Origin of the sequence: Cupriavidus lacunae (genome assembly GCF_003353055.1) — a bacterium.
GTDB classification, from domain to species: Bacteria; Pseudomonadota; Gammaproteobacteria; order Burkholderiales; family Burkholderiaceae; genus Cupriavidus; species Cupriavidus lacunae.
Genome location: NZ_QKWJ01000054.1, coordinates 1 through 50,001, shown reverse-complemented (window position 1 = coordinate 50,001; position 50,001 = coordinate 1). Strand labels below are relative to the sequence as shown.

Genomic DNA, 50,001 nt, shown 5'->3' with positions numbered 1-50,001 from the left:
GATCCTCTACGAGGATCGCTTCACACAACCCCATCACTGAGATAGGATCAAAGGCCTGCCTGCCGGGCAGCCTGCCCGGCAGGCAGGCCTTTAGCCTTGCACACAAAAATCCTGACACCCCCCGCAGCATGGCATCCACGAATCCCTTCCCACGGCAGCTATTCTGAGGAAATTACGACAACCTTATTCCGTACTTCCACTTTCAGCGCTTGCCCGATCTTGAAGCCAGCCCGTTCCAACCATACCCCACCTAACCGAATCCATGGAACGCATCGCATCCCACTATAGCGGTTACCTTCAGTTGCCTTGACGCGGAAATGCCTGTAACTGGTCGTGAACGTGCGCACGTGCGCAGTGGAAGTTATCTTCCGCATAGCGAACTCCTGATTCGAAACTTGGATTCGCCCGTGCAAGCTGGGCGGCCGGGCACTTGAACACCGCCCGCAGATCGGCCCGCATGTTTCCCCTTTCGGGTCTTGTATCGATGCGCGCTGCCCGGCCTTAGCAGAAAGCTATGGAAGACGCGCCACGGCTGTCGGACGTGGCAACGCTGCGGGGGGTGTGTTCAGCACCATGGGCAAGCCTACGCGTCACGCGCATGTTGGAGAATGAGACGAGTCTAAGTTCAAGGGCCTTGATGAAGTCATAGCCCCCACTACCCGGCGGATTGACCGGTGGCGCGGCAGTGAATACGCTCTGCATTTCCTCACCGGAGCAAGGACGCATGCGCACAGCCCATTTGCAACGCCCAGCAGTATCCGGCTGGCGCATCGCCCCACTACTGCTCGCATTTGCTTTCTCAATCGCATATCCGCCCGCGATGGCTACCGAAGCCTACGACGCCGCGCTGACTCTCATCACCCAGCGCAACATTGGCAGCAACATGACGACCCTGGCCGAGGCCGTCTCGAGGAAGACAGTCACCTACAGCGCAATCGAAAATTCCCTCGGAACCGACCGCGCCAAAGCAGTAGTCAGCGCGGAGCTAAAACGCCTGCGGCCTAAGTACCAGCCGAAATGGGATCAAAACCTCGCACAGATCTACGCAGAGCGATTTACGGCAGACGAACTGCACTCCCTGTCCACCCTAGGTAAGGCATCTCCATCCGTCCCCAAGCTCGCAAGTATGCAGAATGAGATCGGCCGCGCCATGCAGGCCCGGTCCTCCGATTTGCTGAAACGATATGTATCCGAAGCGCTCAGTGCGGCGCTGGCGCAGATTCCGCCAAAGCCCTGATCGCCTGGGGAGAGGGGACGGATCTATTTCAAAATCTGATCAGAAATAGATCCGTCCCCTTTTGCCCGGCTAGAAGCTGATGATCCCTGCTTGTCATCCCGCGGCGTCCGCAACGCTCGGAGAAAGCTCTTGAACGCTGCCGTTCGCGACGCGATATACGCGATCTGACGCCTGGACCAGCGCATGGCGATGCGTAATCACAATTAGCGTTGATACCCGTTGCCGGACACGTGCGAAGATTCGCGCCTCGCGTTCTGGGTCGAGCGATGACGTGGGCTCATCCAGAATAATGACCGCTGGGCGGCGCGCGAGCGCACGGCCCAGCGCGACACGCTGGCGTTCCCCTCCTGATAGGGCCCTGCCTTGAATGCCCAGCGGGCGATCCAGGATATCGCCGATTCCTTCCGCGGCGATCTCGTGCAGTTCGAGCAAAGCAACGAGTTCGTGCAGTGCGTGGTCTGACGGCGAGTTGTCACAGCCGTAGGTCAGATTCGCCCTGAGTGAGCCGGTGAGGACCATCGGCGTTTGAGGTGCGACAGCGACTTCGCGTGCGATATCGCTGACGGACAGCTTGCTGACGTCCGCACCAAAAAGGCAAACAGTGCCAGCCGCGGGGCGGGCGAGTCCGAGCATCAAGTGGACCAGGCTCGATTTGCCCGCGCCAGATGGTCCGGTGAGCGCGACAAGCTCGCCCTGCCTGATGGTAATGTTCACGCCCTGCAAAAGCTGCTTCTCGCCTTGCGTGACAACTGCATGCTCGATGCGGCAGACCTCGTTCGCAGTTCGGTCGATGTGCACGCTAGATTCGCTGCGCTCGATTGGCAGCTCCAGAAGCTCGAAACTCTCGCGCAGCGCGAGATGATTGCGGCGCAAATCGGACAGCGATCCCGCGAGGATAGTGAAAGGCATCGCCAGTGTCACGATGTAGCTAACGATCATGACGAAATCGCCCGCGCGGAATGCCGAACGGGTGACGCCATAGGCTGTCGTCACCGTGAAGAGCGTGAGCAAAAGGCCGGTGCAGATGGCTTGCGCTGCAAGCAGAAGCGCGAGCCGGGTGTTTCCGCGGGTTACTTTGCCGATATACACATCAAGCGTGCGGTGCAATGCGGCGTCTTCTCTCGAGTACGCGTTGTTGAGTTTGATGTCGAGCATGAATCCGAGTTTTTCAACAAGATGGCTCGACAGCATGTCGGCACCGCTGAAAATCTCTTCGTGAGCGTTCTTGCTTTTGTCCGCGAGGAACCATGTTGCGGCAAAGAGAAGCAACATGGATATGGCAAATCCCAGAGCGAACGCGCCGTCGGTCAGTTGCCACAGAACGATGCTGGACAGTATCAACTGGAGAACAGTCGGGACTATCGCCCAGAACACCGCAAACGTGATTGCACTGAAAGCTGCGCGGCTTCGCGCGATGACTGAGACCAGCTTGCCCGGATCTACTGCAGTCAGGCGGGGGTAGTCAACCCGGATCAGTCTGGCAAAGATGGCGTTATGGAATGCGGCATCACACCTTGCGAGAACGGCTGCGGAAAGCATGGCTTTCAGCCAATCGAATGCACCAGCGGTAGTCCAGGCGAGTCCGTAGGCGGCTGCCAGAAGCACCGGTGAGCCTGTAGCGCTATGCGTGGCGTCTACAGATAGAGCATTGGTTGCCTCACGCAAGAGGTAGGGGACTAGCGTCGACAATGCCGCGGCCAGTGTTACAAATAAAGTTGCTCCGCCGAAGTGGATTGGCAAGGCTGGATATTTTCTGACCGTGATTCGGTAGGCGAAGATCCAATCCTTATACAAATCCATAAGAAACCTCATCGTCATCACCTCCAGGCATCAACGTCATGTGCGGCCTCCGACCTAGCTTTGGCATCGCCATGGTTTTGCCTTGCTGGCATGTCACTCAGCCCAAGCTTGGCCGCCGCCTGCGAATACGGCAACCCGAACTCACCAACTGGAAGAACTGAGTCGAACTTGACGTAGTGCAAAGGTCCGCACAGGTCGCTATGTGAAGAATCTTGCGTCCGATTGAGGCCATTTTCGGCTCCGATGAGCATGGCAAGGCGCCACCGGAGACATGGAACTAGGCCTTGGGTACGGAATCAATCGGGCGATTTCCGAGAGTGATCCGGGAAATTTCCCTATTGATTGACTATGACCTATGAATACGGGTAGCCAGATCGATTCCATCAACGACATAACGCTGCTGCGGCAAGCCATGACAGCCGTCTACGGCTTGAGCGAAATCGATATCCATGAAATCGTACGCGGCGTGAACCGTACCTTCCGCCTGACGGAGTCCGGCAACCGGACATCCTATCTTCGCTTGTACAGAACTCATGGGCGAAGCAAGGAGGACATTGACAACCGAGTTGCGTTTGCTCGAGGAAGTCGAGCAGGATGACGTGCTGGCAGTAGCTGTGGCACGCCCGACGCTGGAGCACACACGCAGCTTTCGCATAGCCTTGTCGGACGGCGTGGTACGTCGGGCAGCTTTGTTTGACGCGGCGTCGGGTCGTCCCCTGGAAATGACCCGTGAAGATGTGGTGCAAGCGGGGCAGGCGCTAAAGCGACTTCACGATCAGCCAGCGTTAAGGGACCTCGCGCCGCGCAGACAGGTCGCTGACCTCGCCGAGACATATCGGACGCTTGATCGCCTCGCGCAAGCGTTCACCTTCGCCGGACAGGCAGTCGCTGCGACGAGGGAACGCTGTCAACAACTCGTGGCCGCAGGCTGGCCGTCTGTTGAGATGCCGGTCGGGTTTTGCCATGGCGACTTTCGCATGGCGAACATGCGAATCGATGGACGCCAAATCACCTTGTTCGATTTCGACGATTGTGGGTCCGAGCCACAATCATGAGAAAGGGGACAGATCTATTTCAAAGGAGAAAGGGGACAGATCTATTTCAAGATCTAGATCAGAAATAGATCTGTCCCCTTTTCGCCGGTCGTCCCCTTTTCTCCGGTCCCCTTTTCGCCGTTCCCTTTCGCCCCTCTAGCCTGCGCAACTACATTGCATTCGCGTCTACCAAGTCCAAGGCTTCACACGTCATTGCCAATTGCTCGGCGAGCGCAGTTGAAGCCGACGTCATCGGCAAACGCAGTTCATCAGACAGCCACCCGTGCCTGGCCAGTAACGTCTTGACCGGACCAGGGTTAGGTTCTGCAAACATAAGCCGGATCATCGGCATCAGGACATGGAAAAGCTGGCGGGCGACGCTCAAGCGCTGTTCAGCCACTGCGCCCCACAACGCCGAGAAGAGATCAGGCCGAATGTGCGCCGACGCAACGATTGCGCCCTGACCGCCCATGCATAACGTGGCAAGCAGCTGGTGGTCCTCTCCCGCGAGGACAGCCAGGCGGCCATCGGCGATTAGCGCCTGTGTGGTTTCAGCATTACCGCCGCAGTCTTTGATACCTCGAATATTTCCGTGACTCGCCAACGAGAGCAGCGTTTCGGCGCTCAGCGTCACACCGGTTCGATAGGGGATGTCATACAGCACCAGTGGTGCCCGAGATCTGTCGGCCAGCTCGCGAAAGTATGCCTTCAATCCTTCCTGCGACGGTCTTATGTAGTACGGCGCAGGCGCCAGGATCCCCGCCAGCGGACGTTCGCCAATCCTGTCCAGACGGCTCAGCACATGCCGGAGATTGTTGCCAGCCAGGCCCATCATGACCGGCAACTCCCCGGCCTCGGCCAGCACGGTATCCAGAACGGCCAACTGTTCCGCCTCATCGAGCGCGGCGGCTTCGCCGGTGCTGCCGCACACCACCAACCCCGCCAAGCCGCTACAGCGGTAATGCGCCACTAGCCGCCGCAGCGCGACGTGATCCACTTCATAGTTGCGGAAAGGGGTGACCAGGGGTAGCCAGATACCACGATAGATATACTTCACTTCTTGCATTGCATGCTCCGGATCGACCGATTCGGAAACCGCACAGGCAAGCGACGGAGCAAGACGCGCTCAAGACGGTAAGGGAGGGATTGGCAGACCGTCTTCTACACTGATGCTGTTCCGTCGCTCAACTGACGGAACAGCACGCTCCGGTCAGATGAGCGACTGTTTTTTGGATTTGGCGCGCGCGCCCCACTGCGGTTGGTTCGCAGTGAGATCAAGAGAGAGGGGGGCAGGGCGGCGGCTCATAGTTTCGTCAATCTATCCGCTTCTGTGCAATCTCGTCAAGCCTGGCTTGGACGGGCTTCCTTCCTTCAGGAGAAAGGGGACAGATCTATTTCAAGATCTAGATCAGAAATAGATCTGTCCCCTTTCGTGCCGGTCCCCTTTGTGCCGATGTGGCCGCAATAGCGCAGATCGCCCCTCGTGGTCACGGACAAAGGTGCCCCCTGCTGCTTGTCAGCAAAGTTCTTGCGCGCGCTTGCTCGATTTCCCTGGCCCCGTCCCGCAGCCTTGACAGCTGCCTTGTCACTAGTGGGAAACGGGCATTCTGCGGAGTCCGAGCACAACCAATCCGGCGGAATATGGGCTCCAACCAGCGTGCATCTGTTTCGCTTCCACCCCCGCGGCCGGCAGGTCATGGGGCCTTGTAAGCCCTGGCGGCGGCAGCGATCTCGGCCTGGTTGAAATTGTTGATGTCTTCGATCAGGTCATTGGTGATGAGTTCGCCTGCCGGGACTTTTCCCTTGGTGATTCCCCATTTCTCCATGAAGCTCGCATAGGCGGCGTAGTGGGTCTCTGAACTCTCGCCCCATCTGGAGACACCGGCTTTCTCGAGTTTCCAGTTCTGGATGCGCGCTTCAAGCGTCTTGGTGCCTTCGCGCATGGCGGTGGCTTCGTCGATGCCGGTCGGCCTGGTTTCAGGAAACACCTCCCAAAGAATGCGAATGGCTGCCACCGGATTGGCAATCGTGAAGACGGTTCCCTTGGCATAGCCCTGCGCTAGCGCAACCGCCTGCTTGCGGTTGTTGCGCAGGGTATCTTCGAGCGCAAGAAAGCCGTTCGACGGAAACTGCTCGATTTCCTTGCCAGGCAACATCCGCAGCTTGATTCCCGCGTTCTCGACCATGGCATACTGCGTGTCGAACTGGCTCAGGGCGTCGACTTGCCCGGTGCGAACCAGGGCCGCCGTCTGCGCGCCTTCGCCGACCACGACGATGCGGATGTCGCTGTCGGGATTGAGTCCTGCATTGGCCGCCAAGGCGCGTGCAATGATGACGCCGCCCGATCCCATGGAGGTGACGCCGATGGTTTTTCCCTTGAGGTCTGAGATTCGGGTGATGGCACTGCCCTGGGGCACGGCGAGCCCGTAGATGTTCCCTTGATATGCCGTATAGAAAATCTTTGCCTTCACGCCTTGCTGCCGGATGATGGCAAGTGGCTCAGACGAGGGCAGGGAGTATGGAACCTCTCTCGTCGCCACAAGCTTTACGCAGTCTGTGGAGCCTGTGATGGGCACAAGCTCCACCTTGATGCCGTCACGGGCATACCAGCCCATCTTCATGGCAACGGCGAAGGGCGCCGCAGCGGTGCTGATCGTGCGTGCACACCAGCCTAGCCGCACGATCGTCTGGGCAGACGTATTGGCAGCGCAAATGCCAAGGGATAGGGCGGCAGTGGCAAGGAAATGGATGCGCTTCATTTGAGTTGTCCCTCCGGTGGTATATCGGCGTTCTTCTGCTGCGAGACTTCCCAGAAAAGCAGTCGCCTGCGGATACCGACGATCAGGGTATGAAGCAGCAATCCCAGCAACGACAGGATGAGGAGCACCGAGAACTGCCCGGCGACATCCATCGTGAACGTCATGCTCATGATCAGCATGCCGAGTCCCTTCTGCGCGCCGACGAACTCCGCAACGATCGCGCCGATCAGCGATAACATCATGGCGATCTCGAAGCCGGCGAAGATAAACGGCAACGCGCTCGGAATGCGCAGCATCCGGAAGATCTGCATTTCCGATGCGTCGATCGAGCGCATGAGCGCAACGCGATCTTCGTCCGCCGCGTTCAGGCCGGCGATCGTGTTGACCATCAGCGGAAAGAAGGCAGTCAGCGCGGCCTGCGCGACTTTCGAACCGATGCCCAGTCCAAACCAGACAATGATGAGCGGGGCCAGTGCCACTTTTGGCATGGCCTGGAACATGACAATGAACGGATAGAGGAAGTATTCCCCGTGGCGGCTCAGCGCGATCAGGGTGCCGAGCGCGAGCGCAAGCACCGAGCCTGTCAGGAAACCGATTAGCGTTTCGGCAAGGGTGATCCACAAGTGCCGGACATAGAGCGTCGATACGATACCCTGATACAGCGCCATGAATACCCTCGACGGCGCCGGGAGGATATAGGCGGGTATTGCCGAAAGACGCACGACGCCTTCCCAGATAGCGAGCACCACGAGAACGAGGAGCAGGCGCAGCACGAAGTCTGGTGGCCGGATCATGGCGCAGATACCCCCGAATTCATGAATCTGGCTCGGATGCGCTTCACATGGCGGCCAAACTCGGATGTGGTCATGACATCCAGGCTGCGCGGCCGTGCAAGATCCACGGCAAGGTCATCCACGATCCTGCCCGGGCGCTGCGTCATCACCAGCACCCGGTCCGCCAGGAAGACGGCCTCTGGGATTGAGTGGGTGATAAACAGCACAGTTTCCTCCCGGTCCAGCCAGATCTCCTGCAGCTGCAGATTCATCTGCTCCCGGGTCATCGCGTCCAGCGCGCCGAACGGCTCATCCATCAGCAGGATCGCGGGGTCATGGATCAGCGCCCTCACCATCGCCACGCGCTGCTGCATGCCGCCGGACAACTCGCGCGGGTAACGCCCTTCGAAACCCTGGAGGCCGACAAGGGATAGCAGGGTCATTGCACGCGACATCAGCCTGTCGCGGCCCAGGCGCTGCACATCCACGGGAAGCATGACGTTGCCGAGCACGGTACGCCAGGGAAACAGGACGGGGGACTGGAAGACAACCCCAACATCGCGCCGCGGCCCGGTTATCGGCGTGCCGCTGAGCCGCGCCTCGCCGTCCGAGGCGGGAATCAGCCCGGTCAGTATCTTGAGGAGTGTTGTTTTCCCACAGCCAGAGGGGCCGACGATGGCGACGAACTGACCCCTTTCGATCGCGAAGTGAATGTCCCGCAGCGCAACCACCGGACCCGTTCGTGTCCAGTAGGTCTTCCCGAGGCCATTCACCGCAATGAGTTCCACGACGACACCAGGCAGCGTGATCAGCCGTGCCGATCGCGGCTGACTGGGGCCCGACTGTCCTCGGGCCAGGGGCGCCCACAGACGGCATCAGGCAACTGGCTGCAAAGCCGGTGCTGGTGTGCCGCTGGAGGGGTTCGGCAGGCACATGAATTCTAGACAATTCATGCAGGTCCGAGACCGGACATTTGGCCGGGGGGAGGGGCGGAATGGTGCGGTGCGGAAAGTAAGAGAAAGGAGGCAGATCTGTTTCAAGATCTGATCAGAAATAGATCCGTCCCCTTTTGCCTTTGCGTTGCAAGACTGAAGCATTCTGAATTCCGTGCAGACCAGACTTCAATCGCAATGACTTGGCATTGCCCAGGCAGCGCCTACGATTTCCTTCAACGACAAGACGGCGGCGTGGACTAGGCTGCGGCTGATGGTAGCTACGTGCCGGGCGGGTCGGGAAGGTTGTCTAGAGTAGAGCGAGGTGTGCGATGCCGGGATCAGCGGAACGCCCCAACCGACTCAAGCCAGTGCAGTCCTTTGACATGATGCGCGAAGGCGCTCCGATCCTCGGCGACTTCGGCCTGCAATGTCTGGCCCAGGGGGACTCCTGGTTCTCCATTAATACGTTGAGGCCGTTTAGCGGCTCAAATTTGCTGATGAACATGTGGCTGTCGCGCAGCGCAATCGCCGTGGATTGCGCGGATCCTGGCGACACCCTGGCGCATATGCTCGACAGCCGCCAGGATCCCCTGTTCTACAGTTTCCTCGTTGGTCCGCACGACCAGGCCTGGAGCGTCATCCTGTTGTCGGGTGGCGGCAACGACCTGATCGACGCCATCCAGACCACGCCCACCGATGCCAACGGCCATCGCAGGCCGCCCAACGACAGGCTGCTGTTGACTGACGATGAATGGGATGGCCCCGACGCGATCAGTACATTCATTTCACGACCGGGCTGGATTGCGTTCACACGGTATATGCTGGACCAGTACCGAGCTCTGGATTTCCTGCGCCGGATCAGTGCGCAGAACCAGAACACGCCGATTGTCACGCACACCTACGACTACGCCACGCCGCGCGACAGTGGCGCAGGGCTGGGCCGGGGGCCATGGTTGTTTCCGGCGATGCAGGTTTATGGCATCCCCGAGGATCGTTGGATTGCTCTGGCCCATGACTTCACCGACCGACTTGCCGATGACGTCATCCTCCAGGCCGGCATCCCGAATTTTCATGTGGCCGATACGCGCCGCATGCTGGACCCGGCGGGGACCGAAGACCATGGTGCCACGGCAGACTGGGAGAACGAAATTCACCCGACTGCGGATGGCTACGGAAAGCTCGGGGTAAAGTTCGTCGACAAAATCGCGGAGGTTCTCAATATTCCCTGAGAGAAAGCTCGCAATTCCACCGTCGACGCGTCGTCTGGTCTGCCAGCCACGCCGGACATTCTCGCGAGGGTTGCGCGGGATATCCCCGCTTGCTGACGCCCCTCGATGAGTTGAGAATGGGATAGCGCGCCGTACTGCATTCCAAGGCGCTCGTAACGGTGTCCTTCTGCTTCAATCGGTAGCTCGCCCCTTGCAACGACGCCCCTTCAAGCGCCGACCATCGTGACGTCCTCACCCCCCTTGCGCGCCACCCGCCTGCACTTCGACCTCACCACCGTCCAGCTTTTCATCGCCGTGGCCGACGCCGGCAGCATTACCCGCGGCGCGGAGCGCCTCCATCTGGCCCCCGCTGCCGCGTCGCGGCGCGTGCTCGAACTGGAAGCCCAGCTTGGCGTCGCCCTGTTCGAACGGCTGCCCCACGGCATGGCCCTCACCGAAGCCGGCCGCGCACTGCTGGCCCACGCCCGCGGCATCACCCACACCGTCCAGCGCATGCAGGACGATGCCGCCTCCTTCGTCGGCGGCGACCTGGGCGTCGTGCGTGTGGCAGCGCCAAAGTCCGCAGTCATCCAGTTCCTCCCCTTCGACATCCAACGCTGCGCCACCGACTGCCCTGGCGTGCGCATCGACCTGCAAGAGATGAACAGCCTGGAAGTCCAACAGTCGCTGCGCCGCGGGACCGCGGACATCGGCATCTACGAAGGCAGCCTGGGTGTGATCGACCTGCCGACCGAGCCATACCGGAATGACCAGTTGGTGCTGGTGGTGGCGCGCGGCCATGCGCTGGCGCGGCGCCGCAAGGTCACGCCGGAAGACGTGCTGGACTGCGACCTGATCGTGCTCAGCGAGAGCTCGGCGATCTCGATCGTGCTTGAGCGGCTGGCGGAGGAGGCCGGCCGGGTGCTGCGCATGCGCATGCGCGTAGGCGGTTTCGACAGCATGGCCGCGCTGGTGGCGCAGAACCTGGGTGGCGGGGTCATGCCGGAGGCGATTGCGCGTGAGGTGGCGGGCGGCAACCGCTTCGTGCGGCTGCCCATTGCCGCGCCCTGGGCGCAGCGGCAGTTTGTGCTGTGCCATCGGCCCCAGGGGGCGCTTTCCTCGGCTGCGGCCAGCGTGCTGGCGGTGCTTGCGCAAAACGCGAAACCAGAATCCCCCAAATAGCGATAGCCCGCGGCGGATGCATTGCGGATGATGGCGCCATAACTACCAGGACGGAGACACGCAATGCAGCGCAGACAATTCATTCTGGCGGCAGCGGCCGGGCTGGCGATACCCAGCCTCGTGCGCGCCGCCGACATCGCCGGTCCGGTACGCATTGTGGTGGGCTTCGCTCCCGGCGGCGGCACGGATGTGCTGGCACGCGTGATCGGGCAGAAGCTGGGGGTCATGTGGAACACCAGCGTGCTGGTGGAAAACAAGCCCGGCGCCACCGGCGCCATTGCCTCCGCCTACGTGGCCAAGCAGCCGCCTGACGGCACTACCTTGCTGATGGCGCACGTCAACAGCCATGCGATTGCCCCGGCGCTGCTGGACGTCAAGTACGACCCCCGCACCGACTTCACGCCGATTTCGATGGTGGGCGTCACGCCCAATATGCTGACCTGCCGTCCGGAACAGAAGGTGCGCACCGTTCCGGACATCGTGGCGCTGTGCCGGCAGAAGCCGGGGAAGATCTCCTTCGGTTCGTCTGGCATCGGTTCGGCGCAGCACTTGGCGCTGGAGATGTTCCGGATGCAGGCCAGGATCGACGTGGTGCACGTACCTTACAAGGGCTCGGGCCCGCTGATCGCTGACCTGCTTGGCGGCCAGATCGACTATGCGTTCGACACCATGACCGCCGCCACGCCGTTTATCCAGCAGGGCAAGGTGATCGCGATCGCGCAGACCCGCCTGAAGCGCGCGGCCAGCCACCCCAATGTGCCGACGCTGGCGGAGTCCGGCTTCCCCGGCCTGGACGCGGCATCGTGGTACGGCCTGGTGGGCCCGAAGAATATGCCGCCGGCGCTGGTGCAGCGCATGAACGCTGACGTCAACCGCGTGCTGGCCATGCCCGACGTGGCAGAGCGGCTCAAGAGCTTCGGCGCCGAGGACTCCGGCGGATCGAACCAGCAGTTCGGCGCGTTCATTGCCTCTGAGTCCGCCAAGTGGGCCAAGGTCGTGAAAGACGCCGGCGTAAAGGCCGAGAGCTGATGGCCGGGAACCGACGCACCCGCGCACGCTGCCCCATCCATTCATCCAGGAAGAAGCACCCATGACAGATTTCCGCGACTCCGGCGCACAGGCGCCTGCCTCGACCTTGCCGCTGGCCGGCGTGCGCGTGCTCGACGTCAGCCAGGTCATGGCCGGGCCCTACGCCTGCATGCTGCTGGCCGACCTCGGCGCCGACGTGATCAAGATCGAACCGCCCGATGGCGGCGACCAGACGCGCGGCTCGATGGGTTTCAAGATGAAGGGCCCGGACAGCATGGGCTTCCTCAACATGAACCGCAACAAGCGCAGCGTCACGCTGGATCTGAAGACCGAATCCGGCCGCCAGGTGCTCTATCGCCTGGCGGAAACCGCCGACATCCTGGTGGAGAACTACCGCCCTGGTGTGATGAAGCGCCTGGGAATCGACTATGAGACCCTCGCCAAAATCAATCCGAAGCTGGTCTACTGCAGCATCTCGGGCTTTGGCCAGAGCGGGCCGTGGGCCGGGCGGCCGGGCTTCGACCTGATGGCGCAGGCCATGTCGGGGGTAATGAGTGTCACCGGCTACCCGGGCGGCGCACCGGTGAAGGCGGGCGTGCCGGTGGCCGATATCGGCTGCGCGCTGTTTGCGACCTACGGCATGCTGGCCGCCTATATCGGCGCAAGGGAGACGGGCAAGGGGCAGTATGTCGATGCGTCGCTGTTCGACTCCGCGCTGGCGTTCTCGGTGTGGGACACCTGCGAGTACTGGGGCACGGGCCGCGAGCCCGAGCCGCTGGGCACGGCCAACCGCATGAGCGCGCCTTACCAGGCGATGAAATCCGCCGACGGATACTTCGTCATGGGGGCCACCAACCAGAAGCTGTGGCAATTGCTGTGCAATACGCTCGACCGGGTCGATCTGCTGGCGGACGAGCGCTTTGCCACCGTGGCGCTGCGCCTGGCCAACCGGCAGGCACTGATCGCGCAGCTGGAGGAGAGCTTCGTCAAGGAGAGCAGCGACTACTGGATCGAACGCCTGCTCGGCGTCGGCATTCCGGCCGGGCCGATCCTGACCTATCCGCAGGCCTTTGACAGCGAACACGGCCGGCACCGCCAGATGCGTATCGAGATCGATCATCCGATCGAGGGCAAGGTGCCCAATATCGGCTTCGCGGTGAAGATGAGCGGCACGCCCCAGCAGGTGCGGCGCGCGCCGCCGCTGCTTGGCCAGCACACGGAAGAAATCCTGGCCGAGCTGGGTATCTCCAGGGACGAACAGCAGTCGCTGGCGGTGGCCGGCGCATTCGGAGCATGAAGGCCGCGCTGCCGCCGGAGGGCGGTTCCGGCAATGACGGACAAGTCACGCTCACGATGCAGGGGCAGGTCGCGACACTGACGTTCGACCGTCCGGCCGCGCGCAATGCGATGACGTGGGCCATGTACGAGCAACTTGCCATGCACTGCCGCACGCTTGCGGCGCAAGGCAATGCGGGTGCGCGCGTGGTGGTGCTGCGCGGCGCGGGGGGCGAGGCCTTTGTCGCAGGTACTGACATTGCGCAGTTCCAGCAGTTCTCCAGCGGCGAGGACGGGGTTGCCTACGAAGCGCGCATCGACGCAGGCATCCGCCTTGTCGAACAGCTGCCGATGCCAACTGTGGGGGTTATCGAAGGCTGGGCGGTGGGTGGCGGCCTGGCCATCGCTACTGCATGCGACTTCCGCGTCGCGACGCCCAAGGCCCGCTTTGGCGTGCCGATTGCGCGCACGCTGGGCAACACGCTGTCGGCGCTGAACCTTGCCAGACTGCGTGCGGCCTGGGGGCTGCAGCCGGTGCGGCGCATGCTGCTGCTGGCGCAGATCCTGGATGCCGATGCCGCGCTGGCGTGCGGGTTCCTTGAGGGCGTTTATGCTGCCGAGGCGCTGGAGGGCGAGGTTGTCGTGCTATGCCACCGGCTTGCCGCGCTGGCGCCTGTCACGCAGACGGTGGTGAAGGAGGCGTTGCGGCGGCAGACCGTGGCGGCGGTGGCGGATACGGATGACCTGGTGCGATGGTGTTACGGCAGCGCAGACTTCCGCGAAGGGGTGGAGGCGTTCGTGGGCCGGCGGGCGCCGCAGTGGAAGGGCGGGTGATTAGTGCAGCGTGTTGACTTTTGCGGAGGCCTCTACCAATACTGACTCGGTCAAATCGCGAGACCGGTGGCGCCCATGAAAGACTTCCTGAGCAGGGTGAGGGCAACCTGGCTTGGCGCGCTGCTGGTGCTCGCGCTGGCTTCGCCGGTATTTGCCGGTCAGCCCAGGCCGTTCATTGTGTTCGGCGACAGCCTGTCGGACCCCGGCAATGCCTTCGTCCTGCTGGGCACGGACATAGTCCCCCCGTTCCAGAGCCTCGTCCCCAGTGCACCCTACGCGCGCGGCGGGCATCACTTCAGCAACGGCAAGACCTGGATCGAGCAGCTGGTGAAAGCCGGTCCCGCGTTGCGCAATCCCGGCGTGTTCTTCAATTACGCGGTTGGCGGCTCCCGCGCCAGGCTGGCGGGGCCCTACGACCTGACCGGGCAGGTCAGCCGGTACCTGGCCGACGCCGGCGGGCAGGCGGCCGCGGATGCGGTCTATGTGGTCTGGATCGGTGGCGATGACCTGCGCGATGCTGTCGTGGCGCTTGCGACAGACCCAAGTGGCGCGCAGAGCGCCCTGATCCTGCAGCAGGCGATTGGCGTCATCCAGAACAATCTGCTCTTGCTTTACGGTGCAGGCGCGCGCAATTTCCTCGTGCCGAACCTGCCTGACCTTGGCCTGGCGCCGGAGGCGCAGTCGCAGGGACCGATCGTGCAGTTCTATGCCAGCTTTTTCACGCAGCAGTTCAATGCGGGGCTGGAACAGATGCTCTCCGGGCTGCAGGCGGGGCTGGGCGTGCCTGTCGGGCGCGTCGATGTCTTCGCCCTGCATCATGCCATCGCTGCCGCGCCCGCATCGTTCGGATTCTCCATCGTTTCGGCGCCTTGCATCAGGCTGAATACGACGGTGCAACCCTATTGCGATGCACCAGGGGAGTATCTCTTCTGGGACGGCGTTCACCCGACCGTTGCGGGTCATCAGGCGATCGCGCGACGTGCCAGCGCCGTCATCAGCGTGATGTGGCCGCAATAGCGCAGGTCGCTCCTCGTCGTCACGGAAAAAGGTGCCGCCCCCCTGTTGTGGGTGAGCGAAGTCTTTACCCGCGCTTGTTCGATTTCTCAGGCCCCGTCCCGCGGCCATGTCACCAGTAGGCAACCGAACCCTGTCCAGTACATAGCTATTGGGTTTCACGAGAAAGGCAAGTGGAAGGGAAGCGGGCAGTCGCCCGGCCAAGTCGATTCACCCGCCTGCCCAATACGCACTCAAAGCAAATCGCCAAATGCGCCAGGCCATACCGGCGCCGATTCCAGAGTCCTCTCAACGCCCGCACGGACCAGTCCAAAGACAATTCTCCGATCCACTCGGATTGTGCTTATTTGTTTGGTTGTCACTTGACAACCAAACATTGCCCATCTAGCCTCGGAGACATGAATGACGCGTGCCAGGCACCCAAAGAAGGAGATTGAAGCCGCGCTCAGCCATGCAGCGTTGCATGGCTGGCGTGTCGAGCAGTCAAAAGGCAACGGTCATGCGTGGGGCCGCATCTACTGCCCCGACAACGACAAGGCGTGCCGCTGCGGCGAGTTCTGTGTATCCAGCGTCTGGAGCACGCCGAAGAATCCGGGCAATCACGCCAATGCCATCAGGCGGATCGTGGATAACTGCTCGCATCAGCGGGAAGTGACAACGCCGCGCGTACTGCAACTCAGGACATGACCATGGAATACGCTTTCACCCTCAAATTTCACCTGTCGCAAGTCGATAGCGATACCGACGCACTGGTTGAGCGCCTGGCCGAGGCTGGTTGTGACGACGCACTGGTGGGCACCGGGCTGCCGGGCCGGGTGGCGCTGGCGTTCGTGCGCGAGGCAAAGTCGGCGCGTGCGGCCATGGTGAGCGCCCTGGCCGATGCCCGCCGCGCCATGCCGTCGGCCACGCTGATCGAGGTGGCGCCTGACCTGGTGGGCCTGACGGATATTGCCGATACGGTTGGCGTGTCTCGTCAGAACATGCGCAAGCTGATGCTGGGCTATCCGGAGTCCTTCCCGGTGCCGGTGCATGAAGGCAGCAGTTCGCTGTGGCATTTGCAGGATGTGCTGGAGTGGCTGCGGCAGCGGGAATACGACATTGAGCCGGCGCTGATTGAAGTCACGGCCGCGGCCAGGCAGGTGAACCTGGCGAGGTGCGCCAGCCAGCTGAAGCCTTCAATGGCGCGGGAGTTGCGGGCGCTGGTCGCCTGACGGCAACCATCGGATCCGCTTCGGCACCCCATCCTTTTCGGGCGGTGGTGTGAACCCCAGCCTTCGACCAAGATGCCGGGACAACCGCCTGGCCGGCGGCCATAACCAGAAGTGGAGACAAGATGGCCGAATCAGACGTAAAAGCAGTCATGGGCGAATTCTTCGCCGCCTTTGCCAGCGCAGACATGGCGCGCATCGCTGCATGCCTGGACGATGACTTCGTCTGGACCCTGCCGACCGGCGAATCGGACCCGCATGGTCTGGTCGTGCACGGCAAGGCTGCCGCCGCGGATTATCTGAAGCAGCGCTTCTTTGAAGACAAGGCCAATGCACCGGTGCTGTCCGACGTCAAACTTGAGTACAGCGGGGATTTGGCCATCATGCGCTTCCGCGTGCAGGTGCCGGCCAGCGGCGGGAGGAAGAAGGTGGACGCAGCCGGGCTGGAAGTCTACCGGGTGGTGAATGGCAAGATCCGCTCGAAAGAGGCGTACTGGAAGCAGGTCTCCTGGCCGGACGCCAGTTAAGCTCGACGGGCCGGCGTGCATTTCCCCACAGGGGACGAGAAAGAGGATTGAGGCGAGCGGGCGTTATCCCAGCCGGAACACGCCCACCGCGCGGTTCAGCCCCTCCGTCTGCTCCCGCTGCACCCGTGCAGCTTCGGCCGCACCGGCCACCAGTTCCGCACTCTCCTCGAACGCCGCCTGGATCTCCGCCACGCGCTGTGCCATCCCTTCGATGCCGCTGCGTTGGTTGTCGCCCAGCGTCGCCAGTTCTTCCACCAGCGTCGCGAGCTTGCCGATGCTGGCCACTACCTCGTTCATGGTCTCGCCGGTGTGGCCGACCAGTTCCGTGCCGGCGCGGGCGCGTTCGACCGAAGTATTGATCAGCCCGCGGATTTCCTTGGCGGCGGCGCCGCAGCGGTGCGCCAGTTGCCGGACCTCGCCGGCCACCACCGCAAAGCCCTTGCCGTGCTCGCCCGCGCGCGCGGCCTCCACGGCGGCGTTCAGCGCCAGGATATTGGTCTGGAAGGCAATGCTGTCGATCACGCCGATGATCTCGGTGATGCGCCCGCAGGCCTCGTTGATCTCGCCCATGGTGTGGATCACCGACAGGATCTCGCCGCTGCCGCGCGCGACCACTGCGCTGGAGGCGCCGGCCAGTTCGCAGGCGCCGCGGGCCTGGTCGGCGCTGGCGCGGGCGGCCTGGGTCAGCGCCTGCATGTCCTGCATGGTGTGCGCGACGGTACGCGCCTGTTCGTCGGTGCGGCGGGCGACGGTGGCGCTGGTGTCCAGGATATTGCCAGCCGCGTCGGCCACGGTGCCCGCGGTGTTCCGTACCTGCAGCAGCGTCTGGCGTACGGTGTCCAGTGTCTTGCGGAAGGCGCGGGCGAAGTCGCTGTCGGGGTCGGTGCCGGCGGCGGTCAGCGTCAGGTAGCCGCGTTCGCGCTCGATGCCGGCGGCCAGCGCGCTCAGTTCGTCGGCGGAGTGCGCATCGCGCTCCAGCCGCCATGCGATCACGCACAGCACGCCGGTCTGCACGATGACGAAGGCGGCGTGGAACAACACCATGTTGAAGCTGGGGTCGGTGAAGCAGATGGTGTTCCAGCCCCACTGCTGGAAGAAGTTGAAGCTCAGGTGATGCAACGCGACCACCACCGCCGCCAGCAGGATCACGCGGAAGTCGCGGTAGGCCAGCAGCAGCGACAGCGAGACGAACACCAGGAAGTGGAATTCCACCTGTCCGTGCGCCTGGTGGATCAGCAGCGCGACGAAGGCCATCAGCAGCGCCGCCAGCGCCAGCCGTGTGGCCAGGCGGGCGGGCAGGGTAACCGCCATCAGCGTGCCGAGCAACGCGATCGGCAAGCCCAGCGTCAACGTCAGCCCGGTCGACCCGTAGTGATTGCCGACGGCCAGTGACAGCACGCCAAGCACCCACAGCATGGCCGTCATCAACTGGTCCGCGCGGCGGTGCACGCCTTGCAGCAGCGGGGTGTGCGGCGCGGCTGGGGCAGAAACGGAACTGCCCGCGGCACGGCGGGCAGGGATGGTCGCGGACAGGCGTCCGGACAGGGCATGGTCAGCGCTGGTCATGGTTCCCTCGCAGCGTAAGTCGAGAAGACGCTGCACCCCGTCCGCCTGATGGCTTATTGTTTTAATGTCTTAATTTATGGTGTTGCGCGGCTGATTATATCGACGCTTACGGGCTGCGACAGGCCATGGCGCCGCCGCGCAACACTGCGGGAAAATTGCTCCAATTGAGTGATGTTCGGGGCCGCCGCAAGGGGCTACGATGTCCCGGCATGCCCCGCGACGCTGCCTCAGTCGCGCTTCAGTCCAGCCGGATATTGTTCCTTGATCACGTTGCCCCAATACGCCTGATCCGCCTGGGTTGCTGCCGCAAACGCCGCCGGCTGCGTCGTCTTGACGATCAGCCCCAGCTCAGCCAGGCGCTGGCGGATATCCGGCGCGGCCATCACCGGGCACCGATGCGCCAGGGGCCACGTCAATGTGCAGCGTACGAGGCAGCGCCATGCCGCGGCATCGGCGGGATGGACGAAAAGGGCGGGGAGGGATTTACCCGGAGGCGTGCGTGGAAGGGTTTATGCGGCAGTGCCGCAATCCGAACCGGCGTTTCCCTTATGATGGGCGCCGCCGCAGGGCTCAGCCTGTTACCCGCCTGATCCCGTGCGGCGTCCGATCCATATTTTGCTAGCTCCATCATGGCCCGCCTCAAACTCGACCTGCCCGCCGACCAGTTCTGCTACGCCACGCACCTGACTGTGCGCGTGACCGATATCAACTCGGCCAACCACCTTGCCAACGATTCGATGATCTCGATGATCTCCGAGGCGCGGGCGCGGTTCCTGTTTGAATTCGGCAGCGAGGACGTGCGGCAGGAAGGCGTCGGCATCATCGTGACCGACCTGGCCACGATGTACCGCAACGAGGCGCATGCGCGCGATCAGCTGCTGTTCGAGGTGGGGGTGATGGACTTCAACAAGTACGGCGGCGACATCATCTTCCGCATCACGCGGCCGGCCGATGGCGCGCTGATTGCGATGGCCAAGTCGGGCTTTGTCTTCTTCGACTACGTGGGGAAGAAAGTGGTGGCGATGCCGGAGGGGTTCGCCGGGCGGTTCCCGAAGGTGAACTGGGTGGAGTAACCGCTTGCGTGGCGCTGTCCTGCAACAGCGCCACGGGTCTTGCGGACGATTCGGCTTACGCCTTGCGCTCGCCGCCGAGCGCCTCGGTGAGGTCGCTGAGCATGCCCGAGAGTTCGCCCGCCATCATGGTGAAATCGGCGTCGAAGCGCTCGTCTTCATCGTGCGCGGTGCCGTCGGCCTGTTCCTTGATGACATCGAGCGGCGCCACTTTCTTGACCACCAGCCCGTCGGTCAGCACGAACGAGACCCGGTCGTTCCACGTCATCGCCAGGCGCGTGCAGCGCTTGCCGGCGGCGATATGGCGGCGCAGGTCTTCCGGGTCCAGCGGGTGGCGCACGTAACGCACGGTGGCCTTGCTTTCCGCGCCGGACTGCAGCTCGATTTCCTGGTCGACGGTGAAGCCGCCCGGTGCCGCATCGCCGGCCAGCCATTCGGTCATGGCCGCCACCGGCGACTGGTTGACGTGCAGGTTGATCAGCGGCAGCGGGTCCAGCGCCTTGAACAGCATGCCGCGCACTTCATCGGCCTTGGCCGCGGCGGCGGCGTCAATGGCAAGCCAGCCGTTGTCCGGGTCGATCCATACGCGCGTGTCGCGGCGGATGCTGAAGGCGCGCGGCAGCAGTTCTTCAGTGACCTGCTCCTTCAGTTCCTTCATTTGCTTGCGGCCCGGCTTGTAGCCTTGCTGCTCTTCGATTTCGGCGGCGCGCGCGCGCGTGACCTGGTTGACCACGGTGGTGGGCAGCAGCTTCTTTTCGGTGCGCAGCGTCAGCAGCATCTGGCGGCCGACGGTATGGACCAGCTGGCCGTTGTCACGCGTCGAGGCCCAGCCTTGCGTCTGCATCTCGAGGCTGGTACCGGGGAAGAAGGCGTGTTTCGCCAGGCTGGCTTCGACCTCGTCGGCGCTCAGCGACCACGGGGCGGAGAAACGATGGACCTGCAGATTCTTGAACCACATGGGAATTCGGCCAAAGGGACGAATTCTATCCTCTCGCGGCGCGCGGCCGCGAAAAAGGAGGGCGCCGCGCGGCACGCCGGCCGCGCGGCGGTCACTGAAAGCTCGCCCTTACAGGTCGAGCTTGGTGATCTTGCTGCCCTCGAGGCTCAGGCCCGCCATCAGGCCCGCATTGGTCATGACGAAGCCGACGATTGGCTGCTGGCCGGTGTTGGTGTCCAGCACGCCGTTTGCGCCAACGGTGGCCAGCGCCACAGTGGCATCGACGCCCGCGGTCCAGCCGTTGCTGCGCACGAACTTGTCATAGGCGTCCTGCGTCAGGAACATCAGGATCACGGACTTGGACTGCGCGCCGATCTGCCAGCCGACCGAGCCGGCGATCAGGCGGTAGTAGCCGTGCGTGGCGCCGCCCGAGCGCAGCGCACCGTCGCCATACTCGCCGCCGACGATAAAGCCGGCCGTGAGCGTCTTGGGGAACACCAGGATGCCGCGCGCGCGGTTGCCCAGTTCGCGCGAGCCCTGGACCGAGCTGTACAGGCGCGACAGCGTGCCGTCCACGCCGGAGTCCAGCTCGCGCCGGCGCGCAGCCTTGTCGGTGGTGGCATCGGGTTTGGTGGTGGTGCAGGCGCCCATGGTCAGGCTGCCGAGGGCCAGACCCGCGCTGGCCGAAAGGAAGGTTCGACGTTTCATCTCGTCTCCTTGGTGTTGTTGTCGTCTTTGAAGCATAGGCGCCGGAAGCACCCGGACAAATAAGTCAACGATGCCGAGTCGTTTCCAATTGTGACGAAGGTGGTGCCGGCGGGCAGTTCGCGGCAAGAATAGTGGGCCTTGCGCACGGAACGTCCCACGGTATGACCTGTGGCTACCCCCTGCGCCTTGACCGGCGTCAACTGCGCCCTCAACTGCATGAAAAAACTCCTGACCGCCCTGCCGCTGGCCCTCCTGGCCGCGTGCGCTTCACAGCCTCCGGTTTCTTCCAATGACGCCGGCGCCGACTTGTCGGCCGTCGACGCCAGCGGCTGGCAGGCGTTGCGCGCGAAATACATGGATTGCGTCCAGAAGAAGGCCAACGACAACCTGTCGGCCAAGGGCCAGCCCAAGGACGTGGCGGACCTGGCCCTATCCGCGTGCCAGCCTGAGCTGGACGCGATGCACGCTTCCTTCCGCGGCTACCTGGATGCGCAGATGTCGTCGTCGCACGGCAAGAGCAGCGCCCGCCAGGCGGCGGCGCGCGTGACCACCGATACCCGCGAGAAGGCGCGCAGCTACCTCGTGCGCTACGTCGAGCGCGAGCGCTACCTGGCCCGCCAGAACTAAGCGCGGGCCCCAGGCAGCCCCGTTACAGCATTTCCAGCGGGCCCGGGCCGTCGGGCGGCGGGAAGATGCGGTCGAGTTCGGCCAGCTGGGCCGCCGACAGCGTATGCGAGAGCGCGCCCAGGTTCTCCTGCAGGCGCTCGCGCCGGCCGGTCTTGGGGATGGCGATCACGCCGTCCTGCGCCAGCAGCCAGGCCAGCGCCGCCTGCGCCGCGGTCATGCCGTGGTCGCGCGCAAAGTGCTTCAGCCCGAGGTTGCCCAACAGGCGCGACTGTTCGATCGGCGAATAGGCCATCACCGGCACGCCGCGCTGGCGCAGCCACGGCAACAGGTCCCACTCGATCCCGCGCCGGCCCAGGTTGTACAGCAGCTGGTTGGTGGCCAGCCGGTCGCCGCCCGGCGCGTCCCACAACTCTTGCATATCGGACAGGTCCAGGTTGCTGACGCCCCAGCGGCGGATCTTGCCGTCGCGCTGCAGCGCCTCCATGGCCTGTACGGTCTCTTCCAGCGGCACGCCGCCGCGCCAGTGCAATAAATACAGGTCGATGCGGTCGGTGCGCAAGCGCTTCAGGCTGTGCTCGCACGCCTGCATGGTGCCGCGCCGGCTGGCGTTGAAGGGATAGACCTTGCTGACGAGGAAGGCCTCGTCGCGACGCCCCGCGATGGCCTCGCCGATCATCTCCTCGGACTGGCCCTCGCCATACATCTCGGCGGTATCGATCAGCCGCAGGCCAAGGTCCAGGCCCAGGCGCAGGGTGGCGATCTCTTCAGCGCGCGCGGCGCGCGACTCGCCCATATTCCACGTTCCCATGCCGAGCGCCGGGACGCGCTCGCCGTCGGGCAGGGTGACTTGCTTCATGTGTAGGCTTCCTGGTTTGCCGGGCCGGGTGCCCGGCGGCACCCAACCACACTAGTTAACAACACCTGGAATGTACAAGCCGCGCGCGCTGGGATTGCTTCAGACCAGTCCGGTCAGAAAATACACGGCGATGACGAAGAACACCACGGCGGTTTAGATGAGTGCGACCGCTAGAAAATTGCGGCAGGACTCAGCCGTGCTGGTGGCGATACTCCTGCGTGCGCCCGCCATAGCCGTAGGCCGCAGCGCGGGCGTCGATCACGTGCACGTAGGACACCGGATGCAGGTTGCCCAGCAGCCCGGACATGGTCTCGAACACGGCCGCGATGAACTGCGCCTTCTCCGCCTTGGTGTTGGTTTCATCGGTCACGCTGATGTCCAGGTGGAAGGCGTTGCGGCCCTGCTCGGACAGCGGCACGTCGGCGATGATCCAGCTGTCGTGCGGGATGTACTGGACCGTCACCGCAATCACGTCGCGCTTCTTGCCGAGCACGCGCTCGGTAAGGTCGGCGATCGCCTTTGCGCTGCGGCGGGCGAGGGCGGCGTCGGGTTGGCCGGACAGGTGCAGGACGATGTGGGGCATGGCTGGCTCCTTGGTTTTGCGAGGGTTGGTGATGCCATGGTAGGGGCTGGTGTAGTATCGGAAAAGCGGGAATATCTGATACATACCATCGGATATATCGAAGTAATCACCCTTGCCGGAGCCTTGCCATGCGTGGATTCGAAACCGACCAGTTGCGCACCTTTGTGACGGTTGCGGACAGCGGCAGCCTGTCGGCGGCGGCGCCCAGGCTGTTCCTGTCGCAGTCGTCCGTCAGCGAGCAGCTGCGCAAGCTGGAGGAGCGCGCCGGCGTGCCGCTGCTGACGCGCGGCCGGCACGGCGCGCTGCCCACGCCGGCGGGCCAGCGGCTGCTGGAGCACGCGCGGCGCATCCTGGCGCTGAATGAACTGGCCCTGCAGGAGTTGCGCGGCCACGCGCTGGAGGGCGAGCTGCGCCTGGCCGTGACCGACTATTTCCGCCCGGGCGAGATCGCCGGCATGCTGCGGGGCCTGCGCGAGCGCTACCCGTACCTGCGCCTGCACGTGACGGTGATGAAGAGCGCCGCGATCGACGCTGCCGCGGAGATGGACACCTTCGATATCGGCCTCAGCATGCGCCTGCCGGGCACGCGCGGGCAGGGCACGCGCGGCACGGTGCTGCGGCGCGAACCGCTCGCCTGGGTGGCCGCGCCGGCCGAGGCCGACAGCCTGCCAGCGACGCTGCCGCTGGTGCTGCTGCCCGATACCTGCTCGCTGCACCAGTATGTGGTGCAGTTGCTGCTGCGCAAGCGGTTGCCGTTCGAGATTGCGCACTCCGCGTCGGGCGTGGCGGGGCTGCACCTGGCGCTGGCGGCGGGGCTGGGGATGTCGTGCCTGAACGCCTCGGCGGTCGGCCCCGGCGTGGCGCCGCTGGACGCCGCCACCATCGCACGGCTGGGGCTGCCGCGGCTGCCTGAGGCGGAGTTCTTCCTGCTGCCCGCGCGGCGCCGGGAGTCAGCGTTTGTTGCCGAGGCGCGCGATGTGCTCGCCGGGCAACTGGGCTAGGAAGCAGACCTGGACAGACCTGGACAACTGGCCGGTTCAAGTCCGGGAGTCGATCACAAAACAGACCAGAGTGTGTCGAAAGCAACATATGCTGACCGAGAATAGGAATAATTCGCAATCTCGTTGACCGTGACAATCCTGTAATCGATAATGCGCCCGCGTTTTCAAAACTATTACAGTCGATGACAGGGCAATGAGAATCAAACTTCACCCGATGTGTGCCGCGGTGGCGGGGAGCCTCGTTTTTCAACCGATGCTGGTGTGGGCCCAGGCCGCGCCAGGCGTGCCAACAGCAGCGGCGCAGTTGCCGGAGGTCACCGTCAAGGCCGACGTCAGCCGTGAGCTTGGCGAGGGCTATAACCCGTCCAACACGGTCAGCGCGACCAAGACCGAGGCACCGCTGCGCGACGTCCCCCAGACCGTCAACGTGGTCACCGGCGATGTCATGCGCGACCAGCACGCCACCTCGATGCAGGACGCGCTGAAGAACGTGCCGGGTGTGTCGTTCTCCACCGGCGACGGCCAGCGCGACCAGGTGTCGATCCGCGGCTTCACCGCCATTGCCGACCAGTTCGTCGACGGCATCCGTGACGATGCGCTGTACTTCCGCGACCTGTCCAACGTCGACCGCGTCGAAGTCATCAAGGGGCCGGCGGCCGTGCTGTACGGCCGCGGCTCGTCGGGCGGCCTGATCAACCGCGTGACCAAGAAACCGGGCATCGACGTCACCGACTTCGCGCTGAGCTACGGCATGTGGGCCGACCGCCGCGCCGAAGCCGACGTGGGCCGCGTGTTCGCCGACGGCGCCGCCGCCTTCCGCGTGACCGGCGCGGTGGAGAAGGCCAACAGCTACCGCTCGCAGCAGTTCCTGGACCGCTCGGCAATCGCGCCGTCGCTGGAGCTGCGCATCGCGCCCGAGACCACCGTGCTGCTGCAGGCCGACTACCTGGAAGACCGCCGCGTGACGGACTTCGGCATCCCGGCCTACAAGGGGCGCCCGGTGGACGTGCCGGCCTCGCGCTACTACGGCGCGGCCAATGCGCGCGACGCCGACTATAGCCAGTCGCGCGTGTACTCGGGCACGGCCACGATCAACCATCGCTTTAACGAGAACTGGTCGATCCGCAACGCCACGCGGTACTACCACTACTCGCTGGACCGGAACAACACGCTGACCAGCGCGGTGGACGAAGCCACCCAGACGCTGACCATGTCCCATTCCAACGTCTTCCGCGAAGAGCATGGCTGGTTCAACCAGACTGACCTGACGCAGAAGGCAACGATCTTCGGCACCGAGCACGAGCTGTTGTACGGCATGGAAATCGGTCAGCAAAACAAGGACCTGGTGAACTACAGCCGTGCCGTGCCCGGCCGGTTCGATCTGTTCAATCCGGTGCTGCCGACCTTGCAGCGCCTGGTGGGCGGCACCCCGGCGACCAGCAACCTGGGGATCGCCAAGACGCTGGCGTTCTACACGCAGGACATGATCAAGGTCACCGAGCAGTGGAAGGCACTGCTGGGCCTGCGCTACGACAACTTCCAGCAGGACACCTACCAGCGCCTGGCCGGCCAGAAGAACCTGTCGCGCACCGACAATGCCTGGAGTCCTCGCGCTGGCCTGGTCTGGCAGCCGTCGAAGGCGCAGTCGTACTACGTATCGTGGAGCAAGTCGTTCCAGCCTTCGGGCGAGACCTTTGCCCTGGCCACCAACAATGCCGACCTGGCGCCCGAGACCACGAACAATACGGAGGTGGGTGCCAAATATGACTGGCTGGATGGCAAGGCCACCACAACCATCTCGGTCTTCCGCCTGGAGCGCAACAACGTCAAGGTCGCCAGTGCCAACAACACGCTGATTCCGATCGGCGAGCAGCGCACCGACGGCGTCGAGATCTCCGGGGCGGCTGAGCTTGGCCGCGGCTGGCGCATGCTGGCCGGCTACGCCTACCTGGACGCCACCGTCACCAAGTCCAGCGCCGCGCTGCAGGGCAAGCGCGCCACCATCACGCCGCGCCATTCCGGCAACGCGTGGCTGACCAAGGACCTGGGCCACGGCTTCGGCGTGGGCGCCGGCGTGAACCTGGTCGGCGCGCGCTATGCCGACCCGCTGAACACCGTGACGCTGCCCGGCTATGTCACCGCCGATGCCATGGCCTGGTATCGTCGCGGCGGCTTCGAGGCACAGTTGAACCTCTACAACCTGTTCAACAAGAGCTACATCGTCTCGGCGCATGGCACCAATCCCAACCTGAACATGCCGGGCGCTCCGCGCAGCGTCATGGCCACCCTGCGCTACCGGATGTAAAGCGCAGCATCGTGGACAAAAAAACCGGGCGGTTCATCACCGCCCGGTTTTTTTTCGACTGCTGTTTCTCCTTCGGCCGGGACCTGCAACCGCGTGCCCCGGAGAAACCCTGAGTCCCGCGCCTTGGTGGCAGGATCAGTGCTCGCGCTCCCAGGTCTGGGTGCGTCCGATCAGGCTGATGCCGATGAAGCCGCGCACGTTGAGCTTGTTGCCATCCTCGGCCAGCGACATCTTGCTCTTGTAGATCTTGCCGTTCTCCGGGTCCAGGATCTCGCCGCCGCCCCACTCGTTGTCGCCGGTCTTGCGCAGGCCAGACAGGATGGTCATGCCGATGACGGGCTGGTCCTTGCGCGCGTCGGTGCACTTGTCGCACACCCGCGGCTTGCCTTCGCTCTCGACGAAGGTCTTGACCAGGCGCCCGCTGAAGACGCCGTTCTTCTCGCTGATCTCCACCAGCCCGCGCGGCTTGCCGGTGTTGTCGTCGATGGTCTTCCACATGCCGCTGGGCGTGGCCTGCGCCATCGCCGCGGCGCTGCCGAGCAGAGTGGCGGCAAGCACGGCCGCGCGCAGGGTCGCTGCAAGGGGGGAATGGATGCGCATGATGTCTCCTTTGAGGTTCGTCGCCACGCCAATCTACTGGCGCAGGCGCCGCGCCGCAATCCGGCGCCGCAGGGCACGCGCGTGTCCGCCGGCACCGCCTGCTACCCGCAAAGCCGCATGCAGCAGCCGTTTGCGGGTTATTGTGTCGCAGCAAAATGCACCAGCGGGCGGGCGCTGAAGCAATCCTCTAAGCGGACGTACGAAGCGCTGGTCGTCAGCGCGCGGCGAGGGTGCGGGTGAGCGAGCACAGACGCGAGACACGACGCGCGCGATCCGAATCGCAAGGCAAGCGCGCAGCTCGAACACAGATGGCGATGGCATGGTCGAAGCGTCCGCGGAAGTGTTGCCGCGATGCTTCGCGAGCGTCGTCGCTTGGCTCGATCGCAACGCTTTGATGCCTTCGCGATGCCCTTGCGCTGTTGCGTCGATGCAAACCGTTGCGTGCACGCATCACTCTCGGACGCGATCGACGATGGTGTCGCGCAACGGTCGGCGCGCTTGTCGTCGAGCGTCGGTCGCATGGCGGCGCGTGCGTCGTCTGCCGACTGTGTAAAGCATGCCGTGCGCGTGCCGGGCAGCGCGTCGCGCGCGTGACCGAGTGCGCCTTCGCGACGGTCGACGCATGCCGTTCGTGTTTCAGTGCATCGCCCGCAAAGCCTTTGTCCATGCGGCTTTTCGGAAAGTGTGATGATGCGCGTGGAAGCTCCGCGCGCGCTTCGGGCGCGCGTCGCGCTGCCTGTCACCGACACGCGCGGCGGTGTGTAAAAGCTGCGAGCGCGGTGTGTGCGAAGGGGTGTCGCGCAGTGTGCGCGAGCGCGCGAAACGCGTGTCCGCACCTGCGTGCGAGCGATGCGTTTCGATGTCATCGGCAACGTCTTCGTGACACTGCGCGTGAGATCTAGTTGGAGCGATGCATGCAGGCAAGTTTTTTTGCACTTTTTTCTTAACATCATCGTGCAAACGAATTATGATTCGCCTTGACAAGAGTCTCACTTCATTGCAGAGAAGCAGGAAGCAAGATGGAACGACGAGCGCGATGCGCGCTTCGATGCAGTGACGAAGGTAGTAGCTGAGGAGCACGAGAACTTTGACGCAGACCAGGCCGGACCGGCTTCTTAAAACGCGTGCAGTCTCCCTTGGTCCATTAACGGGTTGGACCCGCTACCAACGAATGAACGCAGCCTGCCGTGCGCGAGGCCAAGCCCGCACCGCAGAGCTGTCCGATATCTCCTCATTTCTGGCCGTGCGCCGGCTCAACGGGCGGTGCGGGCTGATCGAATATTCCAGGGCGCGGCACGTGCCCGAGACCCGCTTGCGGGCTCGCTCCGGCCGCCAAGTCACCGCCAGGGGCGGTGCGCCTGCAACCGAATTCATTAGCGTGCAGCAGTTGTCGGGCCGCACGCCGATGAATCGCTCGCTCGACTGGGGCCGCGCTGAAGTAGCGCGCCTCGGGTCGGTCGGGTCGCCAACTTAGGTCATTCGATATTCACTCTCTAGTGAAGGAGTTATCCATGGCAACTGCTGCAAAGAAAAAGCCGGCGGCTAAGAAGGCCGCCAAGCCGGCCGCCAAGAAGGCTGCTGTGAAGAAGGTCGCTGCCAAGAAGGCAGCACCGGCCGCCAAGAAGGCACCGGCCAAGAAGGCCGCCGTGAAGAAGGTTGCCGCCAAGAAGGCTGCACCGGCCAAGAAGGCAGCCGCCAAGAAGGCCCCGGCCAAGAAGGCCGCGGTGAAGAAGGTAGCCGCCAAGAAGGTCGCAACCAAGAAGGTTGCAGCCAAGAAGGCACCGGCCAAGAAGGCCGCGGTGAAGAAGGTAGCCGCCAAGAAGGTCGCGACCAAGAAGGTTGCAGCCAAGAAGGCGCCTGCCAAGAAGGCCGCAGTGAAGAAGGTTGCCGCCAAGAAGGCAGCCGCCAAGAAGCCGGCTGCCAAGAAGGCTGCTGCCAAGAAGCCGGCTGCCAAGAAGGCTGCCGCCAAGCCTGCCGCGGCCCCTGCCGTTGCTCCCGCTTCGGCTGCCAAGACCGCGCTGAACCCGGCTGCTGCCTGGCCGTTCCCGACGGGCAACCGTCCGTAAGCTGCTCCGCCACGGAGTGGACCTTACGCGTTCCGCAAGGAACCGCACCGGCACGCAGTGCGTGCCCATATGACCGGATACTGCGTATCCGGTCCGCAAGACACCTGGTCTTGCCGACCCGCCGATGGCATCCGCCCGGCGGGTTTTTTCATGGGCGCGCGTCCGCGACAATGTAACGAGATTGCAAAGCCGAAAAGAAAAAGCGCCGCGACCCTTTCGGGTGCGGCGCCTGTGCTGCGCCTTGCCGAGGCCCGTCAGGGCACTCAGGGGCCCTCAGGGACCCCCTCAGGCAGTCAGTGCGTGACCCGGGTCACGCCGCCCGAGGACAGCAGCCGTACGCGCTCGCCAGGGCGGAAGGCTTCGTCGGCCTCTTGCGTGATCGCGCGCATCTCGCCGTTGTCCAGGCGCACGGTGATTTCCAGCCCGCGGCGTTGGTTGATCTTGTTCTCGGTCGCGCTGCCGGCGATGCCCCCCAGCACCGCGCCGAGGATGCCGGCCGCCACCGCGCCGTTGCCGCCGCCGATGGTGCTGCCGGCCGCAATGCCGCCGATGGCGCCGCCCGCCAGCGTGCCGGCGCCGCTCTGGTTACCCTGGATGGTGACCTCGCGGATGCCTTCGACCACGGCGTAGCGCACGGTCTGCTCGCGCTGCGCCTGGCCGGTGCCGTAGACGCTGTTGGAGTTGGATTGCGTGGCGCAGCCGGCCAGCAGGGCGGCCACCAGGGTGGCACCAAGGACGGCCACCGCGCCGCCACGTAGCTTGTTGTTCATGTCATTTCCCGAAAAGAGCCACGCGCTGGCCGCAGGTCAGGCGTAGCGGTACCCGAATGCAGACTGGAACCGGTTGCCGATTTCCTCGCGCGACAGCCAGTGGTTCTGCGGACCCTGTTGCGCGACCTTGACCGAACCCATCAGCGACGCCAGGCGGCCAGTCGTTTCCCAGTCTAATCCGTTTTCAATGCCGAAGAGCAGGCCGCCCCGGAAGGCGTCGCCGCAGCCGGTCGGGTCCACGATGCGCTCGGCCGCAACGGCCGGGATCGCGTACTGGCGGCCATCGGCGAAGATGCTGGCGCCGCGCTCGCCGTGCGTGACGATGAAGGCACGAACCTTGGCGGCAACCTCGGCGCTGGTCCACGCGGTACGGGACAGCAGGACCTGCGCTTCGTAGTCATTGACTGTCACGTAACTGGCGAGTTCAACGAACTCCCGCAGGTCTTCGCCGTTGAACAGGGGCATGGCCTGACCCAGGTCAAAGATGAACGGCACGCCGGCTTCGGCGAACTGGTGCGCGTGGTGCAGCATGCCCTCGCGGCTGTCGGGCGCGACGATGCCCAGGCCCGGCGCGCTGGCGCCGCCCAGCGCATCCTTGACGTTGTTCAGCTGCGACTGGCTCATTGCGCCAGGGTGGAAGGCAGTGATCTGGTTGTTGTCCAGGTCGGTGGTGATCATGGCCTGCGCCGTGAAGGTCTCGGGCAGCACGCGGATGTGGCCGGTGGGGATCTCCAGCTTGCGCAGGTAGTCCAGGTAGGGTTCGGCGTCGGTGCCGACGGTGGCCATCACCACCGGATCGCCGCCCAGCATCTTCAGCGTGTAGGCGATGTTGCCGGCGCAGCCGCCGAACTCGCGGCGCATGCCGGGCACCAGGAACGAGACGTTCAGCATGTGGATCTGGTCCGGCAGGATGTGTTCACGGAAGCGTCCGTCGAACGTCATGATGGTGTCGTAGGCGACGGAGCCGCAGATCAGGCTGGCCATGCTCTCTCCAGGTGTTGGGATGTTTGGGTGGAACGGAGCCCTCGCGGGCAGTATCGGTCAGGCAGAAAACAAAAAGCGGCCGCCCCGGGATGCGGGCGGCCGCTGCCGTCCCGGAACCCGAGGGTTCCGGGGCGTGCCGCTGATTACTTCAGCGCGGCCAGGGCGGCGTCGTAGTCCGGCTCGTTCTTGATCTCGGACACCAGCTGGCTGTACTTGACGGTGTCGTTTTCGTCGAGCACCACCACCGCGCGGGCGGTCACGCCGGCCAGCGGGCCGGTCTTGATGTCCACGCCGTAGTTGCCCTTGAAGTCGGCGCCGCGCATGGTCGACAGCGGCACCACGTTGGCCAGGCCTTCAGCCGTGCAGAAGCGGCCCATGGCGAACGGCAGGTCGGCCGAGATCGTCAGCACCACGGTGTTGGCGAGGCCGCTGGCGGCTTCGTTGAACTTGCGCGCGGAGGCCTGGCACACCGGGGTATCCAGGCTCGGGACGATGTTCAGGACCTTGCGCTTGCCGGCGAAGTCGGCCAGCGTGACGTCCTTCAGGTCCTTGCCGACCAGCGAGAAGGCCGGGGCCTTGTCGCCGGCTTGCGGGAACTTGCCTGCGACTTCGATGGCGTTGCCGCCGAGGGTGACGTTGCTCATGTCTACTCCTTGATATCTGATGGATTTCCGGCTTGTGTCCGGAGCGGGGGCGCGGCCCGCCGCCGGACTCGGATTCGGTCCGGCGGCGGGCCAGGAATTCAGGGGTAAAAAATCAGCACGCGATAGTTGGCTGGCGCCTGCTGCGTCCGGAATCGTACCCGAACCGGCAGCTCCATGCCCGCGCGAAGACCCTGTGCGGCAAAGGCCTTTTGCGATGGCTCCAGGTATTCCGCGGGCTGCAGCACCCGGCGCAGCAGCAGCTGGTCCTGCAGATCGGTCATCACCAGCTCGATCGCGGGCAGGGCGGTGCTGGCGCGGCTCAGGTTGCGCAGCGTTACCGCCAGCAGGTAGGTGTCGCCGCCTTCATCCTGGCGCTGCAGCTGCGAGGTCTCGATGCGCAGCGCATCGATGTCGCGCCATGGCGGCACCTCGCAGTGCAGCGGCGCGCAGGCGGCCTCGAGTGCCGGGCGCAGCATCGGGAAGTGCCCGGCCAGCTGGCTGCGCCCCAGGTACACCCCCTGCACGAGCGCGGCGAGGGCGAGCAGCACGGCGGCAACGCGCCAGGCGGCGCGGGGCACCGCCAGAGGCTTGCGTGGCTGGCGTTCGCGCTCACGCTCGCGCGCGTGGCGCAGGAAGTCGGGGGCGAAGACCGGGCCGGCCGGTGCCTCGGTGCGCACCCAGCGGCGCGTGGTCTGCTCGCGCGCGACGGCCCCGCCGGTGACAGTGGAGGGATGGTCGGTGTCAGGGCCGAGGGCCGGTTCAGCTTTGTCATCGTCGCCGACGGTGGGCGATGCGGCGGGCAGTGCGTCGGGCGATGTGTCGGTGTAGTGCTGTGCCTCATCCGGCCACGGCGCCGGTTCGGAGCCGGCATCGGCCGACGCGGCACGCAGGAACTCGCTCGCGCTGGGGATGCTGGCCGGGGCTGGCGCTGCCGGCGTCGGCACAGGTACCGGCGACACGGCTGGCGCATGCGTATCGGCAGCGGTATCCAGCGCGCCGTGATCGAGCGCCGGCCACGCGGAGGTGGAGGCCGCTTGCTCCGGCGCAGCCGCAGCCTGTTCCGGTGCCGGGGTGGCCGCCTCGCGTTCCGCGTCGTGCGCATCGCGATGGGCCACGGCCTCGTTGGCTTCGTGCAGCGCGCGCTCGATCTCGGCGTCGTCCATGCCTGCCGGCGGCGGCATGGCCATGTCCTCGGGCGACGACATCAGCATCGTCGGCGCATCCAGCGCCGGCACGTCATAGCCGGGGTCGATGGTCGGGGTAAAGGCGGGCTGCGGCGCGGGCGCGGCTTCCGCCGACGCGGGCGGCGTCAGGGCAGCGGGCGGCGCGGCGGGTTCAGTTGCCGGGGAGGGTACGGATGGCGGCGTCGGCTTCTGGGCCGACGGCGCGGTGCTGTCGGACGGCAGCGGAATTTCGATCAGGTGCTCGCGCGCGTCGAACACCGTTTCGCACTGGCCGCAGCGCACCAGGCCCTGGCGCAGGCGCAGCTGGTCGGCGACCAGCCGGAAGGCGGTGCGGCAGGCCGGACAGCGCGTGACTAGCTTGACGGCGGCCATCAGGGTGAATCAGGGGCGGGTGCCATGCAGGCAGACCCAGCCTTCCTCGCTGCGCCATACCGTCAGCGGCAGCCAGGGTGCGTAGGCCGCGGCGACTTCATCGGCCTGGCGCTCCAGCACGCCGGACAGCACCAGCCGTCCGCCGGCGCGCACGCGCGCGCTCAGCATGGCGGCCATCAGCTTGAGCGGATTGGACAGGATATTGGCGACCACCAGGTCGTAGCTGGCCTCGGATACCGATTCCGGCAGCGCGAACGAGGCTTCCACGCGGTTGCGCTCGGCGTTGTAGCGCGACGCTTCGACGGCGTTGGGATCGATGTCGATGCCGACGGTGTCGCCCGCGCCCAGCTTGCGCGCCACGATCGCCAGGATGCCGGAGCCGCAGCCGTAGTCGAGCACGGTTTCGCCCGGCTTCAGGTTCTGCTCCAGCCACTGCATGCACAGCCGCGTGGTGGGATGGCTGCCGGTGCCGAAGGCCAGGCCCGGGTCGAGCTCCAGCACGACGGCATCGGGCTCGGGGGCGTCGTGCCACGACGGCACCACCCAGATGCGCTCGCCGATGCGGATCGGTTCGAACTGCGATTGCGTCAGCCGCACCCAGTCCTGGTCCTCGACCGCGCGCAGCTGGTAGGCCGGCACCGGGTCGATGCCGAGCTGGTTGGCGGCGGCTGCCACCACCACGGCCGGATCGGCATCGTCGCCGAACAGCGCCACCACGCGCGAGCGGTTCCACGCGAGTTGCTTCGGTTCCAGCCCGGGCTCGCCAAAGAGCGGCTGCTCGTCGGGCGTGTCGGCATCGGCGTCTTCCACCGAGACCGACAGCGCGCCGAGGTCGAACAGGGCGTCAGACCAGGCTTCGGCCTGGTCCTGCGCCACTTCGATCACACATTCCTGAAATGCCACGGGCTTCCTTGCGTGCTGCTTTTGTGTTGCGGGTTACGTTGCGTCAGGCCTTCGCGCGCTCCGCCAGGCGATGCTCGAGATAGTGGATGCTGGTGCCGCCATCAACGAAGTTGGCGTCCATCATCAGCTCGCGGTGCAGCGGCACGTTGGTCAGGATGCCGTCCACCACCATTTCCGACAGCGCGATGCGCATGCGGGCGATGGCCTGCTCGCGCGTGGCGCCGTAGGTGATGATCTTGCCGATCATCGAATCGTAGTTGGGCGGGACGAAGTAACCATCATACGCGTGCGAGTCCACCCGCACACCCGGGCCGCCGGGCATGTGCCAGGCGGTGATGCGGCCCGGCGACGGCGTGAACTTGAACGGATCCTCGGCGTTCACGCGGCATTCGATCGCGTGACCGCGGAACTGCACATCCTTCTGGCGCAAGCGCAGCTTCTCGCCGAAGGCGATGCGGATCTGCTCCTGCACGATGTCGATGCCGGTGATCATCTCGGTGACCGGGTGCTCGACCTGCACGCGCGTGTTCATCTCGATGAAGTAGAACTCGTTGTTCTCGTACAGGAACTCGAAGGTGCCGGCGCCGTGGTAGCCCATCTTCCTGCAGGCCTCGGCGCAGCGGTCGCCAATGCGCTCGATCAGGCGGCGCGGGATGTGCGGTGCGGGCGCTTCCTCCAGCACCTTCTGGTGGCGGCGCTGCATCGAGCAGTCACGCTCGCCCAGCCAGATGGCTTGCTTGTGCTTGTCGGCGAGGATCTGGATTTCCACATGGCGTGGGTTCTCGAGGAACTTCTCCATGTAGACCTCGGGATTGCCGAAGGCGCGGCCGGCTTCTTCACGCGTCATGTTGACGGCGTTGATCAGCGCGGCTTCGGTATGCACCACGCGCATGCCGCGGCCACCGCCGCCGCCAGCGGCCTTGATGATCACCGGGTAACCCACGCGGCGCGCGGTGGCCAGGATTTCCTTGGGGTCGTCGGACAGGGCGCCTTCCGAGCCGGGCACGCACGGCACGCCAGCCTTGATCATGGCCTGCTTGGCCGACACCTTGTCACCCATCAGGCGGATGCTGTCGGCGGTCGGGCCGATAAAGACGAAGCCGGATTTCTCCACGCGCTCGGCGAAGTCGGCGTTCTCCGACAGGAAGCCGTAGCCGGGGTGGATGGCCTGTGCGTCAGTGACTTCAGCGGCCGAGATAATGGCCGGCATGTTCAGGTACGACAGCGGCGACGGGGCCGGGCCGATGCAGACGGCTTCGTCTGCCAGGCGTACGTACTTGGCCTCTTTGTCGGCCTCGGAGTACACGACCACCGTCTTGATACCCAGTTCGCGGCAGGCGCGCTGGATGCGAAGAGCGATTTCGCCGCGGTTCGCGATCAGAATTTTTTCAAACATGGTCTCTCTCTGCGAGAACAGTAGCGGTCCCGCCGCGTGCCGCAACGGCACGCCGGGCGCGCGGCCCGGGGGCTGTCGCCGCCGTGGCCGCCATACTGCGCGGAACTGCATGGAACTGCACGGAACGGGCCGCGAAGCCCACAACGTCCCTGGCGTCAAACAGCGCCATGGCATGCCGCGCGGGCGCTGCTGCGGGGGCCACTTGCGTGGCCGATGGCAGCGTGCGGCCTGGCATGCCGGTCAGGATCAGCCGATGACGAACAGCGGCTGGCCGTATTCCACGGCCTGGCCGTTCTCGACCAGGATTTCCTTGATGACGCCGGCCTTGTCGCACTCGATTTCGTTGAGCAGCTTCATGGCTTCGATGATGCAGACGGTCTGGCCTTCCTTGACCGAGTCGCCGACATTGACGAACGGCGCGGCGCCCGGCGACGGCGCACGGTAGAACGTGCCTACCATCGGCGAGGTCACTACATGGCCGGCGGGCAGTTGGGCGGCGGGCTCGACAGCCGGTGCCACGGCACCAGCCGGTGCGGCGGCCGCAGCGGGCGGCAGCGCCTGCATCTGCGGCATGGCCATCGGCGCGGCGATGATTTGCGGCGGTTGCTTGACGATGCGTACCTTGCCGTCGCCTTCGGTGACTTCCAGCTCGGAGATGCCGGATTCGGCCACCAGGTCGATAAGCGTCTTCAGCTTGCGCAGGTCCATCTTTTTATCCTCCTGAATCGGGTTATCCGGCCGTTGCCCGGGACGGGCCGCGGCGGAAGAATCTTGTTGCCGGCCACCGGAAATCCGCGCCCGCCGTGCCGAGGCACGCCAACGGGCGCAGGCCGCCGGGCGGCGCGCGCAGGTTGTCGAAAAAATCTTGGGAGTTCAGCTCCCCGAACTCTCGGGTGGCGGTTGCTCCTGGCCCAGCACATAGTCCAGCGCCAGCAGGTACCCCTGCCAGCCAAGCCCGCAGATCACCCCGACCGCCACGTCGGAGAAATAGGAGTGGTGCCGGAAGCTTTCGCGCCGGTGCACGTTCGACAGGTGTACCTCGACGAACGGGATCGCCACGCCGGCCAGGGCATCGCGCAGCGCCACGCTGGTATGCGTGTAGGCAGCCGGGTTGATGATGATGAACTCGACCCCGTCCGTGCGGGCGGCGTGAATGCGGTCGACCAGTGCCCCCTCGTGGTTGGACTGGAACGTCTCAAGCGAAATGCCGGCTTTTGCCGCGCGTTCAGCCAGGGCCGCGTCGATATCGGCAAGGGTCGTGTGCCCGTAGGTTTCCGGCTCGCGCATGCCCAGCAGGTTCAGGTTTGGCCCATGCAGGACCAGCACCTTGCGGTAGCGGGCTGAGCGACGGATGGAGCGGGTTGCAGTCACGGCGGCTCGACCAGATCAACGAAATTGCGCGGAGATTACCGTAGCTTAGAGGGATTTGTCTAGCACGCGATACAAGGCTTGACGACCCTGCGCGAGCTTCGGCGACCTTTTGAGCACTTTCTCGCCGTTTTGGTCTCCCGGCGAAACAAATCGCTGGAGAAAACCGAAATTCACCGAATTTGGCGGAAGAATATGTTTAGGCGCGCGGCAGCACCGACCGCAGTTCCTCGGCCGTCACCCGTCCCATCTTGCGATACTTCACCGATCCGTCAGGGTTGATCACCACTGTGTAGGGTAGGCCGCCGGCGCTGTTGCCGAAGCTGCGGGACAGTTCGGTGCCGGCAAAACCGGCCACGGCCAGCGGGTAAGCCACCGGTACCTTCTGGGTGAACTGCTGGATATTGGCGGCCGAATCGATGCCGATGCCGACAAATTCCACCTGGCGGTTCTTGTATTCCTCATGCAGGGCGGTCAGCTCCGGCATTTCCTCGACGCACGGTCCGCACCACGGCGCCCAGAAGTTGACCACCACGGTCTTGCCCCGCAGCTTGCCCAAGTCCAGGTCGGTGCCGGCCGGGTCGGGCAGGCGCGTGTGGAAGAAGGTTTCCACCGCCTGGTCGCCGGCGGGTTTGGGCGAGAACACGAAGTGGCCGGCCAGGGCGCCCGCGGCGCAGGCGACCACGGCCACGGCGATCCACAGCCAGAGGCGGGAGCGGCGGGCGGGTGAAGAGACGGGTTCAGTCATGAGATGGCTTGGACCGGTAAGTTGGGGGCGGCGTCAGGCCGGGTCGGCCGGGTCGGCAGCACCGGGCGCGTCCAGCAGCGCCTGTACCGCCTGCACATCCGCGCGGGCCTGGCGCCCGGAGGCGTCGGCACGCACGGCTCCACGTTCGTCGACGGCATCATACAGTGCTATATGAAGGCCGACTGGCGCACCCAGTTCCGCGCGCACTTCGCCGGCCAGCAGCCGCGCTTCGCGGCGGTCCGGCCACTGGCCTTTCCACAGGAAGCTCAGGGTCTCGACGTCGCGGCGGCCGCCGAAGTGGCGGCTCTCGCTGGTTTCGAAGTCGACGCCGGCGTTGATCAGGTGCAGTGCCACGTCCTTGGCGCTGTCGCAGAAGCACTGCAGATAGATATCAGAGTGCTCGGTGGCGGTGCCGTTGAGCACGGCGCCGGCCAGGTAGGGCCGGAACGGCGCCAGGTCTTCCATGGCCAGCACCGCCAGCCGGCGCAGCAGCGCCAGCACGCGCGGCTGGCTGTCGGCGTGGAACAGCGCCTGGTAGGCGCGCACTTCGGCCTCGACCTGTTCGTTGTCGGGCAGCCATTCGCCGGGCACGCGCTGCTCGCCCAGCACCTGGCGGGCGGCCTTGCGCTTGGCGGTGGCGTAGTCGGCACCGTCTTCGGCAATCATCCGGGCGGCTGCCTGGGCGATTTCCTCGCGCAGGCGGGTGGGATCGGGAGCGGTACGTCGGGTCATGCCCCATGATACCGGAGGCTCCCGCGCGAACGGTGCGCACACTGCCGCAGTGCAGCGAAAGGCGCGGGCGCTCGGGTACAATCGAAGGCTTCCTGCCCGGCCGCCTAACGGCAAACCACGGCAAAAAAGCCGCCGCGCCGCCGGGTGCCGAATCCCCACGCCTGCGGGCTTCAAGTCTTTCCGGGAACCCATGCATATTCACATCCTTGGCATCTGCGGCACCTTCATGGGCGGCCTGGCGGTGCTGGCCAAGCAGGCCGGCCACCGCGTCACCGGCTGCGATGCCAATGTCTATCCGCCGATGAGCACCCAGCTCGAGGCCCAGGGGATCGAACTGATCGAGGGCTTCGACCCGGCCCAGTTGTCGCTGGAGCCGGACCTGTTCGTGATCGGCAACGTGGTCTCGCGCGGCAATCCGCTGATGGAGGCCATCCTCGACCGCAACCTGCCCTATGTGTCGGGCCCGCAATGGCTGGGCGAGCACGTGCTGGCGCGCAAGTGGGTGCTGGCCGTGGCCGGCACGCACGGCAAGACCACCACCACGTCGATGCTGGCCTGGATCCTGGAGGATGCCGGCTACAACCCCGGCTTTCTGGTAGGCGGGGTGCCGCAGAACTTCGGCATCTCGGCGCGCGTGACCGAGTCGGACTTCTTCGTGATCGAGGCCGACGAGTACGACACCGCCTTCTTCGACAAGCGCAGCAAGTTCGTCCACTACCGTGCGCGCACCGCCATCCTGAACAATCTGGAATACGATCACGCCGACATCTTCCCGGATCTGGCGGCGATCGAGACCCAGTTCCACCACCTGGTGCGCACCGTGCCCGGCCAGGGCCGGATCGTCGTCAATGGCGTGGAAGCCAGCCTGGCGCGCGTGCTGGAGCGCGGCTGCTGGAGCGAGGTGGAGCAATTCGGCGTGGGCGACTGGCGCGAGAGCGATGCCGCCGGCGCCAAGGCCGCGCCTGGCAAGGACGCCTTCGACGTCTGGTTCGGCGAAGCCGTCGCCGGCACCGTGGTCTGGGACCTGCAGGGCACCCACAACCGCATGAACGCGCTGGCCGCGATCGCCGCCGCGCGCCATGTGGGCGTGCCGGCCGCGCAGGCGATCGAGTCGCTGTCCCGCTTCGCCAACGTCAAGCGCCGCATGGAAGTGCGCGGCGTGGCCGGCGGCGTGACGGTCTATGACGACTTCGCCCACCATCCGACCGCGATCCAGACCACGCTGGAAGGGCTGCGCCGCCGCGTCGGCAATGCCCGCATCCTGGCTGTGCTGGAGCCGCGCTCCAACACCATGAAGCTGGGCGTGATGAAGGCGCAGCTGCCGGCCAGCCTGGAGCAGGCCGACCTGGTGTTCGGCTACGGCGCCCCGGCCGGCAAGGACGCGCTGGGCTGGGACCTGGCCGGATCGCTGGCGCCGTTGGGCGACAAGGCCGCCGCGTTCCAGGACCTGGGCGCGCTGGTGCAGGCCGTGCGCGCCGCGGCGCGGCCGGGCGACCACGTGCTGGTGATGAGCAACGGCGGCTTCGGCGGCGTGCACCAGAAGCTGCTGGACGCGCTGGCCCAGGGCGCGGCGCGCTGAGCGGCGGACGCACGACCATGCTGCTGTATCTGCACGGATTCCGCTCCTCGCCCCAGTCGTTCAAGGCCCGGCTGGTGCAGGAGCGCATGCGCGAGTGGGGCGTGGGCCGCTACTACGCCTGCCCCACGCTCAATGTCTCGCCCGATATGGCCATCGCCCAGGCGCAAGCGGCGATCCGCGCGGCGCAGGCCGGCGGCGACCAGGAAATCGCCATCGTCGGCTCGTCGCTGGGTGGCTTCTATGCCCGCTGGCTGGGCGAACAGCATGGCTGCAAGACCGTGCTGCTCAATCCGGCCATCCACCCCTGGACCGACCTGGAAACCTACCTGGGCGAACAGCCGCTGTGGCACGGCGGCGGCTCGGTCACGGTCGAGCGCCGCCACCTGCAGGAGCTGCTGGACCTGCGCGTGGACACCATCACCGACCCCCAACGCTATTACCTGATCGCCGCCACCGGCGACGAGGTGCTGGACTACCGTGAAATGGTCGACGCCTGTCCCGGCGCGAAGATCCGCGTGATCGAGGGCAGCGACCACGGCATCAGCGAATTTGCCGACTACGTCGATGATGTGCTCGCCTTCTGCGGCTATGGTCCCGGCGGCAAGGTGCCGGCTGGCGCCGGCGCGGCATGAGCGCGCAGTCCGCACGCCGCTGTGGCTGGAGCGAGCACCTGGCCTTTGATGCGGCCATCACGCCCAACTTGCGGCGCTGGGTGACGGGTGACGACGGCTCGCTGACCGCGCGCCTGGTGGCGGCTTCGGAGCGCTTTCGCGTGGCGCGCCTGCTGCAGCGCCCGCAGCGCCCGCTGGCCGATGAATGGCAGGTGCTGGGCCAGCACGACCGCACCCCCGCGCTGACGCGCGAGGTGCTGCTGATCTGCGACGATATTCCCGCCATCTTTGCCCACACCGTGGTGCGCCAGCGCCATGCGCGCCGTGACTGGCCGTTCCTGCGCGGGCTGGGCGAGCGCCCGCTGGGCGGGCGGCTGTTTGTCGATCCGGCGGTGGAGCGCGAGCCGTTCCAGTTTGCGCGGCTGCTGCCGCATCATCCGCTGCGCCGGGCCCTGCAGCGCGTGCTGCCGGCCATGGCGCCGTTGCCCATGCTGCCGGCGCGGCGCTCGGTGTTCCGGCGCGGCGGCGGCGTCATGCTCGTGACAGAAGTGTTCCTGCCGGACCTGCTGTCGCGGCCATCCCCGGGGACCGAGGCGATTCCGCATCCCAAATATATGCGGACTGCAGACCGAAGCCCCGTTTCGACACACACTACCGAAACCAAGAAAGAGACCACGAGATGAAACGGCAGGGTCGGGTTGCCACGCCTGCTACGTCAACGGCGTGGCGATCGAGGGCAGCGGCGGCATGTCGCTCAGAGCCTGCGGCGACACTGCGGGCCGGGTGTGCACCTTGCCGGCGGCCCGGCCCCCGGGTCGCCGGACCGGGGTGCGGTATCATTCCAGGTCTCAGGCCGTATCCATACGGCGCGGTCGGCGGTCAGCGATTGGCGCCCCGCAGTCGTTTCCGTTCGCACGCGTTGATGCGCGTTTGCGCCCGGTTGCACCATTTCTCCCACAGGATCCGCTCCAGCGCTGCCCCCAGGGTGGCCCCACGCGGTTCCGCGCATATCTGAAAGTACCGATCAATGCAGTTGCTGTTCGAAGAAGGCGGCGAAATCCGCGCCGGCACCGTGCTGAACCAGCAGGGCGAGGCTTACCAGGTGGAACTGCCGGCCGGCAAGCGCACCAAGGTCAAGTCGCGCGACGTACTGCTGCAGTTCGCGCAGCCGTCGGCGATCGAGCTGGTGCGCCAGACCGGCGACATGGTGGCCGAGATCGACCTGGACTTCCTGTGGGAATGCGCGCCCGAGGCGGAGTTCGGCTTTGCCGAACTGGCCGCCGAGTACTACGGCGCCGAACCCGGCGCGGTGCAGCAGGCCGCGCTGGCGATGGCGCTGCACGGCAGCCCGGTGTACTTCCGCCGCAAGGGGCGCGGGCGCTACCAGCGCGCGCCCGAAGACCAGCTCAAGGCGGCGCTGGCCGCGCTCGAGCGCAAGCGCCAGCAGGCGCTGGTGCAGGCCGAATATGAAGAACAGCTCAAGGCGCTGACGCTGCCGGAGACGTTCCGCAACAAGGTGCTGCAGCTGCTGTTCAAGCCGGACAAGAACAGCTTGGAATACAAGGCCATGGACGCCGCCTGCACCGCGCTGGGCATGAGCCCGATGCGGCTGATGGTGGCCGCTGGCGGCGTGGCCAGCGCGCGCGCGCTGCATGAGGCCAAGTTCCTGGCCGAGTGCTTCCCCAAGGGCACGGGCTTTCCGGACAACGACGTGCCCGAGCCGCTCACCGACCTGCCGGTGGCCGACGTGGAGGCATTCTCCATCGATGACGTCACCACCACCGAGATCGACGACGCGCTGTCCGTGACCCGGCTGCCCGACGGCAAGCTGCGCATCGGCATTCACATTGCCGCGCCCGCGCTGGGCATCCGCCGCGGCGAGCCGCTCGACGCCGTCGCGCGCCAGCGCCTGTCCACGGTCTACTTCCCCGGCGACAAGATCACCATGCTGCCCGACGCCGTGGTCGAGCGCTACACACTGCAGGAAGGGCGCCAGTGCCCGGCGCTGTCGCTGTATGTGACGGTGGACCCGACCGTGTGGCTGATCACGGGCAGCGAGACCCGTGCCGAGATGGTGCCGATCGCCGCCAACCTGCGCCACAACCTGCTGGACGAGGTGATCACCGAGGCCTCGCTGTCTGAAGGCACCGGCGACTACCCGTTCCGCGACGCGCTGACGCAGTTGTGGCACTTCGCCGGCTACCTGTACGACGAGCGCCAGAAGGCGCGCCTGGCCAGCGGCCTGCGCCCCGAAACGCATAACCGCGCGGACTTCAACTTCTACCTGGACGACCAGGCCGACGGCAGCCAGCGTGTGCGCATCGAGCAGCGCAAGCGCGGTTCGCCGCTGGACAAGATCGTGGCCGAGATGATGATCCTGGCCAACAGCACCTGGGGCAAGCTGCTGGCCGACAACGGCGTGCCGGGCATCTACCGCACGCAGAAGGCGTGGGGCATGCACCGCACCCGCATGCAGACCTACCCGGCGCCGCACGAGGGCCTGGGCGTGGCGCAGTACGCGTGGAGCACCTCGCCGCTGCGCCGCTATGTGGACCTGGTCAACCAGTGGCAGATCCTGGCGGTGGCCCAGCACGGCGTGACCGCCAAGCTGGTGGCGCCGTTCAAGCCCAAGGACGCCGACCTGCTGGCCGCGGTGGCAGACTTTGAAGGCACCTACGCCGCCTATGCCGACCACCAGTCGACCATGGAGCGCTACTGGTGCCTGCGCTGGCTCAAGCAGGAAAACCGCGAGCGACTGGTGGCCTCGGTGCTCAAGGAAGGCGCGGTGCGCTTTACCGAGATCCCGCTGGTCACGCGCGTGCCCGAACTGATGCAGGCGCAGCGCGGCACCCAGGTGCTGCTGGAGATCGGCGAGACCGACGAGATCACGCTGGAAGTGTCCTGCCGGGTGCTGGAAATCTTTGCCGGCGAAGGCGAGGTGCCCGAGGAAGAGCTCGAAAGCGACGAGGAAGCCGCAGAGTTGTCAGCCGAAGCCGCTGCCGAGGCGGCGGCCGAGGACGCCGCCGAGCAGGCCGCGGGCGTGTCGGCCGAGGCGCCGGACGAGACTCCGGCCGAACCCGGCGACGACGACACCGGCGAGGCGTCGGGCGAGCGCGACACCGGCGCGCCGGCGGCCGGCTGAAGCCTTCGGAAATCGGCGGGGCTCACTTACAATGCCTACCGTCGTTCCCGCCTGCGCGGGGACGACAATCGACCGACTGCGGCACCGTAACTTCCGCATCCCGGGCAGCCCCTCCAAGCCATCTTCCATCCATCGTGAACGCCACTCTCGCCGCACCCCGCCACTGGTGGCATGCCAGGTGGCACAACAGCAGTACGCTGGCCAGGGCGCTGGCCATTTCCGTGGCCGTGCACGCGGTGCTGCTGATGGTGCGGGTGGCCGCGCCCGAGGTGTTCGAGATCAAGCGCACCGATGCCGCGCTGGACGTGGTGCTGGTCAATGCCAAGTCGGCGCAGAAGCCGCGCAAGCCGACCGCGCTGGCGCAAGCCAACCTGGACGGCGGCGGCGACCATGACCTGCAGCGCGCCACCACGCCGCTGCCGGCGCAGACCCTGACGCAGGAGGGCGACCTGGTGCGCCAGGTGCAGCGCCGCGTCGAGCAGCTGGAGCTGGAGCAGCAACGCCTGCTGACCCAGTCGCGCGAAGCCGCGCCGGCGGTGCGCGACCAGCCGCTGAAGCCCGGCGAGAAACGCCAGGACACCCCGCAGCGCGGCCAGGACGAGCGCACCTCGACCGACGAGATGGCCAAGCTGGAGGCCGAGATCGGCCGCAACCTGGAGCACTACGCCAAGCGGCCCAAGCGCTTCCAGCTGACCGCCACCAGCGCGCAGGCCGTCGACTACGCGCAGTACTACGACCGCCTGCGCCGCAAGATCGAGGCGCGCGGCACCACCGACTTCCCGCAACGCAACGGCAAGCCGCTGTACGGCCAGCTGATCCTGGTGATCAACGTCAACCGGCTGGGCAAGCTCGGCTACAACCGCGACGGCTACAACGTCGACGCCATCGACGTGGTCAAGAGCTCGGGCGATCCCGCGCTGGACCGCCAGGCCGTGGCGATCGTGCGCGCGGCCGCGCCGTTCGGCGCCTTTACCGCCGAGATGACGTCGCGCCAGGACATCCTCGAAGTCATTTCCACTTTCAAGTTTTCGCGCAGCGGGCTGGAAACCCGCTTGCAGGCACGCTGATGACATCCACTGAATCTTCCCAAGCCAGCTCCGACCGCTATGTGGTGATCGGCAACCCGGTTGCGCACAGCCGCTCGCCGGCGATCCACGCCGCCTTTGCGCGCCAGACCGGCGAGGCCGTGCAGTACGACCGCCTGGAGGCGCCGCTGGACGGGTTTGCCGACGCCGTGCGCCAGTTCTTTGCCGACGGCGGCTACGGCTGCAACGTGACGGTGCCGTTCAAGCTGGAGGCCTACGACCTGGCCGACCGCCTGACCGAGCGCGCCGAGGCCGCCGGCGCGGTCAACACGCTGTGGATCGAAGAGGGCATGATCCATGGCGACAACACCGACGGCATCGGCCTGGTGCGCGATATCCAGGACAACCTCGACACGCTGGTCGAAGGCAAGCGCGTGCTGCTGCTGGGCGCCGGCGGCGCCGCCATGGGCGCGATGCTGCCGCTGATCGAGTGCCGGCCGTCGCGCATCGTGGTGGCCAACCGCACCGCATCGCGCGCCGGCGACATGCTGGAAGAGTTTGTCGAAGCCGCCGACCAGTACGGCGTCGAGCTGTGGGGCGGCGGGCTCGACGCGCTCGACGGGCTGTCCGAGGATGAGGCCGTCGACGTGGTCATCAATGCCTCGTCCAGCAGCCTGCACGGCGAAGTGCCGCCGGTGCCCGAGTTCCTGCTGGGCGAAGGCGTGCTGGCCTACGACATGATGTACGGCGCCGAGCCCACCGTGTTCCTGCAGTTCGCCGCGCGCTGCGGCGCGCGCGTGAGCGACGGCCTGGGCATGCTGGTCGAACAGGCCGCCGAGGCCTTCTATATCTGGCGTGGCGTGCGGCCCCGCACCGCGCCCGTGCTGGCTGAGCTGCGCGCCGCGCTGCAGGCCGAACGCAAGGGCTGACCGGGGCGCCGCCAGCCGTGGCCAACCGCAACCGCCCGGCCAGCGCCGCGCCGGCCCGCGCCGTGTTCAACCCGCTGCGCTGGCTGGGCTACCTGCTCGGCTGCGTGGCCGCGGGCGTGGTGGCGATGCAGCTGTACTTCTTCGTGCAGATCGCCTCGTGGCAGTACATCAACCCGACCACCACCACCTTCATGCGCGCCGAGCGCTGGCGCCTGTGCGGCATCAATGTCTGGAAGTGCGGCCTCGACCGGCAATGGGTGCCCTACGACCGCATCTCGCGCAATCTGAAACGCGCGGTGATCGCCAGCGAGGACGCCGACTTCGTCAATCACCCCGGCTATGAGCTCGATGCCATGCTCGACGCCTGGGAGCGCAACAAGAAGCGCGGGCACATCGTGCGCGGCGGCTCCACCATCACGCAGCAGCTGGCCAAGAACCTGTTCCTCTCGTCCGAGCAGAACTACCTGCGCAAGGGACAGGAGCTGGCCATCACGTGGATGCTGGAGTTCTGGCTGGACAAGCAGCGCATCTACGAGATCTACCTGAATTCAGTGGAGTGGGGCGAGGGTGTGTTCGGCGCGCAGGCCGCGGCGCAGCACTACTTCCGCACCGGCGCCGACAAGCTCAGCGTGGGCCAGTCCGCGCGCCTGGCCGCGGCGCTGCCGGCGCCCAAGTGCTTCGACAAGAAGGAGTACTGCGCCAATGTGCGCGTGAACTTCCGCGTCAAGGCGGGCATCATCGCGCGGCGGATGGGGGCAGCTACGCTGCCGGATTGAGGGTTTGCTCCCCTCTCCCGCGCGCGGGAGAGGGGAGTTAGGCTGTAGGCGATTCAGCGCCTCAGCTCAACCAGCCCTTCCTGCGGAAATACACCAGCGGGATCGCCGCCGACACCGCCATCAGTGCGATCGCCCACGGATAGCCCGCGACCCAGTCCAGCTCCGGCATGAACTTGAAGTTCATGCCGTAGATGCTGGCGATCAGCGTGGGCGGCATCAGCGCCACCGACACCACCGAGAACAGCTTGATGATCTTGTTCTGGTTGATGTTGATGAAACCGACGGTCGCGTCCATCAGGAAGTTGATCTTGTCGAACAGGAACGCGGTGTGGTTCTCGATCGAGTCGATGTCGCGCAGGATCTGGCGGGCCTCGTCCTGCTGCTCGGCCGACAGCAGCTGGCTGCGCATCAGGAAGGACACCGCGCGGCGCGTGTCCATCACGTTGCGGCGGATGCGCCCGTTCAGGTCTTCCTCGCGGGCGATGGTTTCCAGCACGTCGGCGGCGGCGGCATCGGTCACGTTCTCGGCCAGCACGCGGCGGCTGGCTTCTTCCAGGCGTTCGTACACTTCCTCGATCGAGTCGGCGGAGTATTCCGCGTCGGTCGCGTACAGGTCCATCAGCACGTCCTTGGCATTGCGCACCGAGCCCGGGCGCATGCGCGCGCGCAGCCGCACCAGCCGGAACACCGGCAGGTCTTCGTCGTGGATGGAGAACAGCACGTCGCGCGTCAGCACAAAGGCTACGCGCACGTTGCGCGACACCTCTTCCTCGGCGAGCAGGAAGTCGGTGCGGATATGGATATTCTCGTCCTCGCCCTCGAAATATCGCGCGGACGCTTCCAGGTCGCCCAGGTCTTCCAGTTCAGGAAGGGCGACGCCATAGGCTTCCTTGATCCAGTTCAGTTCCTCGTCGTCGGGACTGACGACATCGATCCAGATCGGCTTGTGCTGCAGCAGCTCATTGCGCTCGTCGACCTGCTCCTGGGCAAGCCGGCCTTTTTGCAGGACGAACAGGTTGATCATCCCCGGGATTCCTTATTGCTGATTGCGACGAAAAACAAAGACAAGCGCGAAGACAAGCGCAGGCGGCTCGCCGCATTCCCAGGTAGTCCGTCATGCCCTGCATGGCCATGTGGTGCGCCGGCAGGCGATCCGCAATGGCCGGGCCACGGGCAAGCGTGATCGCGCTGTACCCGGCGGCCGGTCTCGACGGACTCGGCGGGCGGTACAAGGCGATGGCGTTTGCCTGGGTTGGCTGGCTAGCCGGGAGAGGGAAAATCCGCAGCGGTGCGGCGCGCATGGATGGCGCCGCCGGTAGCACGGAAAGACACTCGCCCGCAGTTCTGCTGCGGGCGAGGCCGACGAGGCGCGGAGCCGGGTGCTCCGGGCGGATCGTCGTTACGCAGCCCGCAGTGACATGGCATTCGCAGAGGTCGCAGCGCTGCTGCGGCAACTCGAACACCCGATGCTACTGCCCACGTAATTTCTCCGGGATTGTGATGGCCGCGAGTGTAGCCCAACGGAGGGTGGCTTGTTAAGTGAAATCTCCGCGTAAGCGGCCCTCTGTTGCCCTCTCACGACCCGGGGCGCGCCCGCCCCGGGGATCCACCCGGCGCGCCCCGCAGCCGGCGCCACAGCAGCGGCGCCAGCATCACCGAGGACAGCGCCAGGAACATCAGCACGATGGCGGCGTAGTCCTGCCAGTGCGGCTGTTCGCCCAGCAGCCACATGCCCGAGAACACCCCGACCACCGGGATGAACATGATCGACAGGCTCGACACCACCGGCGGCAGGCTGCGCGCCAGCCTGAACCAGAGCAGATGGCAGAAGGCGAAGACCACCACCGCGTTGTACGCGATCGCGGCCCATTCGATGGCCGTGGGCATGCGCCAGCCGTGTTCCAGCAGCAGCGAGCCAAGCGCCAGGAAGGGCAGGGTCACGGCCAGCATCCAGAAGGTCATGGCGCCGATGGGCACGTCGGTCTGGGTGCGCTTCATCAGCTGGGTGCCGAAGCCCCAGCCTGCCGCCGCCAGCAGCATCAGCAGCGTGCCGGCCGGGCTGCCGGTCAGGGCGGCGAACTCGCCCGACAGCAGCAGCACGGTGCCGGCCAGTGCGCAGCCGATGCCGATCCAGGCCCAGGCACTAATGCGCTCGCGGAAGAACACCAGCCCCCAGACCACCGCCCAGATTGGCATGGTGTAGCCCAAGATGGCGGCGCGGCCCGAGGACAGCATCTTGACCGCGCAAATGGCAAACAGGTGCCAGATCACCATGTTGGGAATGGCCAGCCGGACCACCGTGCCCCATTCGCGCCGCGGCACGGCCAGCGTGTCGCCGCGCAGCCACAGCGCCAGCCCCAGCGCCACCAGCCCGCCGCCCATGCACAGCAGGCGGAAGCCCAGCGCCGGAAAGTGCGCTACGCCCACCTTCATGATCGGCCAGTTGATGCCCCAGGCAAGGGTGAGCACGACAAGCAGGAAGATACCGCGGCGATCGAGAGACATGACGGGACGCGGCTGTGCGCGATGCCGCGCTTTGTTTTTGAGAGGAAGCGCAAAACGATAGCACGCAGCGGGTAAAATTGCCGAAAGCGACATATGCTGCAGGGATGAATGATGTTCACGCCGCTGCAGCCAACCGCGCCGGCCGGTCCCGTGGGGCGGCGGCGCCACCAGGATATCCCGAGTAACCCATGACCTTCACCGAGCAGCTTGCTGCCGCCTGGCAGCGCAACGATTCCCTTCTGTGCGTCGGGCTCGATCCTGACCCGCAGAAGCTGCCGCTGTCCCTGACCGGGACGGGCGGCGCCATCTTCTCGTTCTGCCGCGAGATCGTCGACGCCACCGCCGACCTGGTCTGCGCCTTCAAGCCGCAGATCGCCTACTTCCATTCGCAGCGCGCCGAAGACCAGCTCGAGCAGCTGATCCACTACATCCACGACGCCCACCCCGGCATCCCGGTGATCCTGGACGCCAAGCGCGGCGACATCGGCTCGACCGCCGAGCACTATGCGCTGGAGGCCTTCGAGCGCTATCACGCCGACGCGGTCACGGTCAGCCCGTACATGGGCTTCGATTCGATGCAGCCGTACCTGGCCTACCCGGACCGCGGCGTGATCGTGCTGTGCCGCACCTCCAACCCGGGCGGTTCGGACGTGCAGTTCCTGCAGGTCGACGGCAAGCCGCTGTATCAGCTGGTGGCCGAGGCCGCGCGCGAGCGCTGGAACACCACCGGGCAGATGGGGCTGGTGGTCGGCGCGACCTTCCCCAATGAGATCGCACGGGTGCGCCAGATCGTCGGCGACATGCCGCTGCTGATCCCGGGCATCGGCGCCCAGGGTGGCGATGTCGAAGCCACGGTCAAGGCGGGGCGCACCGCGGATGGCACCGGGATGATGATCAATTCGTCACGGGCTATTCTCTATGCCAGCCGTGAGAAGGATTTTGCTACGGCGGCGCGGAATGTTGCGTTGCAGACGCGGGAGACGATTAATCGGTATCGGCATGGGTGAGGTTTGTGGCTCTTGGCTAGCGTGGGCTGTTTCGCCGGCGTAGCCGGCGGGGCTCCTTGGTCGTTGGCATGGGTATGTAGGTCGGGTTCGATGTTGTCGTAGGTTTGACGGCCTGGTTCCGCCCTGCTGGGCGGGTCACTTTTTGTCCGAGCGACAAAAAGTAACCAAAAAACGCGTCGCCTCAGGCGGCTG

At 65.5% G+C, this 50,001-nt stretch carries 49 protein-coding genes; 24 read left to right on the top strand and 25 right to left on the bottom strand.

The genetic code is table 11. The annotated features are described in order from the left end of the window. Positions 1-158: 158 nt before the first annotated feature. Positions 159-374 carry a SymE family type I addiction module toxin gene (locus DN412_RS46000; protein ID WP_208647681.1) on the bottom strand — a complete coding sequence of 72 codons (216 nt, stop codon included), beginning with the start codon at positions 372-374 and terminating at the stop codon, positions 159-161. A gap of 350 nt (positions 375-724) precedes the next feature. Between DN412_RS46000 and DN412_RS29590 the strand changes: the two genes are divergently transcribed. Continuing rightward, complete coding sequence (locus DN412_RS29590; protein WP_133303101.1) at positions 725-1,237, top strand: DUF2059 domain-containing protein; 513 nt, start codon at positions 725-727, stop codon at positions 1,235-1,237. Between the two features lie 93 nt (positions 1,238-1,330). Here the strand turns inward: DN412_RS29590 and DN412_RS29585 are convergent, their stop codons facing one another. Beyond that, on the bottom strand, positions 1,331-3,037 hold the full coding sequence (locus tag DN412_RS29585) for an ATP-binding cassette domain-containing protein (protein WP_244222820.1): 1,707 nt from the start codon (positions 3,035-3,037) through the stop codon (positions 1,331-1,333). Between the two features lie 554 nt (positions 3,038-3,591). On the opposite strand from DN412_RS29585, the gene DN412_RS29580 reads away from it, so the two are divergent. Continuing rightward, on the top strand, positions 3,592-4,092 hold the full coding sequence (locus tag DN412_RS29580) for a phosphotransferase (protein ID WP_208647680.1): 501 nt from the start codon (positions 3,592-3,594) through the stop codon (positions 4,090-4,092). A gap of 148 nt (positions 4,093-4,240) precedes the next feature. Here DN412_RS29580 and dapA read toward each other — a convergent pair whose 3' ends face one another. The 4 genes from dapA to DN412_RS29560 all read right to left on the bottom strand — a co-directional run bounded on the left by dapA (position 4,241) and on the right by DN412_RS29560 (position 8,391). Continuing rightward, the gene (dapA, locus tag DN412_RS29575) at positions 4,241-5,137 is read right to left on the bottom strand and encodes a 4-hydroxy-tetrahydrodipicolinate synthase (RefSeq protein WP_115214814.1); all 897 of its coding nucleotides are present in this window, start codon (positions 5,135-5,137) and stop codon (positions 4,241-4,243) included. Between the two features lie 628 nt (positions 5,138-5,765). Next, a complete protein-coding gene (locus DN412_RS29570; RefSeq protein WP_115214813.1) occupies positions 5,766-6,830 on the bottom strand; it encodes an ABC transporter substrate-binding protein in 1,065 nt (354 codons plus the stop codon). Further along, entirely contained in the window at positions 6,827-7,603 is a 777-nt protein-coding gene (locus tag DN412_RS29565) for an ABC transporter permease (protein WP_208647679.1), read from the bottom strand. Before DN412_RS29565 ends, DN412_RS29570 begins: the two co-directional genes overlap by 4 nt. A 17-nt stretch (positions 7,604-7,620) precedes the next feature. Then, positions 7,621-8,391, bottom strand: coding sequence for an ABC transporter ATP-binding protein (locus DN412_RS29560; protein WP_167471148.1), 771 nt, complete (start codon positions 8,389-8,391; stop codon positions 7,621-7,623). 530 nt (positions 8,392-8,921) lie between these two features. Here DN412_RS29560 and DN412_RS29555 point away from each other — a divergent pair. The 9 genes from DN412_RS29555 to DN412_RS29515 all read left to right on the top strand — a co-directional run bounded on the left by DN412_RS29555 (position 8,922) and on the right by DN412_RS29515 (position 16,815). Beyond that, on the top strand, positions 8,922-9,767 hold the full coding sequence (locus DN412_RS29555; protein WP_244222819.1) for a hypothetical protein: 846 nt from the start codon (positions 8,922-8,924) through the stop codon (positions 9,765-9,767). A 222-nt stretch (positions 9,768-9,989) separates the two neighbouring features. Then, positions 9,990-10,928 (top strand): LysR family transcriptional regulator, encoded by a 939-nt coding sequence (locus DN412_RS29550; RefSeq protein WP_115214810.1) that lies wholly within the window; start codon positions 9,990-9,992, stop codon positions 10,926-10,928. A gap of 63 nt (positions 10,929-10,991) precedes the next feature. Then, positions 10,992-11,957 (top strand): tripartite tricarboxylate transporter substrate binding protein, encoded by a 966-nt coding sequence (locus DN412_RS29545; protein ID WP_115214809.1) that lies wholly within the window; start codon positions 10,992-10,994, stop codon positions 11,955-11,957. Positions 11,958-12,018: 61 nt separating this feature from the next. Then, positions 12,019-13,254: a CaiB/BaiF CoA transferase family protein gene (locus DN412_RS29540; protein ID WP_115214808.1), complete on the top strand. Its 1,236-nt coding sequence runs from the start codon at positions 12,019-12,021 to the stop codon at positions 13,252-13,254. Further along, positions 13,251-14,066, top strand: coding sequence for an enoyl-CoA hydratase/isomerase family protein (locus DN412_RS29535; RefSeq protein ID WP_115214807.1), 816 nt, complete (start codon positions 13,251-13,253; stop codon positions 14,064-14,066). The genes DN412_RS29540 and DN412_RS29535 overlap by 4 nt, the downstream gene beginning before the upstream one ends. Positions 14,067-14,141: 75 nt before the next feature. Further along, a complete protein-coding gene (locus tag DN412_RS29530; protein ID WP_115214806.1) occupies positions 14,142-15,083 on the top strand; it encodes an SGNH/GDSL hydrolase family protein in 942 nt (313 codons plus the stop codon). A gap of 399 nt (positions 15,084-15,482) precedes the next feature. Beyond that, complete coding sequence (locus tag DN412_RS29525; protein ID WP_115214805.1) at positions 15,483-15,767, top strand: hypothetical protein; 285 nt, start codon at positions 15,483-15,485, stop codon at positions 15,765-15,767. A gap of 2 nt (positions 15,768-15,769) precedes the next feature. Beyond that, positions 15,770-16,291 carry a helix-turn-helix transcriptional regulator gene (locus DN412_RS29520; protein ID WP_115214804.1) on the top strand — a complete coding sequence of 174 codons (522 nt, stop codon included), beginning with the start codon at positions 15,770-15,772 and terminating at the stop codon, positions 16,289-16,291. Between the two features lie 122 nt (positions 16,292-16,413). Beyond that, the gene (locus DN412_RS29515; protein WP_115214803.1) at positions 16,414-16,815 is read left to right on the top strand and encodes a nuclear transport factor 2 family protein; all 402 of its coding nucleotides are present in this window, start codon (positions 16,414-16,416) and stop codon (positions 16,813-16,815) included. 63 nt (positions 16,816-16,878) lie between these two features. Here DN412_RS29515 and DN412_RS29510 read toward each other — a convergent pair whose 3' ends face one another. Continuing rightward, positions 16,879-18,381 carry a methyl-accepting chemotaxis protein gene (locus DN412_RS29510; RefSeq protein WP_115214802.1) on the bottom strand — a complete coding sequence of 501 codons (1,503 nt, stop codon included), beginning with the start codon at positions 18,379-18,381 and terminating at the stop codon, positions 16,879-16,881. 227 nt (positions 18,382-18,608) lie between these two features. After that, positions 18,609-18,764 carry a hypothetical protein gene (locus DN412_RS29505; RefSeq protein WP_244222818.1) on the bottom strand — a complete coding sequence of 52 codons (156 nt, stop codon included), beginning with the start codon at positions 18,762-18,764 and terminating at the stop codon, positions 18,609-18,611. A gap of 246 nt (positions 18,765-19,010) precedes the next feature. Between DN412_RS29505 and DN412_RS29500 the strand changes: the two genes are divergently transcribed. Beyond that, the gene (locus DN412_RS29500; RefSeq protein ID WP_078197880.1) at positions 19,011-19,454 is read left to right on the top strand and encodes a thioesterase family protein; all 444 of its coding nucleotides are present in this window, start codon (positions 19,011-19,013) and stop codon (positions 19,452-19,454) included. Between the two features lie 55 nt (positions 19,455-19,509). On the opposite strand, the gene DN412_RS29495 is transcribed toward DN412_RS29500, so the two are convergent. Both DN412_RS29495 and DN412_RS29490 read right to left on the bottom strand, forming a co-directional pair. Next, the gene (locus DN412_RS29495; protein WP_115214801.1) at positions 19,510-20,409 is read right to left on the bottom strand and encodes a recombination-associated protein RdgC; all 900 of its coding nucleotides are present in this window, start codon (positions 20,407-20,409) and stop codon (positions 19,510-19,512) included. Between the two features lie 108 nt (positions 20,410-20,517). Next, entirely contained in the window at positions 20,518-21,096 is a 579-nt protein-coding gene (locus tag DN412_RS29490; RefSeq protein WP_115214800.1) for a BPSL1445 family SYLF domain-containing lipoprotein, read from the bottom strand. 216 nt (positions 21,097-21,312) lie between these two features. Here DN412_RS29490 and DN412_RS29480 point away from each other — a divergent pair, with 216 nt between their 5' ends. After that, positions 21,313-21,723, top strand: coding sequence for a hypothetical protein (locus tag DN412_RS29480; RefSeq protein ID WP_115214798.1), 411 nt, complete (start codon positions 21,313-21,315; stop codon positions 21,721-21,723). 22 nt (positions 21,724-21,745) lie between these two features. Here the strand turns inward: DN412_RS29480 and DN412_RS29475 are convergent, their stop codons facing one another. Together DN412_RS29475 and DN412_RS29470 are read right to left on the bottom strand one after the other, a co-directional pair. After that, positions 21,746-22,579 (bottom strand): aldo/keto reductase, encoded by an 834-nt coding sequence (locus DN412_RS29475; protein ID WP_115214797.1) that lies wholly within the window; start codon positions 22,577-22,579, stop codon positions 21,746-21,748. Positions 22,580-22,769: 190 nt separating this feature from the next. Beyond that, complete coding sequence (locus DN412_RS29470; protein ID WP_115214818.1) at positions 22,770-23,162, bottom strand: tautomerase family protein; 393 nt, start codon at positions 23,160-23,162, stop codon at positions 22,770-22,772. A 128-nt stretch (positions 23,163-23,290) separates the two neighbouring features. On the opposite strand from DN412_RS29470, the gene DN412_RS29465 reads away from it, so the two are divergent. Then, on the top strand, positions 23,291-24,163 hold the full coding sequence (locus DN412_RS29465; protein WP_115214796.1) for a LysR family transcriptional regulator: 873 nt from the start codon (positions 23,291-23,293) through the stop codon (positions 24,161-24,163). Positions 24,164-24,356: 193 nt separating this feature from the next. Then, a complete protein-coding gene (locus DN412_RS29460) occupies positions 24,357-26,468 on the top strand; it encodes a TonB-dependent receptor (protein ID WP_115214795.1) in 2,112 nt (703 codons plus the stop codon). Between the two features lie 135 nt (positions 26,469-26,603). Here the strand turns inward: DN412_RS29460 and DN412_RS29455 are convergent, their stop codons facing one another. Then, complete coding sequence (locus DN412_RS29455; protein ID WP_115214794.1) at positions 26,604-27,068, bottom strand: DUF2147 domain-containing protein; 465 nt, start codon at positions 27,066-27,068, stop codon at positions 26,604-26,606. A 1,511-nt stretch (positions 27,069-28,579) separates the two neighbouring features. Here DN412_RS29455 and DN412_RS29440 point away from each other — a divergent pair. Then, entirely contained in the window at positions 28,580-29,134 is a 555-nt protein-coding gene (locus DN412_RS29440) for a histone H1-like DNA-binding protein (protein WP_115214792.1), read from the top strand. Positions 29,135-29,427: 293 nt separating this feature from the next. Here the strand turns inward: DN412_RS29440 and DN412_RS29435 are convergent, their stop codons facing one another. The 10 genes from DN412_RS29435 to DN412_RS29390 form a co-directional block, all read right to left on the bottom strand. Further along, entirely contained in the window at positions 29,428-29,904 is a 477-nt protein-coding gene (locus DN412_RS29435; protein WP_115214791.1) for an outer membrane lipoprotein, read from the bottom strand. A gap of 36 nt (positions 29,905-29,940) precedes the next feature. Continuing rightward, positions 29,941-30,888, bottom strand: a complete 948-nt coding sequence (locus DN412_RS29430; protein ID WP_115214790.1) for a carbohydrate kinase family protein — start codon at positions 30,886-30,888, stop codon at positions 29,941-29,943. Positions 30,889-31,031: 143 nt separating this feature from the next. After that, entirely contained in the window at positions 31,032-31,532 is a 501-nt protein-coding gene (gene tpx / locus DN412_RS29425) for a thiol peroxidase (protein ID WP_078197866.1), read from the bottom strand. A gap of 98 nt (positions 31,533-31,630) precedes the next feature. Further along, entirely contained in the window at positions 31,631-33,088 is a 1,458-nt protein-coding gene (locus DN412_RS29420) for a DUF3426 domain-containing protein (RefSeq protein ID WP_115214789.1), read from the bottom strand. 9 nt (positions 33,089-33,097) lie between these two features. Then, a complete protein-coding gene (gene prmA / locus DN412_RS29415; RefSeq protein ID WP_078197864.1) occupies positions 33,098-33,991 on the bottom strand; it encodes a 50S ribosomal protein L11 methyltransferase in 894 nt (297 codons plus the stop codon). A 43-nt stretch (positions 33,992-34,034) separates the two neighbouring features. Next, entirely contained in the window at positions 34,035-35,387 is a 1,353-nt protein-coding gene (accC, locus tag DN412_RS29410) for an acetyl-CoA carboxylase biotin carboxylase subunit (RefSeq protein ID WP_078197863.1), read from the bottom strand. A 246-nt stretch (positions 35,388-35,633) separates the two neighbouring features. Then, positions 35,634-36,095 (bottom strand): acetyl-CoA carboxylase biotin carboxyl carrier protein, encoded by a 462-nt coding sequence (accB, locus tag DN412_RS29405; protein ID WP_078197862.1) that lies wholly within the window; start codon positions 36,093-36,095, stop codon positions 35,634-35,636. Between the two features lie 165 nt (positions 36,096-36,260). Beyond that, on the bottom strand, positions 36,261-36,758 hold the full coding sequence (aroQ, locus tag DN412_RS29400) for a type II 3-dehydroquinate dehydratase (RefSeq protein ID WP_115214788.1): 498 nt from the start codon (positions 36,756-36,758) through the stop codon (positions 36,261-36,263). A 196-nt stretch (positions 36,759-36,954) separates the two neighbouring features. Then, positions 36,955-37,503: a TlpA family protein disulfide reductase gene (locus tag DN412_RS29395; RefSeq protein ID WP_115214787.1), complete on the bottom strand. Its 549-nt coding sequence runs from the start codon at positions 37,501-37,503 to the stop codon at positions 36,955-36,957. Positions 37,504-37,536: 33 nt separating this feature from the next. Next, the gene (locus DN412_RS29390; protein WP_115214786.1) at positions 37,537-38,235 is read right to left on the bottom strand and encodes a UDP-N-acetylmuramate--alanine ligase; all 699 of its coding nucleotides are present in this window, start codon (positions 38,233-38,235) and stop codon (positions 37,537-37,539) included. Positions 38,236-38,425: 190 nt separating this feature from the next. On the opposite strand from DN412_RS29390, the gene mpl reads away from it, so the two are divergent. The 7 genes from mpl (at position 38,426) to mtgA (ending at position 46,297) form a co-directional block, all read left to right on the top strand. Beyond that, positions 38,426-39,814: a UDP-N-acetylmuramate:L-alanyl-gamma-D-glutamyl-meso-diaminopimelate ligase gene (gene mpl / locus DN412_RS29385; RefSeq protein ID WP_115214785.1), complete on the top strand. Its 1,389-nt coding sequence runs from the start codon at positions 38,426-38,428 to the stop codon at positions 39,812-39,814. Between the two features lie 17 nt (positions 39,815-39,831). Then, on the top strand, positions 39,832-40,446 hold the full coding sequence (locus tag DN412_RS29380) for a YqiA/YcfP family alpha/beta fold hydrolase (RefSeq protein WP_115214784.1): 615 nt from the start codon (positions 39,832-39,834) through the stop codon (positions 40,444-40,446). Next, positions 40,443-41,108: a chorismate--pyruvate lyase family protein gene (locus DN412_RS29375; RefSeq protein ID WP_115214783.1), complete on the top strand. Its 666-nt coding sequence runs from the start codon at positions 40,443-40,445 to the stop codon at positions 41,106-41,108. Before DN412_RS29380 ends, DN412_RS29375 begins: the two co-directional genes overlap by 4 nt. A 344-nt stretch (positions 41,109-41,452) precedes the next feature. Beyond that, complete coding sequence (locus DN412_RS29370; protein ID WP_115214782.1) at positions 41,453-43,567, top strand: ribonuclease catalytic domain-containing protein; 2,115 nt, start codon at positions 41,453-41,455, stop codon at positions 43,565-43,567. Positions 43,568-43,701: 134 nt separating this feature from the next. Beyond that, the gene (locus DN412_RS29365; protein WP_115214781.1) at positions 43,702-44,634 is read left to right on the top strand and encodes an energy transducer TonB; all 933 of its coding nucleotides are present in this window, start codon (positions 43,702-43,704) and stop codon (positions 44,632-44,634) included. Then, positions 44,634-45,521 carry a shikimate dehydrogenase gene (gene aroE, locus DN412_RS29360; RefSeq protein ID WP_115214780.1) on the top strand — a complete coding sequence of 296 codons (888 nt, stop codon included), beginning with the start codon at positions 44,634-44,636 and terminating at the stop codon, positions 45,519-45,521. Before DN412_RS29365 ends, aroE begins: the two co-directional genes overlap by 1 nt. Before the next feature lie 17 nt (positions 45,522-45,538). Beyond that, positions 45,539-46,297 carry a monofunctional biosynthetic peptidoglycan transglycosylase gene (mtgA, locus tag DN412_RS29355; RefSeq protein ID WP_115214779.1) on the top strand — a complete coding sequence of 253 codons (759 nt, stop codon included), beginning with the start codon at positions 45,539-45,541 and terminating at the stop codon, positions 46,295-46,297. 61 nt (positions 46,298-46,358) lie between these two features. Here mtgA and corA read toward each other — a convergent pair whose 3' ends face one another. Together corA and DN412_RS29345 are read right to left on the bottom strand one after the other, a co-directional pair. Further along, positions 46,359-47,321, bottom strand: coding sequence for a magnesium/cobalt transporter CorA (gene corA / locus DN412_RS29350; RefSeq protein ID WP_115214778.1), 963 nt, complete (start codon positions 47,319-47,321; stop codon positions 46,359-46,361). A 551-nt stretch (positions 47,322-47,872) separates the two neighbouring features. Next, the gene (locus DN412_RS29345) at positions 47,873-48,802 is read right to left on the bottom strand and encodes a DMT family transporter (RefSeq protein WP_115214777.1); all 930 of its coding nucleotides are present in this window, start codon (positions 48,800-48,802) and stop codon (positions 47,873-47,875) included. A 188-nt stretch (positions 48,803-48,990) separates the two neighbouring features. Between DN412_RS29345 and pyrF the strand changes: the two genes are divergently transcribed. Next, entirely contained in the window at positions 48,991-49,809 is an 819-nt protein-coding gene (pyrF, locus tag DN412_RS29340; RefSeq protein WP_115214776.1) for an orotidine-5'-phosphate decarboxylase, read from the top strand. Positions 49,810-50,001 lie beyond the last annotated feature (192 nt).

Bases quoted from the DNA above. Each gene is read 5' to 3' on its own strand.
- DN412_RS29395 (WP_115214787.1), bottom strand. From the start codon at position 37,503: ATGACTGAACCCGTCTCTTCACCCGCCCGCCGCTCCCGCCTCTGGCTG.
- DN412_RS29420 (WP_115214789.1), bottom strand. From the start codon at position 33,088: ATGGCCGCCGTCAAGCTAGTCACGCGCTGTCCGGCCTGCCGCACCGCC.
- DN412_RS29480 (WP_115214798.1), top strand. From the start codon at position 21,313: ATGAAAAAACTCCTGACCGCCCTGCCGCTGGCCCTCCTGGCCGCGTGC.
- DN412_RS29375 (WP_115214783.1), top strand. From the start codon at position 40,443: ATGAGCGCGCAGTCCGCACGCCGCTGTGGCTGGAGCGAGCACCTGGCC.
- DN412_RS29435 (WP_115214791.1), bottom strand. From the start codon at position 29,904: ATGAACAACAAGCTACGTGGCGGCGCGGTGGCCGTCCTTGGTGCCACC.
- corA (WP_115214778.1), bottom strand. From the start codon at position 47,321: ATGATCAACCTGTTCGTCCTGCAAAAAGGCCGGCTTGCCCAGGAGCAG.
- DN412_RS29390 (WP_115214786.1), bottom strand. From the start codon at position 38,235: ATGACCCGACGTACCGCTCCCGATCCCACCCGCCTGCGCGAGGAAATC.
- DN412_RS29545 (WP_115214809.1), top strand. From the start codon at position 10,992: ATGCAGCGCAGACAATTCATTCTGGCGGCAGCGGCCGGGCTGGCGATA.
- DN412_RS29570 (WP_115214813.1), bottom strand. From the start codon at position 6,830: ATGAAGCGCATCCATTTCCTTGCCACTGCCGCCCTATCCCTTGGCATT.
- DN412_RS29555 (WP_244222819.1), top strand. From the start codon at position 8,922: ATGATGCGCGAAGGCGCTCCGATCCTCGGCGACTTCGGCCTGCAATGT.
- DN412_RS29535 (WP_115214807.1), top strand. From the start codon at position 13,251: ATGAAGGCCGCGCTGCCGCCGGAGGGCGGTTCCGGCAATGACGGACAA.
- DN412_RS46000 (WP_208647681.1), bottom strand. From the start codon at position 374: ATGCGGAAGATAACTTCCACTGCGCACGTGCGCACGTTCACGACCAGT.
- DN412_RS29460 (WP_115214795.1), top strand. From the start codon at position 24,357: ATGAGAATCAAACTTCACCCGATGTGTGCCGCGGTGGCGGGGAGCCTC.
- DN412_RS29510 (WP_115214802.1), bottom strand. From the start codon at position 18,381: ATGACCAGCGCTGACCATGCCCTGTCCGGACGCCTGTCCGCGACCATC.
- DN412_RS29475 (WP_115214797.1), bottom strand. From the start codon at position 22,579: ATGAAGCAAGTCACCCTGCCCGACGGCGAGCGCGTCCCGGCGCTCGGC.
- mpl (WP_115214785.1), top strand. From the start codon at position 38,426: ATGCATATTCACATCCTTGGCATCTGCGGCACCTTCATGGGCGGCCTG.
- DN412_RS29345 (WP_115214777.1), bottom strand. From the start codon at position 48,802: ATGTCTCTCGATCGCCGCGGTATCTTCCTGCTTGTCGTGCTCACCCTT.
- DN412_RS29370 (WP_115214782.1), top strand. From the start codon at position 41,453: ATGCAGTTGCTGTTCGAAGAAGGCGGCGAAATCCGCGCCGGCACCGTG.
- DN412_RS29455 (WP_115214794.1), bottom strand. From the start codon at position 27,068: ATGCGCATCCATTCCCCCCTTGCAGCGACCCTGCGCGCGGCCGTGCTT.
- pyrF (WP_115214776.1), top strand. From the start codon at position 48,991: ATGACCTTCACCGAGCAGCTTGCTGCCGCCTGGCAGCGCAACGATTCC.
- tpx (WP_078197866.1), bottom strand. From the start codon at position 31,532: ATGAGCAACGTCACCCTCGGCGGCAACGCCATCGAAGTCGCAGGCAAG.
- DN412_RS29430 (WP_115214790.1), bottom strand. From the start codon at position 30,888: ATGGCCAGCCTGATCTGCGGCTCCGTCGCCTACGACACCATCATGACG.
- DN412_RS29530 (WP_115214806.1), top strand. From the start codon at position 14,142: ATGAAAGACTTCCTGAGCAGGGTGAGGGCAACCTGGCTTGGCGCGCTG.
- DN412_RS29470 (WP_115214818.1), bottom strand. From the start codon at position 23,162: ATGCCCCACATCGTCCTGCACCTGTCCGGCCAACCCGACGCCGCCCTC.
- DN412_RS29380 (WP_115214784.1), top strand. From the start codon at position 39,832: ATGCTGCTGTATCTGCACGGATTCCGCTCCTCGCCCCAGTCGTTCAAG.
- DN412_RS29505 (WP_244222818.1), bottom strand. From the start codon at position 18,764: ATGGCCGCGCCGGATATCCGCCAGCGCCTGGCTGAGCTGGGGCTGATC.
- aroE (WP_115214780.1), top strand. From the start codon at position 44,634: ATGACATCCACTGAATCTTCCCAAGCCAGCTCCGACCGCTATGTGGTG.
- DN412_RS29525 (WP_115214805.1), top strand. From the start codon at position 15,483: ATGACGCGTGCCAGGCACCCAAAGAAGGAGATTGAAGCCGCGCTCAGC.
- DN412_RS29440 (WP_115214792.1), top strand. From the start codon at position 28,580: ATGGCAACTGCTGCAAAGAAAAAGCCGGCGGCTAAGAAGGCCGCCAAG.
- DN412_RS29490 (WP_115214800.1), bottom strand. From the start codon at position 21,096: ATGAAACGTCGAACCTTCCTTTCGGCCAGCGCGGGTCTGGCCCTCGGC.
- accC (WP_078197863.1), bottom strand. From the start codon at position 35,387: ATGTTTGAAAAAATTCTGATCGCGAACCGCGGCGAAATCGCTCTTCGC.
- DN412_RS29585 (WP_244222820.1), bottom strand. From the start codon at position 3,037: ATGGATTTGTATAAGGATTGGATCTTCGCCTACCGAATCACGGTCAGA.
- DN412_RS29500 (WP_078197880.1), top strand. From the start codon at position 19,011: ATGGCCCGCCTCAAACTCGACCTGCCCGCCGACCAGTTCTGCTACGCC.
- DN412_RS29590 (WP_133303101.1), top strand. From the start codon at position 725: ATGCGCACAGCCCATTTGCAACGCCCAGCAGTATCCGGCTGGCGCATC.
- DN412_RS29495 (WP_115214801.1), bottom strand. From the start codon at position 20,409: ATGTGGTTCAAGAATCTGCAGGTCCATCGTTTCTCCGCCCCGTGGTCG.
- DN412_RS29520 (WP_115214804.1), top strand. From the start codon at position 15,770: ATGGAATACGCTTTCACCCTCAAATTTCACCTGTCGCAAGTCGATAGC.
- DN412_RS29465 (WP_115214796.1), top strand. From the start codon at position 23,291: ATGCGTGGATTCGAAACCGACCAGTTGCGCACCTTTGTGACGGTTGCG.
- dapA (WP_115214814.1), bottom strand. From the start codon at position 5,137: ATGCAAGAAGTGAAGTATATCTATCGTGGTATCTGGCTACCCCTGGTC.
- DN412_RS29515 (WP_115214803.1), top strand. From the start codon at position 16,414: ATGGCCGAATCAGACGTAAAAGCAGTCATGGGCGAATTCTTCGCCGCC.
- DN412_RS29540 (WP_115214808.1), top strand. From the start codon at position 12,019: ATGACAGATTTCCGCGACTCCGGCGCACAGGCGCCTGCCTCGACCTTG.
- accB (WP_078197862.1), bottom strand. From the start codon at position 36,095: ATGGACCTGCGCAAGCTGAAGACGCTTATCGACCTGGTGGCCGAATCC.